Origin of the sequence: Kutzneria sp. NPDC051319, assembly GCF_040682195.1 — a bacterium.
In the GTDB taxonomy this organism is placed as follows: Bacteria; Actinomycetota; Actinomycetes; order Mycobacteriales; family Pseudonocardiaceae; genus Kutzneria.
The window spans coordinates 1-56,460 of the sequence record NZ_JBFBAM010000007.1 but is presented as its reverse complement, the minus strand read 5'-3'; the positions used below and the strand labels follow the sequence as shown (position 1 = coordinate 56,460).

The 56,460-nt window shown below is 70.5% G+C and carries 53 protein-coding genes, 1 tRNA gene and 1 pseudogene (1 of these 55 only partly in view); 25 read left to right on the top strand and 30 right to left on the bottom strand.

Going from position 1 to position 56,460, the window contains the following annotated elements; all coding sequences use genetic code 11:
• Both AB0M73_RS08770 and AB0M73_RS08765 read left to right on the top strand, forming a co-directional pair.
• A protein-coding gene (locus AB0M73_RS08770; protein ID WP_043730447.1) for a response regulator transcription factor crosses the window boundary here: on the top strand, positions 1-656 show its 3' portion. 49 nt of this gene lie to the left of the window's left edge; 656 of the gene's 705 nt are visible here — the last part of the coding sequence; its start codon lies off the left edge, out of view; the stop codon is at positions 654-656.
• Positions 656-2,125 (top strand): HAMP domain-containing sensor histidine kinase, encoded by a 1,470-nt coding sequence (locus AB0M73_RS08765; RefSeq protein WP_363888686.1) that lies wholly within the window; start codon positions 656-658, stop codon positions 2,123-2,125. Before AB0M73_RS08770 ends, AB0M73_RS08765 begins: the two co-directional genes overlap by 1 nt.
• Here the strand turns inward: AB0M73_RS08765 and mgrA are convergent.
• Positions 2,108-3,136 (bottom strand): L-glyceraldehyde 3-phosphate reductase, encoded by a 1,029-nt coding sequence (gene mgrA / locus AB0M73_RS08760; protein ID WP_363888684.1) that lies wholly within the window; start codon positions 3,134-3,136, stop codon positions 2,108-2,110. The genes AB0M73_RS08765 and mgrA overlap by 18 nt on opposite strands.
• A 244-nt stretch (positions 3,137-3,380) precedes the next feature.
• Between mgrA and AB0M73_RS08755 the strand changes: the two genes are divergently transcribed.
• Both AB0M73_RS08755 and AB0M73_RS08750 read left to right on the top strand, forming a co-directional pair.
• Positions 3,381-3,662 (top strand): hypothetical protein, encoded by a 282-nt coding sequence (locus AB0M73_RS08755; RefSeq protein WP_363888682.1) that lies wholly within the window; start codon positions 3,381-3,383, stop codon positions 3,660-3,662.
• Between the two features lie 80 nt (positions 3,663-3,742).
• Complete coding sequence (locus AB0M73_RS08750; RefSeq protein WP_363888681.1) at positions 3,743-4,258, top strand: DUF6069 family protein; 516 nt, start codon at positions 3,743-3,745, stop codon at positions 4,256-4,258.
• 51 nt (positions 4,259-4,309) lie between these two features.
• Here AB0M73_RS08750 and AB0M73_RS08745 read toward each other — a convergent pair whose 3' ends face one another.
• Together AB0M73_RS08745 and AB0M73_RS08740 are read right to left on the bottom strand one after the other, a co-directional pair.
• A complete protein-coding gene (locus AB0M73_RS08745) occupies positions 4,310-5,203 on the bottom strand; it encodes a septum formation family protein (protein ID WP_363888678.1) in 894 nt (297 codons plus the stop codon).
• A gap of 54 nt (positions 5,204-5,257) precedes the next feature.
• Positions 5,258-6,394 carry a DUF4190 domain-containing protein gene (locus tag AB0M73_RS08740; protein ID WP_363888675.1) on the bottom strand — a complete coding sequence of 379 codons (1,137 nt, stop codon included), beginning with the start codon at positions 6,392-6,394 and terminating at the stop codon, positions 5,258-5,260.
• A 141-nt stretch (positions 6,395-6,535) separates the two neighbouring features.
• On the opposite strand from AB0M73_RS08740, the gene tdh reads away from it, so the two are divergent.
• From tdh to AB0M73_RS08725, 3 genes are read left to right on the top strand one after another with little or no spacing between them, the layout of a single operon-like run.
• A complete protein-coding gene (gene tdh, locus AB0M73_RS08735) occupies positions 6,536-7,567 on the top strand; it encodes an L-threonine 3-dehydrogenase (RefSeq protein ID WP_363888673.1) in 1,032 nt (343 codons plus the stop codon).
• On the top strand, positions 7,567-8,748 hold the full coding sequence (locus AB0M73_RS08730) for a glycine C-acetyltransferase (RefSeq protein WP_363888671.1): 1,182 nt from the start codon (positions 7,567-7,569) through the stop codon (positions 8,746-8,748). Before tdh ends, AB0M73_RS08730 begins: the two co-directional genes overlap by 1 nt.
• On the top strand, positions 8,745-9,641 hold the full coding sequence (locus AB0M73_RS08725; RefSeq protein WP_363888670.1) for a LysR family transcriptional regulator: 897 nt from the start codon (positions 8,745-8,747) through the stop codon (positions 9,639-9,641). Before AB0M73_RS08730 ends, AB0M73_RS08725 begins: the two co-directional genes overlap by 4 nt.
• On the opposite strand, the gene AB0M73_RS08720 is transcribed toward AB0M73_RS08725, so the two are convergent.
• From AB0M73_RS08720 to AB0M73_RS08695, 6 genes are all read right to left on the bottom strand, one after another.
• Positions 9,617-11,881 carry a hypothetical protein gene (locus AB0M73_RS08720; protein WP_363888668.1) on the bottom strand — a complete coding sequence of 755 codons (2,265 nt, stop codon included), beginning with the start codon at positions 11,879-11,881 and terminating at the stop codon, positions 9,617-9,619. The genes AB0M73_RS08725 and AB0M73_RS08720 overlap by 25 nt on opposite strands.
• A gap of 70 nt (positions 11,882-11,951) precedes the next feature.
• Positions 11,952-14,219: a hypothetical protein gene (locus AB0M73_RS08715; protein ID WP_363888666.1), complete on the bottom strand. Its 2,268-nt coding sequence runs from the start codon at positions 14,217-14,219 to the stop codon at positions 11,952-11,954.
• A 123-nt stretch (positions 14,220-14,342) separates the two neighbouring features.
• Positions 14,343-16,541 carry a hypothetical protein gene (locus AB0M73_RS08710; protein ID WP_363888664.1) on the bottom strand — a complete coding sequence of 733 codons (2,199 nt, stop codon included), beginning with the start codon at positions 16,539-16,541 and terminating at the stop codon, positions 14,343-14,345.
• A gap of 145 nt (positions 16,542-16,686) precedes the next feature.
• Entirely contained in the window at positions 16,687-17,583 is an 897-nt protein-coding gene (locus AB0M73_RS08705) for a hypothetical protein (RefSeq protein ID WP_363888662.1), read from the bottom strand.
• A gap of 28 nt (positions 17,584-17,611) precedes the next feature.
• A complete protein-coding gene (locus AB0M73_RS08700; protein ID WP_363888660.1) occupies positions 17,612-18,205 on the bottom strand; it encodes a hypothetical protein in 594 nt (197 codons plus the stop codon).
• Between the two features lie 514 nt (positions 18,206-18,719).
• Positions 18,720-18,792 (bottom strand) — tRNA-Thr (locus AB0M73_RS08695).
• 305 nt (positions 18,793-19,097) lie between these two features.
• On the opposite strand from AB0M73_RS08695, the gene AB0M73_RS08690 reads away from it, so the two are divergent.
• From AB0M73_RS08690 to otsB, 3 genes are all read left to right on the top strand, one after another.
• Positions 19,098-20,456, top strand: a complete 1,359-nt coding sequence (locus AB0M73_RS08690) for a threonine/serine exporter family protein (RefSeq protein WP_363888658.1) — start codon at positions 19,098-19,100, stop codon at positions 20,454-20,456.
• A 242-nt stretch (positions 20,457-20,698) separates the two neighbouring features.
• Positions 20,699-22,126 carry a trehalose-6-phosphate synthase gene (locus AB0M73_RS08685; protein WP_043719834.1) on the top strand — a complete coding sequence of 476 codons (1,428 nt, stop codon included), beginning with the start codon at positions 20,699-20,701 and terminating at the stop codon, positions 22,124-22,126.
• A gap of 71 nt (positions 22,127-22,197) precedes the next feature.
• Positions 22,198-24,732 (top strand): trehalose-phosphatase, encoded by a 2,535-nt coding sequence (otsB, locus tag AB0M73_RS08680; RefSeq protein WP_363888657.1) that lies wholly within the window; start codon positions 22,198-22,200, stop codon positions 24,730-24,732.
• Between the two features lie 200 nt (positions 24,733-24,932).
• Here otsB and AB0M73_RS08675 read toward each other — a convergent pair whose 3' ends face one another.
• Entirely contained in the window at positions 24,933-25,832 is a 900-nt protein-coding gene (locus AB0M73_RS08675) for an MBL fold metallo-hydrolase (RefSeq protein ID WP_363888655.1), read from the bottom strand.
• 62 nt (positions 25,833-25,894) lie between these two features.
• Between AB0M73_RS08675 and AB0M73_RS08670 the strand changes: the two genes are divergently transcribed.
• Together AB0M73_RS08670 and AB0M73_RS08665 are read left to right on the top strand one after the other, a co-directional pair.
• Positions 25,895-26,200 (top strand): sigma factor, encoded by a 306-nt coding sequence (locus tag AB0M73_RS08670; RefSeq protein ID WP_363888653.1) that lies wholly within the window; start codon positions 25,895-25,897, stop codon positions 26,198-26,200.
• Positions 26,187-27,224, top strand: coding sequence for a CU044_5270 family protein (locus tag AB0M73_RS08665; RefSeq protein ID WP_363888652.1), 1,038 nt, complete (start codon positions 26,187-26,189; stop codon positions 27,222-27,224). The genes AB0M73_RS08670 and AB0M73_RS08665 overlap by 14 nt, the downstream gene beginning before the upstream one ends.
• Here the strand turns inward: AB0M73_RS08665 and radA are convergent, their stop codons facing one another.
• Positions 27,225-28,607, bottom strand: coding sequence for a DNA repair protein RadA (gene radA / locus AB0M73_RS08660; RefSeq protein WP_363888650.1), 1,383 nt, complete (start codon positions 28,605-28,607; stop codon positions 27,225-27,227).
• Positions 28,608-28,867: 260 nt separating this feature from the next.
• Positions 28,868-29,599: a hypothetical protein gene (locus tag AB0M73_RS08655; protein ID WP_363888648.1), complete on the bottom strand. Its 732-nt coding sequence runs from the start codon at positions 29,597-29,599 to the stop codon at positions 28,868-28,870.
• Between the two features lie 254 nt (positions 29,600-29,853).
• On the opposite strand from AB0M73_RS08655, the gene AB0M73_RS08650 reads away from it, so the two are divergent.
• The 7 genes from AB0M73_RS08650 to AB0M73_RS08620 all read left to right on the top strand — a co-directional run bounded on the left by AB0M73_RS08650 (position 29,854) and on the right by AB0M73_RS08620 (position 36,377).
• Entirely contained in the window at positions 29,854-30,342 is a 489-nt protein-coding gene (locus tag AB0M73_RS08650) for a CarD family transcriptional regulator (RefSeq protein ID WP_043719844.1), read from the top strand.
• Positions 30,343-30,359: 17 nt separating this feature from the next.
• Complete coding sequence (gene ispD, locus AB0M73_RS08645) at positions 30,360-31,058, top strand: 2-C-methyl-D-erythritol 4-phosphate cytidylyltransferase (protein ID WP_363889148.1); 699 nt, start codon at positions 30,360-30,362, stop codon at positions 31,056-31,058.
• Entirely contained in the window at positions 31,055-31,537 is a 483-nt protein-coding gene (ispF, locus tag AB0M73_RS08640; protein ID WP_363888647.1) for a 2-C-methyl-D-erythritol 2,4-cyclodiphosphate synthase, read from the top strand. The genes ispD and ispF overlap by 4 nt, the downstream gene beginning before the upstream one ends.
• Positions 31,538-31,624: 87 nt before the next feature.
• Positions 31,625-32,311 (top strand): HAD family hydrolase, encoded by a 687-nt coding sequence (locus AB0M73_RS08635; RefSeq protein WP_363888644.1) that lies wholly within the window; start codon positions 31,625-31,627, stop codon positions 32,309-32,311.
• Positions 32,312-32,511: 200 nt separating this feature from the next.
• The gene (cysS, locus tag AB0M73_RS08630) at positions 32,512-33,894 is read left to right on the top strand and encodes a cysteine--tRNA ligase (RefSeq protein WP_363888642.1); all 1,383 of its coding nucleotides are present in this window, start codon (positions 32,512-32,514) and stop codon (positions 33,892-33,894) included.
• Positions 33,895-33,905: 11 nt separating this feature from the next.
• Positions 33,906-34,874, top strand: a complete 969-nt coding sequence (gene rlmB / locus AB0M73_RS08625) for a 23S rRNA (guanosine(2251)-2'-O)-methyltransferase RlmB (protein WP_363888639.1) — start codon at positions 33,906-33,908, stop codon at positions 34,872-34,874.
• Between the two features lie 69 nt (positions 34,875-34,943).
• Positions 34,944-36,377, top strand: a complete 1,434-nt coding sequence (locus tag AB0M73_RS08620) for an MBOAT family protein (RefSeq protein WP_363888637.1) — start codon at positions 34,944-34,946, stop codon at positions 36,375-36,377.
• A gap of 4 nt (positions 36,378-36,381) precedes the next feature.
• On the opposite strand, the gene AB0M73_RS08615 is transcribed toward AB0M73_RS08620, so the two are convergent.
• The 5 genes from AB0M73_RS08615 to AB0M73_RS08595 are packed head-to-tail and all read right to left on the bottom strand — an operon-like array spanning position 36,382 to position 38,524.
• Entirely contained in the window at positions 36,382-36,537 is a 156-nt protein-coding gene (locus AB0M73_RS08615) for a hypothetical protein (RefSeq protein WP_363888636.1), read from the bottom strand.
• Positions 36,534-36,833 carry a nuclear transport factor 2 family protein gene (locus AB0M73_RS08610; RefSeq protein ID WP_363888635.1) on the bottom strand — a complete coding sequence of 100 codons (300 nt, stop codon included), beginning with the start codon at positions 36,831-36,833 and terminating at the stop codon, positions 36,534-36,536. The genes AB0M73_RS08615 and AB0M73_RS08610 overlap by 4 nt, the downstream gene beginning before the upstream one ends.
• Positions 36,834-36,880: 47 nt before the next feature.
• On the bottom strand, positions 36,881-37,705 hold the full coding sequence (locus AB0M73_RS08605) for an alpha/beta hydrolase (protein WP_363888632.1): 825 nt from the start codon (positions 37,703-37,705) through the stop codon (positions 36,881-36,883).
• Positions 37,705-38,097 carry a hypothetical protein gene (locus AB0M73_RS08600; protein ID WP_363888629.1) on the bottom strand — a complete coding sequence of 131 codons (393 nt, stop codon included), beginning with the start codon at positions 38,095-38,097 and terminating at the stop codon, positions 37,705-37,707. The genes AB0M73_RS08605 and AB0M73_RS08600 overlap by 1 nt, the downstream gene beginning before the upstream one ends.
• A 13-nt stretch (positions 38,098-38,110) precedes the next feature.
• On the bottom strand, positions 38,111-38,524 hold the full coding sequence (locus AB0M73_RS08595) for a carboxymuconolactone decarboxylase family protein (protein WP_363888626.1): 414 nt from the start codon (positions 38,522-38,524) through the stop codon (positions 38,111-38,113).
• Positions 38,525-38,561: 37 nt separating this feature from the next.
• Here AB0M73_RS08595 and AB0M73_RS08590 point away from each other — a divergent pair, with 37 nt between their 5' ends.
• Positions 38,562-39,074, top strand: coding sequence for a hypothetical protein (locus tag AB0M73_RS08590; protein ID WP_363888624.1), 513 nt, complete (start codon positions 38,562-38,564; stop codon positions 39,072-39,074).
• Here the strand turns inward: AB0M73_RS08590 and AB0M73_RS08585 are convergent.
• The 10 genes from AB0M73_RS08585 to AB0M73_RS08540 form a co-directional block, all read right to left on the bottom strand.
• Positions 39,071-39,859 carry a class I SAM-dependent methyltransferase gene (locus AB0M73_RS08585; RefSeq protein WP_363888621.1) on the bottom strand — a complete coding sequence of 263 codons (789 nt, stop codon included), beginning with the start codon at positions 39,857-39,859 and terminating at the stop codon, positions 39,071-39,073. The two genes, AB0M73_RS08590 and AB0M73_RS08585, sit on opposite strands and share 4 nt — an antisense overlap.
• A gap of 34 nt (positions 39,860-39,893) precedes the next feature.
• Complete coding sequence (locus AB0M73_RS08580) at positions 39,894-40,484, bottom strand: DUF1707 domain-containing protein (RefSeq protein WP_363888620.1); 591 nt, start codon at positions 40,482-40,484, stop codon at positions 39,894-39,896.
• 57 nt (positions 40,485-40,541) lie between these two features.
• Positions 40,542-41,414, bottom strand: a complete 873-nt coding sequence (locus AB0M73_RS08575; protein WP_043719878.1) for a metal ABC transporter permease — start codon at positions 41,412-41,414, stop codon at positions 40,542-40,544.
• A 40-nt stretch (positions 41,415-41,454) separates the two neighbouring features.
• Complete coding sequence (locus AB0M73_RS08570) at positions 41,455-42,252, bottom strand: metal ABC transporter ATP-binding protein (RefSeq protein ID WP_363889146.1); 798 nt, start codon at positions 42,250-42,252, stop codon at positions 41,455-41,457.
• Between the two features lie 56 nt (positions 42,253-42,308).
• Positions 42,309-43,205: a zinc ABC transporter substrate-binding protein gene (locus AB0M73_RS08565; protein ID WP_363888618.1), complete on the bottom strand. Its 897-nt coding sequence runs from the start codon at positions 43,203-43,205 to the stop codon at positions 42,309-42,311.
• A gap of 202 nt (positions 43,206-43,407) precedes the next feature.
• Positions 43,408-44,121, bottom strand: coding sequence for a VanZ family protein (locus tag AB0M73_RS08560; protein ID WP_363888615.1), 714 nt, complete (start codon positions 44,119-44,121; stop codon positions 43,408-43,410).
• A gap of 96 nt (positions 44,122-44,217) precedes the next feature.
• Entirely contained in the window at positions 44,218-45,318 is a 1,101-nt protein-coding gene (gene ugpC / locus AB0M73_RS08555; protein WP_043719883.1) for a sn-glycerol-3-phosphate ABC transporter ATP-binding protein UgpC, read from the bottom strand.
• A 102-nt stretch (positions 45,319-45,420) separates the two neighbouring features.
• Positions 45,421-46,245, bottom strand: coding sequence for a carbohydrate ABC transporter permease (locus tag AB0M73_RS08550; RefSeq protein WP_084581291.1), 825 nt, complete (start codon positions 46,243-46,245; stop codon positions 45,421-45,423).
• Positions 46,246-46,307: 62 nt separating this feature from the next.
• Positions 46,308-47,192 carry a sugar ABC transporter permease gene (locus AB0M73_RS08545; RefSeq protein WP_363889144.1) on the bottom strand — a complete coding sequence of 295 codons (885 nt, stop codon included), beginning with the start codon at positions 47,190-47,192 and terminating at the stop codon, positions 46,308-46,310.
• 40 nt (positions 47,193-47,232) lie between these two features.
• Complete coding sequence (locus AB0M73_RS08540) at positions 47,233-48,474, bottom strand: extracellular solute-binding protein (protein WP_363888611.1); 1,242 nt, start codon at positions 48,472-48,474, stop codon at positions 47,233-47,235.
• A 188-nt stretch (positions 48,475-48,662) separates the two neighbouring features.
• Between AB0M73_RS08540 and AB0M73_RS08535 the strand changes: the two genes are divergently transcribed.
• Together AB0M73_RS08535 and AB0M73_RS08530 are read left to right on the top strand one after the other, a co-directional pair.
• On the top strand, positions 48,663-49,697 hold the full coding sequence (locus tag AB0M73_RS08535; RefSeq protein ID WP_363888608.1) for a LacI family DNA-binding transcriptional regulator: 1,035 nt from the start codon (positions 48,663-48,665) through the stop codon (positions 49,695-49,697).
• A gap of 119 nt (positions 49,698-49,816) precedes the next feature.
• The gene (locus tag AB0M73_RS08530) at positions 49,817-50,917 is read left to right on the top strand and encodes a LacI family DNA-binding transcriptional regulator (protein WP_363888606.1); all 1,101 of its coding nucleotides are present in this window, start codon (positions 49,817-49,819) and stop codon (positions 50,915-50,917) included.
• Positions 50,918-50,983: 66 nt separating this feature from the next.
• Here the strand turns inward: AB0M73_RS08530 and AB0M73_RS08525 are convergent, their stop codons facing one another.
• The 3 genes from AB0M73_RS08525 to AB0M73_RS08515 all read right to left on the bottom strand — a co-directional run bounded on the left by AB0M73_RS08525 (position 50,984) and on the right by AB0M73_RS08515 (position 54,468).
• The gene (locus tag AB0M73_RS08525; protein ID WP_363888603.1) at positions 50,984-52,774 is read right to left on the bottom strand and encodes a hypothetical protein; all 1,791 of its coding nucleotides are present in this window, start codon (positions 52,772-52,774) and stop codon (positions 50,984-50,986) included.
• Positions 52,775-52,933: 159 nt separating this feature from the next.
• Positions 52,934-53,647 (bottom strand): hypothetical protein, encoded by a 714-nt coding sequence (locus tag AB0M73_RS08520; RefSeq protein WP_363888602.1) that lies wholly within the window; start codon positions 53,645-53,647, stop codon positions 52,934-52,936.
• 116 nt (positions 53,648-53,763) lie between these two features.
• Positions 53,764-54,468, bottom strand: a complete 705-nt coding sequence (locus tag AB0M73_RS08515; RefSeq protein WP_363888600.1) for a hypothetical protein — start codon at positions 54,466-54,468, stop codon at positions 53,764-53,766.
• A 136-nt stretch (positions 54,469-54,604) separates the two neighbouring features.
• Between AB0M73_RS08515 and AB0M73_RS08510 the strand changes: the two genes are divergently transcribed.
• The 3 genes and pseudogenes from AB0M73_RS08510 to AB0M73_RS08500 form a co-directional block, all read left to right on the top strand.
• Positions 54,605-55,111, top strand: coding sequence for a carbonic anhydrase (locus tag AB0M73_RS08510; RefSeq protein ID WP_363888598.1), 507 nt, complete (start codon positions 54,605-54,607; stop codon positions 55,109-55,111).
• 9 nt (positions 55,112-55,120) lie between these two features.
• On the top strand, positions 55,121-55,993 hold the full coding sequence (locus AB0M73_RS08505) for an A/G-specific adenine glycosylase (RefSeq protein WP_363888596.1): 873 nt from the start codon (positions 55,121-55,123) through the stop codon (positions 55,991-55,993).
• A 152-nt stretch (positions 55,994-56,145) separates the two neighbouring features.
• Positions 56,146-56,460, top strand: a pseudogene (locus AB0M73_RS08500) (hypothetical protein); the annotation flags it as partial.

The window sequence follows — 56,460 nt, the reverse complement described above, 5'->3', positions numbered from 1 at the left end:
ACGAGCCCCACATCGCCGACCTGGTGGCCACGGTGGCGAAGTACGAGGGCTGGCACGCCCGGGTGGCCAACAACGGCTCGTCCGCGCTGACCGAGGCGGCGGCGTTCAACCCGGACATCGTCGTGCTCGACCTCATGCTGCCCGACCTGGACGGCTTCACCGTGCTGGACCGGCTGCGGGCCACCGGCGCGATGGTGCCGGTGGTGTTCCTGACCGCCAAGGACGCCACCGCCGACCGGGTCGCCGGCCTGACCCGGGGCGGCGACGACTACCTGGTCAAACCGTTCGCGGTGGAGGAGCTGATGGCCCGGCTGCGGGCCGTGCTGCGCCGCACCACCGGCCCGGGCTGGAAGCGTTCCGTGCTCGCGGTCGAGGATCTGGAGCTGGACGAGGACACCCGCGAGGTGCGCCGCGGCGAGGAGAACGTGTCGCTCACGCCCACCGAGTTCGAGCTGCTGCGGTACCTGATGCGGCGCTCCCCGGCCGTGCTGACCAAGGCGCAGATCCTGGACCACGTGTGGGACTACGACTTCGGTGGCCGGTCCAACGTGGTGGAACTGGTCATCTCGCACCTGCGCCGCAAGCTCGACACCGGCAACGAGCCGCTGATCCACACGATCCGCGGCGTCGGCTACGTGGTCCGCCGGGCCACCTGATGGGCAGGCTGACCGCCGCCTGGCGGCGGCTGCGGCTGGGCACCCAGCTCGCGCTGGCGCTGGGCGCGCTGGCGCTGGTGGTGTTCGGGCTGGTCGGCGTGGTGACGACGTCGCTGTTGCACCAGTACCTGGACACCAAGCTGAGCGACCAGCTGTCCACGACGTTGGGCCAGTTCAAGGCGACCGGCAACGTCAACCCGTCACCCGGCAAGTTCGGGCACGGCAGTGTGGCCGACCACGATCCGCCGGTCGGCGTGACGGTCGAGTTCAGCCCCGGCAACAACGTGAAGCTGACCGACAGCACCAGCCATCCGCCGGTGGACGGCAAGCAGCTGATCGCGCTGGCCGCGCGGGCGCTGGTGAGCAGCCCCCTGCAGCACCCCGAGCAGGAGGTGGAGGCCGGCGGGGTCCGGTACCGGTTCATGGCGGTGACCTCCGTGAACACCCCGCTGCTCAAGAGGGTCGCCGTGGTCGGGCTGTCCGAGGGCGACACCGAGGCCACCATCCGTCGGATGATCATGGTCAATCTGGTCACGTTCGGCATCGCGCTGGTCGTGCTGGTCCTGGTCGGGCAGCAGGTGCTGCGGCGCGGGCTGCGGCCGCTGGCCGACATGTCCTCCACCGCGCACACTGTCGCCTCCACCGACCTGACGGCCAAGTCCGTCGACCTCTCGGTGCGGGCCAAGGGCGAGGGCGGCGGCATCGAGGTCGAGGAGCTGCGGTCGGCGTTCAACGTGATGATCGATCACATCGACCACTCGCTGGTCGCGCGGTCGGCCGCCGAGCAGCGGCTGCGGCAGTTCGTCGCCGACGCCTCCCATGAGCTGCGGACCCCGCTCACCTCGATCCGTGGCTACGCCGACCTCTTCGCGTACGCCGCGGCCAACGAGCCCGCCGAGCGGGAACGGCACCTCGCACGGATGCGGGAGGAGGCCGGGCGGATGAGCCTGCTGCTCGACGACCTGTTGCTGCTGGCCCGGCTCGACGCCGCCGAGGCCCCGCTACGGCCCGAGCCGGTTGACCTCATCGAGATCGCCGTGGCCGCCGCCGACGGTTTCCAGGCCGCTCGCCCCGACCATCCGTTCGCGCTGGAGGTCGAGCCCTCCACGCTGCCCATGATCGGGGACCCCATGCGGCTGCGGCAGGTTCTCGACAACCTGCTCACCAACGCCGCCGTGCACACCGACCCCGGCACGCCCGTGACGCTGCGGCTGCGGACCGAGCTCGGCTGGGCCGTCGCCGAGGTGGCCGACGGCGGGCCCGGCATCAGCCCCGAGAACCAGGCCCGGGTGTTCGACCGCTTCTACCGGGTCGACGACTCCCGCACCCGGCGCAGCGGCGGCACCGGCCTCGGCCTGTCCGTCGTGCACTCCCTCGTCACCGCGCACGGCGGCGCCGTCACCTTGCAGAGCCGGCCCGGCGCCACCGTGTTCACGGTGCGGTTTCCCCTGTCAGCCCGCCAGGTGTGAGCTCGCCCAGAGGTCGATGCCCGACTCCACCGCGTGCTTGTCGATGGCCGCCAGCTCGTCGTCCGTCAGCGGCGGGGCGTTGAGCGCCGCCACGTTGTCCTCCAGCTGCTTGACCGAGCTCGCCCCGATCAGCGCCGAGGTCACCCTCGGATCCCGCAGCGTCCACGTCAGCGCCAGCTGGGCCAGCGACTGCCCCCGCTGCTGCGCGATGTCGTTCAGCGCCCTGATCCGGGCCAGGTTCTCGTCCGACAGCAGATCCGTCGACAGCGACTTGTCCTGCGTCGCCCGCGAACCCTCCGGCAGCCCGTTCAGGTACTTGTCCGTCAGCATGCCCTGGCCCAGCGGCGAGAACGCGATGCAGCCCGCCCCCACCTCGTCCAGCGCGTCCAGCAGCTCCGCCTCGATCCAGCGGTTCAGCATCGAGTACGACGGCTGGTGGATCAGCAGCGGCACCCCCGCCGTGCGCAGGATCTCCGCCGCCTCCCGCGTCTTCGTCGCCGAGTAGCTGCTCACGCCCACGTACAGCGCCTTGCCCTGCTGGTAGGCGCTGACCAGCGCGCCCATCGTCTCTTCCAGCGGCGTGTCCGGGTCGTACCGGTGCGAGTAGAAGATGTCCACGTAGTCCAGGCCCATGCGCCCCAGCGACTGGTCCAGCGACGCCATCAGGTACTTCCGGCTGCCCCACTCCCCGTACGGGCCCGGCCACATGTCGTAGCCCGCCTTCGTCGAGATCACCAGCTCGTCCCGGTACGGCTTGAGGTCGTCGGCCAGCATCCTGCCGAAGTTCGCCTCCGCGCTCCCGTACGGCGGGCCGTAGTTGTTGGCCAGGTCGAAGTGCGTGATCCCCAGGTCGAACGCCCGGCGCACGATCTCCCGGCCCGCCTCGTACGGCCGGTCGTCCCCGAAGTTGTGCCACAACCCCAGCGAGATCCCCGGCAGCCGCAGCCCGCTGCGCCCGCACCGCCGGTAGTCCATCTCCTCGTAACGCCCACCCGCCGCCTCGTACGGCACGGTCCCGCCTCCCCGCTCGCCCGGTCACTCGAACGGACGCGAGTCTAGGTCCGTTCGCGGTCAGGGGCTCAGTGTCGAAAGTGACAGCTTCGGGAGCCGACCAGACCGAGCCGCCGCGCCCCGATGAGGCAACCGCCGGCGTTTCATCCGATGGTGCCGTCAAGTCCGCGCGACAGTGACGCGGCCAGTTTTCGACGGGTCGCCGGGTTTAGCGTCGAAGATCATCACCTCGGGAGGACTTCCGATGACCGGCCCGGATCTGCCCGCACCGGACGAGCTGTTCGAGATCGAGATGTGGCGGTGCCGATGGCCGAGCGGGACGTTCAAGGCGGAGCTGTTCGCCGGGGTGCTGGTGTACTCGGGCGAGTTCGACGAGCGGGATGTGGAGACGGCCCGGCGGACCTACCCGGGGCGGCAGATCGTGCTCAACGACGGCGGCGGGATCGAGGTCCATCCGGAAGGCGACGCTGAGCCGCGGTCGGTCTTCGAGACCTTCCTGGAGCAGCTCAAGAGGGAGCGCGGCTAGACACGTCCGATTGCTGGCAGGCGCGCACCGGCTTGGAGCGGGACAATCATGGGGAGGGCCGGCGTGCGGAAGGACGCGTGATGACCGACAACGACATCCAGATCCGGGTCGACGCGGGCAGGTTGTGGGCGGGGGCGGCGGCAACCGCGCTGGTGGCGGGGCTGATCGCGGTGGTGGGCATCCTGATCGCCCGGGGGCTGGTGCACGTGGACGTGCTGGCCCCGAAGGGCGAGGGGGTGTGGGGCAACGCGAACACGGTGACCTACGCGCTGGTGTCGGCGGCGGTGGCGCTGGCAGCAACGGGGCTGCTGCACTTGCTGCTGGTGACGACGCCGAGGGCGACGGTGTTCTTCACGTGGATCATGGTGCTGCTGACCCTGATCGCGGTGGTGCTGCCGCTGAGCCTGCCGGTGGACCTGGCCAGCCGGGTGACGACGGGGCTGATCAACCTGGCGATCGGGCTGGCGGTGACGGGGATCCTGACGAGCTTCGCGCCGGGGACGGTGAAGATCGAGCCGACCCACCAGCAGCAGCCGCCGCAGCGGCACATCGGGCCGTACGACGAGACGGTGGAGTGGCGCGGCGAACAGCGGTGATCGAAGGTGATGGACCGCGGCCGGCGCGGGAAGCACCGGCCGCGGTGACCATCAGGCCGGGGCCAGGCTCAGCGCGGCCTTGACGGTTCGGTCGTTCTCGGAGCCGCTGTGGGCCGTGGCGTCGTCCAGGGCGTGCTTGAAGCTGCCCTCGTCGGTGGCGGCCGCGGCGCGCCGGCGGTCGGCCAGCTCGACCTGCTTGGCGGCGGTCAACTCCTTGATCGTGCCCCCGAACTCGTGCGGCCAGGGACCGGCCTGGAGCGCGGCGATCTCCTGCTGCACAACGGGAATCGACCGCGCGACGACGTCACGCTCGGCGGTCCAGCCGACCGTGGGGTCCTGCTCGCCGACGATCGTGTCGTACGGCTTGACGGTGTCGCGGTAGTGCTTCTGCTCGGGCGTGTAGGGCAGGCCGCTGTCCTTGACGTGCCCGGTCATCGGCAGTTTGTCGGTCCGGAGGAAGAAGCACTTGATGGACCGGTCGCCCTGCGCCCACGCCTTGTCCTGCGGATAGAGGAAAGAAGTCTTCACGCCGGCGTAGTTCGTGTCGGGCGCGAGCGCCTTGGCCACCTCGGCCGGGCACACGCGGTCGCCGAGGTCCAGGACGACGGTCTGCCCGGGGTAGGCATCCCCGGACAGCGGCTGAACGGCGTACACCTCGGCGGAGTGCGACTTGGCGCAGTCCAGGGGCGTGGTCGGCACCTCGGCCGTGGTGTCCTCCCGGTCGAAGCACTGCCCGGCCTGGAAGTCGTAGCTGGCCGGCGCGACGGGCGGCGGCGGGGCATGGATCTCCCGCTCCAGGCGGTAGACGAACAGCCCCGCCGCCACGACGACAAAGACGACGCCGGCCACCAGGGGCTTGACGTAGTGGCGTTTGGCCGGAACCGCCATCGGCTCCGGCGCGGCCGGCGGCAGGGTCGGGTCGCTCTGCTCAGGTTCAATGGACATGCTGCTGTACCACCGTTTCCTCCCCTTCAACGGACGGCACAGCGTAGCCAAGGGTCACCGGGCAGGCAGGTGCAGGGCCGTCCTGATGGTGAGGTCCACCTCGGAGCCGTCGTGGTCGAGGGCGTCGTCGAGGGCGTCGTCCATGCTGTCGGAGTCGGTGGCGGCGGCGGCCCGCTGGCGGTCGGCCAGCTCCAGCTGCTTGGCCGCGACGAGCTCGCCGATGGCGGACTCGGCGTTGGTGGGCCACGGCCCGGCCTTGAGGACCTCGATCTCCTTCTGTAGCACGGCAACGGAACGACCGACGACCTCCCGCTCCTCCGACCAGGTGGCGGTGTCGTACTCCTCGTCGACGATCTTGTCGTACGGGGCGACGGCGTCCAGGTAGCGCTTCTGGTCGGCGGTGTAGGGCAGCCCGGTGTCCTTGACGTGCCCGGTGAAGGGGAAACCGTCGGCGCGGCGGAAGAAGCAGATCACCGAGCGGTCCCCGCGCGACCACGAGCTCTCCTGCGGATACAGGTAGTGCACGGCGAAGTCGGGGTAGTTGAGGCCGGGCGTGAGGAAGCGGTCGGAGTCGTCGGGGCACTTGCGGCTGCCGAGGGACTCGACGACGGTCAGCCCGGGGTACGCCGACCCGGGGACGGGCTCGACGGCGAAGGCCTCGGCGTCATGGGGCGTGGCGCAGTCCCGCACGGTGACGGTCGCGCCCTTGCTGGTGGTGGGCCGGTCGAAGCACTGCCCCGGCTTGATGTCGTAGCTGGAGGACGACGCCCGGTCGGGATCGGTGGCCGCGGCGAACAGGCCCACCACGAGGAAGGCCCCGACCAGCAGGATCCACACGCCGGACACGGAGATGCCGGCGATGGCCAGGCCCTTGCCGCGCTGCCCGGTGCGGCGGATGTCGACCAGCGCGATGATGCCGAACACGAGACCGAGCACGAGGCCGCCGACGGGGCCGAGAATGCCCAGCACCAGGGACGCGACGGCGAAGCCGTTGACCCCCGGACGGTAGCCGGGCGGCGGGTAGTAGCCCGGCTGCGAGCCGTAGGGCACGGGCTGCGAGCCATGAGGCGGCTGCGTGCCGTAGGGCAGACCGTGGGCGCCGGGCGGCGTGGCCTGGCCCCAGGGCGAGGCCTGGGCCGGCGGCATCGCCGGATAGTTCTGGTACGCGGGCTGTTCGGGCTCGGTGGACATGTCCGGAATACCGCCGTTCTCCCCTTAACGGACGACCAAAGGCTACCGCCCCGCCGCCGACCGCTGCTGTGAAATACCACTAACAAGCGAATTCAGAAAGTCGCGATGGACTGCACAGCGGCGTGGGGTCAGACTTCGGCCATGAAGGCACTGGTCAAGGTCGACGCGGCGCCGGGTCTCGAGCTCACCGACGTGCCGGACCCGCAGGTCGGGCCCGCGGACGTGGCGGTGCGGGTGCTGCGCACCGGCATCTGCGGCACGGACCTGCACATCGATTCCTGGGACGACTGGGCGGCGCGCAACGTGAAGCCCCCGCTGGTCGCAGGCCACGAGTTCGTCGGCGAGGTGGTGGAGACCGGCCGCAACGTCACGGGCGTCAAGGTCGGCGACCTGATCAGCGGCGAGGGCCACCTGGTCTGCGGCACGTGCCGCAACTGCAAGGCGGGCCGCCGCCACCTGTGCGCCAACACGCGGGGCCTGGGCGTGCACAGCAACGGGGCGTTCGCCCAGTACGCGGTGCTGCCGGAGCAGAACGCCTGGGTGCACCGCGCCGAGGTGGACCTGGACGTCGCCGCGATCTTCGACCCGCTGGGCAACGCGGTGCACACGGCGCTGTCCTTCCCGGTCATCGGCGAGGACGTGCTGATCACCGGCGCGGGCCCGATCGGCATCATGGCCGCGGCCATCGCGCGGCACGCCGGCGCCCGCCACGTCGTCATCACCGACGTCAGCGAGCACCGACTGGAGCTGGCCCGCAAGGTCGGCGTGAGCCTGGCCCTGAACGTGGCCGATTCGACGCTGGCCGACGCCTATGACCGGCTGAACATGTCCGAGGGCTTCGACGTGGGCATGGAGATGTCGGGCCAGCCCAGCGCCCTGCAGGACATGATCGCCAACATGTCGCACGGCGGCCGCATCGCCATGCTGGGCCTGCCGGCCAAGGAGTTCCCGGTGGACTGGGGCTCGGTGGTGCTCAAGATGCTGCACCTCAAGGGCATCTACGGCCGGGAGATGTTCGAGACCTGGTACTCGATGTCGGTGCTGCTGCAGGCCGGCCTGGACGTGGCCCCGGTGATCACGCACAAGTTCCACTACACCGAGCACCGCACGGCCTTCGACACGACACGGGCCGGCCGCTGCGGCAAGGTGCTACTCGACTGGACGGAGAAGTGATGTACGGCGCGATGCGGGAGGACCTGCGGGCCGGACTGGCCGAGATCCGTGAGGCCGGGCTGTACAAGGCCGAGCGGGTGCTGGGCAGCCCGCAGGCGGCGCGGGTCAACGTCACCGGCGAGAGCGTGCTCAACTTCTGTGCCAACAACTACCTGGGCCTGGCCGACCACCCGGTGCTGGTGAAGGCGGCGCACGAGGCGCTGGACCGCTGGGGCTTCGGCATGGCGTCGGTCCGCTTCATCTGCGGCACGCAGGAGCTCCACAAGCAGCTGGAGAGCCGCCTTTCGGAGTTCCTCGGCACCGAGGACACGATCCTGTACAGCTCCTGCTTCGACGCCAACGGCGGCCTGTTCGAGACGCTGCTGGGCGATCAGGACGTGGTGATCTCCGACGAGCTCAACCACGCCTCCATCATCGACGGCGTGCGGCTGTGCAAGGCCAAGCGGCAGCGCTACCGCAACCGGGACATGGCCGACCTGGAGCGCATCCTCCAGGAGTCGAAGGACGCCCGCTACCGGCTGATCGCCACCGACGGCGTGTTCTCCATGGACGGCTATCTGGCGCCGCTGGACCAGATCTGCGAGCTGGCCGAGCGCTACGACGCCCTGGTCATGGTGGACGACTCGCACGCGGTGGGCTTCACCGGCCCGACCGGGCGCGGCACGCCGGAGCTGTTCGGCGTCACCGACAAGGTGGACGTCGTGACCGGCACGCTGGGCAAGGCACTGGGCGGCGCGAGCGGCGGCTACGTCTCCGGGCGGGCCGAGATCGTGGAGATGCTGCGCCAGCGGTCGCGGCCGTACCTGTTCTCCAACTCGCTGGCCCCGTCCATCACCGGCGCCGCGCTGGCCGCCCTCGACCTGCTCAGCTCGTCCGGCGAGCTGCTGGAGCGGCTGCGGGCCAACACGGAACTGTTCCGCCGCCGCATGACCGAGGAGGGTTTCGACCTGCTGCCGGGCGAGCACCCGATCATCCCCGTGATGATCGGCGACGCCGCGAAGGCCGGTCGGATGGCGGATCTGCTGCTGGAGCAGGGCATCTACGTGATCGGCTTCTCGTATCCGGTGGTGCCGCACGGCAAGGCGCGCATCCGCACGCAGATGTCGGCGGCCCACTCGCTGGACGATGTCAACCGCGCGGTCGACGCCTTCGTCGCGGCGCGGTCCAAGATGGACGGATGATCGATCCCCGACGGTTGCGGGTGCTGCGGGCGCTGGCCGATCACGGCACGGTGACCGCGGCGGGGCGGGCGCTGCATCTGACGGCGTCCGCCGTCTCGCAGCAGTTGGCGGCGTTGGAGACGGAGACCGGGCAGCAGCTGCTGCGGCGCAAGGGCCGGCGGGTGTGGCTGACTCCCGCCGGCGAGCTGCTGGTCGTGCACGCCAACGCCGTCGCGGCCGAGCTGGAACGGGCCGAGGCCACGCTGGCGGCGTTCACCGCCGGCGTGCGCGGCCCCGTCCGGCTGGCCAGCTTCGCCTCGGCCATCACCCAGGTGGTCGCGCCGGCCGTCGCCGCGCTGCGGGCCGGCGCCCCGGACGTGACGCTGCTCGTGCAGGACGCCGAGGGGCACGCCAGTGTGCCGTTGTTGCTGGACGGCGAGATCGACGTCGCCATCACCGAGGAATACCGCCCCGAGCCACGCACCGACGACCGCCGGCTCAAGCGTTTTCCCTTGTACGTCGAGCCTTTCGACGTCGTGCTGCCGGCCGATCACCGATTGGCCGGGAAGTCCGAAGTGGACGTGAGCACGCTCGGCGACGAGGCCTGGATCGCCCCGCTGCCCGGAAACCCTTGCCGTGACGTGCTTTTACTCGCCTGCTCCGACGCCCACATCCGGCACACCTCGGACGACTTCAGCGCCATCGTGGCCCTGGTCGCCGCCGGCGCGGGCGTGGCCCTGGTGCCGCGCAACGCCTTCACGCGAACACCCGGCGCGGTCGCCGTTCCCGTCAAGGGAAACCAGTCGTTGCGCCGGGTGTTCGCCGCCGTGCGCAAGGGAAGCGAGGACCACCCGCTGATCCGGCTGGTCCTCGCGGCCCTGGTGCGCGGTCAGGGCGTGCCGACCACCCCGTAGCCGCCGTTGCCGATGGCGGTGACCCCGGTGACGGTCGGGCTGTTCGCCGGGTGACCGACCTGGTACATCGTGCCGCCGGTGTCGAGCACCCAGTCGGGATGCCCGTCGGCGATCGCCGCGACGGAGGCCAGCGCGGGGTCCAGCGCGCCGGTCATGTCGCCGTCGTAATTCTGACCGTCGTTCCACTGCCAGACCCGGCCGTCGGACAGGATGCCCCTCGCGCCGGCGGTGTCGGCGATGTCCCGCTGCACGTGGGCTACCGTGCCGGTCGGTGCCGGCAGCGAGACCGGGCTGTCGTTCTCGCGATCGGTGCCCAGCCCACCCCAGCGCCACACACTGCCGTTGCTCTTGCAGAGCACGAGGCGGGAACCCAACTCGTCACACCCGGACAGCCCGACCACCTGGACCGGCGCCGCGGAAGCGCACGAAGGGTCAGCCCCCGGAGGGCCGATGCACTTGTTCGGGTCGGCGTGGGCGCCGATACCCAGTGCGCCCCAGGAGTTGTCGCCCCAGCTCCACACCTTGCCGTCACCGGTCATCGCGTACCGCGTGATGCCGGAGGTGCGGCGGTACGACTCGGCCACGGCGATCTGCTTGACACCGCTCAGGTTCGGCACCTGTACCGGGGACGCGGCGATCTGGCTGCTGTCGGTGGCGCCGGTGCCGAGCTGCCAGGTGGTGTTGACGCCCCAGGTGTAGACGTGGCCGTCGCTGTCCAACGCCATCTCGTCGGCGATGGCGACAATGTTGTGCAGCCCCGGAATCTGCGCCGGCAGCGGCGAGTAGAACGGCGGCGGGGGGACGGAGTACGGGTGGCCGGTCGGCCCCTCGGCGTAGCCGTACTTGCCGTTGCCCAACTGCCCCTTGCTGTTCTCACCCCACGCCCACACCGTGCCGTCGTTCTTGAGCGCGTAGACGGCCGAGTCGTCCACGCTGCCGACGATCGACTTCACGTCGCTGATCCCGTACGCGAACTTCGGCCCGGAGTGGTAGTCGTTGGCGCTCCCGTTGCCGAAGTTGTCCAGGATGCCGAACGCGCAGTTCGTGGCGCAGGCGGCAATCGCCGGCGCGAAGTAGCCGGCGACATCGACGATGGCGTCCACCTGGCCGGCCAGGTTGTTCAGGTCGATGGCCCGCTCCGCGCTGACCGGCACGATGGCCAGGTTGGCGGCGGTCTGGTCCGGCACCAGGTTCAGGTTGCTGACGCCGGGCTTGGCCGCGCCGTCGGCCCACGCCGTGATCACCGTGGGCCGGCTGACGTTGGTGCCGGTCAGGTTGGCCACCGCCGCCGTCGCGCCGGCCGGCAGCCAGCCACTCAGGTCGAGATGGCGGGGCTGCCCGGCCAGCAACGGATGGGCGGGACTGCCGTTGATGTCCCGGGTTTCCAGCGCCCGGGTCGGATACAGCGAGTAGAAGGCCTGCGTGGACTGCGGCGAGTAGTAGCCGGCCAGGTCGGCGATCAGGTCGACCGACGAATAGGCGTTGAACAGCTTGACCTTGCGGTCCGGGCTCAGCGCCACGGTGACCAGGTTGGGCGTGTTCCTGCCGGCCACCAGGTTCAGGTTGGACGCGTCGGGCCGTGGCCGGTCGGCCGGGTAGGCGGTGACGAAGGTCGGGCCGGTCACGTCGGTGGCGGTCAGGTTGAACACCGCCGAGGTGGCCCCGGCCGGCACCTTCGACGACAGGTCGAGCGTGATGGCGCCGCCGGCGCCCAACGGCGCGGAGTCGCGGGTGTCCAGCATGCGTTGCGGGGTCAGGGGCGTGTACTTCGAGCCGGTCCCCGGCGCGTAGTAGCCCGCCACGTCGATGATCGCGTCGGCCGCGAATGGGCCGGCGCCGACCCAGATGCCCTCGTGGTCCCAGCCGTGTCCCTCCATCACGGTGACCAGGTTGGCCCGGGTCTCGCCGACGCCGAGATTGAGGTTGGAGGGCCCCTCGCCCTGGCGGCCCGGCCCGGTGCTCAGGTAGGTCGCGCCGTCCGGGTTGGTGCCGGTCAGGTTGAACACCACGGCGGTGGCGTTGCCCGGCACCAGATCGGCCGGGAACTCGAAGGACCGACTGGTGTGTGCCGCGATCTTGCCGCTGGTCCGGGTGTCGAAGACCCGGGTCGGCGGCAGCGCCGTGAACACCGCCCCGGCGTCCTGAGTGGACAGTGACGGCGCCGCCTGCGCCGGCACGGCCACGGACAGCGCCACGGATGCGGCGGCCGTCAAGAGAATGGCGAGTCTGCGTAATGTCACACGTACCTCATTCACCGTGCGAGCGCGGCGGGATCGTGGACGGCCCCGCCACGCCGCTAGCCGTCACTGGTCAGCCGCGCACCGCGGCGCCGGAGTCGCCGATGGACACGATGCCCGCCAGCGACTCGATCTTCCGAGGCGTCGGCACGGTCTCGACTCCCCTGCCGTCACCGAACTCACCGGTGAAGGTGTGACCCCACGCCCAGACCGTGCCGTCCGTGCGCAGCGCGAAGCCGGACATCGTGCCGCCGGCCAACTGCGTCACCGAGTCCAGGCCCGGAATCTGCTGGGGATCCACCCGCTCGCAGCCGGTCTGGCCGCAGTCCGAGCCGTCGCCGAGCATGCTGCTCGCCATGTCGCCCCACGCCCACACCTTGCCGTCGGACGTCAGGGCGTAGTTGGCGTACACCGGGTAAGCGGTCGTGCGTGCCACCGCCGTCACCCCGGTCAGGCCCGGCACCGCCACCGGGGAGAGGTCCCGGTCCGTGGAGTCCTGCCAGTGGCCCCACTGCCATACCGCGCCGTCAGTGGTGAGCGCGAGCGGGCCGGCGATCGCCTTGACCGTCGGCAGACCCGGGACCTTGATCGGAAACGACGATCCCCGGTCGCTCGTGCCGGTGCCCAACTGGCCGTTGAAGTTGTCGCCCCACGCCCACACGCTGCCGTCGGCCTCCAGCGCGTAGCCGTTGCGGTCGCTGCCCACGATCGCGGTCACATGGCTCAGACCGTCGATGCGCTCCGGCGTCTTGGCGATGTAGTCCTCCAGCCTGGCATTGCCCAGCCGACCACTGGTGTTGCGGCCCCAGGAGTACACGTTGCCGAGGTCGTCGAGGGCCAGCCCGTGGGAGATGGCCACGATCTTCACGCCGGACAGGATCTGCACCCGCCCCGGCGCGGGGTCGTAGTAGCCCTGTGACGTGGCCTCGGGGCCGACGCTGTCCGGCGTGTCGGCGCGACCGGCCAGGCCGTTGCCGAGCTGGCCGAGCGTGTTGTCGCCCCACGCGTAGACCCGGCCGTTCGCGGTCAGCGCGGTGGTCACCCACTCGTACGAGGTCACCTGGGTGACGTCGTTGAGGCCGGGTACCGTGGTCGGGCCGTGCGGGACCCACCGGTCGGTCGTGCCGTCGCCGAGCGAGCCGAGGTCGTTGTAGCCGGTGGTCACCACGCATTTCGCCGTGCAGGACGGGAAACTCGGCGCGAAGTAGCCGGCGACGTCGACAATCGCGTCCACCTGGCCGGCCAGGTTGCCGATCTCCAGCCCATGGCTCGGGCTGAGCGCCACCACGGCCGCGTTGGCCGAGCTCTGCCCCGGCTCCAGGTTGAGCACGCTGGTGTCCGGCTGCTGGGTGAGCGACGGCCACACCTTGAGGAAGGTGGAGGCCCTCACGTTCGTGCCGGTCACGTTGAGCACGACGCCGGTCGACTGGTCGGGCAGCCAACCCCGCACGTTCATCTCGTGCACGCCGCCGGCGGGGATCGGCTCACGGGGATTGCCGTCGGCGTCCCGGGTGTCCAGCGCGCGGAACGGGACCAGCGGGTAGAACCGCGAAGCGGAATCCGACGAGTAGTAGCCGGCCAGGTCGGCGATCAGGTCCACGCTGCCGAAAGCGTTGGCGAGACTGACCTTCCGGTCGGCGCTGAGCTTCACCGCGACCAGATTCGGCGTGTTCTTGCCGGCGGCCAGGTTCAGCGTCGAGGCGTCCGGTTTCTGTTGTCCCGCTGGGTAAGCGGTGACGAAGGTGTCCCGGTTGACGTCGGTGCCGGTCAGGTTGAACACCGCGGCCGTCGCGCCGGCGGGAACCTGGGCGGACAGGTCGACCGTGACAGTCCCTTGTGGACCGACAGGGCCGGTGGTCCTGGTGTCCAGCACGCGTTGGCCGGCCACCGCCGTGTATCCCGCACCGGACGGCGAGTAGTAGCCCTCGACGTCCACGACCAGGTTCAGCGAGCCTGGGCCGACGCGCAGGTCCAGCAGGCCCTTGTCCAGCGCCGCGGTGACCAGGTTGGCCCTGGTCTCGCCGGCGGCCAGGTTGAGGTTGGAGGTGTTGACGGTCTGGCCGGCGGCCACCCAGGTCGCGCCGTCGGTGTCGGTTCCGGTCAGGTTGAACACCAGCGCGGTCGCGCCGGCCGGCACCAGCTCCTCCGGCACATGCACCTGGATGTCGCTGTGCGCGTTGACCTTGTGCGGATTGTTGCGGGTGTCGAGGATCCGGGTCGGGTCGACCGAGGTGAACCCCAGGCCGGACGGCGCCGGGGTGTCGGCGGCCTGCGCCGCCGGAGTGGTCAGCGACAGCGTCACAACGGCCGCCGTCGTCAGCGTCACGAGCAAGCGTGACATGCGGTTTCCCCCTTGTACTACACGAGTGGTAGTCGGTAGGCCATGGAGAAGACGCCGCCGCGCCCCGCCAGGGTTGCCTCCCCAAGGGGCAACTTCTGTGCGGGGCGCGGCGGGAGGGTTCGGTCAGTTGGCCGACACGTAGGAGCTGCCGTCGCCGATCGCGGCGACACCGGTGCGGACCGGGGCCGACAGGTCGGCGAACGCCCATTCCGTGCCGTCAGTGGCCAGCGCGTGCCCGGTGGCCAGCGCCTTGACCGAGCTCAGGCCGGCGACCGGCGCACCCACGTAGGCGCCGGTGAACGCGTCGTTGTCGGGCCACTGCCACACCGTGCCGTCGGACAGGATCGCCCGGGTCCGGGCGTTGGGGCCGTTGTCCCGCTGCACCGAGACGATCGAGCCGGTGATGCCGTCGAGCGGCAGCTGCGTCGGGCTGTCCTGCTGGCCCGACCCTATTGCGCCCCAACGCCACAGCGTCTGCACGCCGCCCTCGGTGGCCGGAGGGCAGAGCACCACTCGCGCGCCGAGCCCGGTGCAGCCGAACAGACCGAACACCTGGACCGGCGAGGCGCTGTTGCCGACGACATCGTGATTGCCCAGCGCGCTACGGGTGTTGTCGCCCCAGCTCCACACGGTGCCGTTGCTCTTCAGCGCGTACCGGGTGACGCCGCCCGAGCCGTTGCGGTACTCCGAGATGGCGGTGACGTCGGTCAGCATGGTGCCCACGCCGGTCTGGAAGTAGTTGACGTCCGGATTTCCGTTGCCCAACTGGAGGGACTCGTTGCCGCCCCAGGTGAGCACCTGGCCGTCGGCGGTCAGGGCCATGCCGGGGAAGATCTGCTTGATGGTGCTGTTGCTGAGGATCTGCGTCGGCACCGTGGCGAAATAGCGCTGCCCGAGCGGGCCTTCGCCGTTGCCGGCGTAGCTGATGCCGAGCTGGCCGCGGTCGTTCGCGCCCCACGTCCACGCCGTGCCGTCACCCAGCAGCGCGTAGCCGTTCTGGTCGGTGTTCGCGATCGCCGTGACACCGGACAGGCCGTACACCTTGGCGTCCGTGCGGTTGCCGGCGTCGGTCGTGCCGTCACCGGCCTGGCCGACGTCGTTGGCGCCGGTGGCCAGGACGCAGTTGCTGGTGCAGCCCGGCCGCGCCGGGGCGAAGTAACCGGCGAGGTCGACGACGGCGTCCAGGGAACCCCGCAGGTTGTTGATGTTGATGCCGCGGTCCTGGTCGAACGGCGGCAGCGGCGCGATGGCCGCGTTCGCGGAGGTCTGGCCGGGCAACAGGTTCAGGTTGCTGACGCCGGGCTGCGCGCCGCCGTGCGCCCACACGGTGACCACGGTGTCGCCGGTGACGTCGGTGCCGGTCATGTTGATCACGGCCGCCGTCGCGCCGTAGGGCACCCACGGGTACAGGTTGAGCGTCCGCGTCTCGCCCGACCCGAGCGGGTCGCGCGGCGAGCCGTCGGCGTTGCGGGTGTCGAGCACCCGGCCCGGCAGCAGCGGATAGAACGCCTGCGTGGAGTCCGGCGAGTAGTAGCCCGCGAGGTCCACCACGACGTCGGTCGAGAACCACGCGTTGGTCAGCGCCACCTTGCGATCGGCGCTCACCCGCACGGTCACCAGGTTCGGGGTGTTCTTGCCGGGCACCAGGTTCACATTGGACGCGTCCGGCCGGGCCGCCCCGTCCGGGTAGGCCGTGACGAAGGTCGGGCCGGTGACGTCGGTGCCGGTCAGGTTGAACACCACCGAGGTGGCGCCGGCCGGCACCTTCGACGACAGGTCCAGCGTCACGGTGCCGCCCTGCCCCAGCGGCGCGGAGTTGCGGGTGTCGAGAACCCGTTGCGGCGTCAGGGATGTGTACTTCGCGCCGCCGCTGGGCGAGTAGTAGCCGGCCACGTCGACGATCGCGTCCGCCGCGTTGGGGCCGGCGGCCACCCAGATGCCCGGGCTGTCGCCGTGGCCCAGCGCGACCGTCACCAGGTTCGCCCTGGTCTCGCCGGCCGCCAGGTTCAGGCTGGAGGTGGTCGGCGTGCCCTGCTTGCCCGGGCCGGTGGCGAGCCAGGTCGGCCCGTCGGGGTCGGTGCCGGTCAGGTTGAACACCACCGCGGTCGCGTCCGCCGGCACCAGGCCGGTCGGAATGGCCACCGACCGGCTGCCGTGGGCCGGGATCTTCGCCGTGGTGCGGCTGTCGAAGACCCGGGTCGGCGCCACCCCGGTGAACACCGTGCCGGAGTCCGGCGGCGGCGTCGCCGCCTGTGCCGGCACGACCACGAAGAGTGCTGTCACCGCAACGGCGGCCGCCGCGGTGAGTCTGGCTACTGACACAGGTACCTCCACCCCTGATGACGGGCATCGAAAGACCGTCCACAGGCGACATCTCCGTATCACCCGATCGTGTTACCTGCGGCAACGCGAAAAAGACACCCGGCGCGGCCGTCGCCACGCCGGATGTCCCGGGGAATTCTCTGAGCTATGAGGGATTCGCCAGCGCGACGCCGCCGTCGCCGAGGCCCGTCACGCCACTGAGCCCGGGGACCTGCACCGGCACGCTGACGTTGCGGCCGAGCTGGACGCCGTCACCGAGCGCGCCGTTGAAACCCGAGCCCCAGACCCACACCGTGCCGTCGGCACGCAGGGCGTACCCGGCCTGGATGCCCGCGGCGATCGCCGTGACCCCGGTCAAGCCGCTGACCGTCACCGGCTCCGCCGACGAGGGGCAGTCACCGAATTGGCAGTCGCCGCCGTTGCCGAGCTGTCCGGGGCCACCCGCGCCCCAGGCCCGCACGGTCCCGTCCGGCATCAGCGCGTACGCGGTCTCGTAGCCGGCCTCGTAGGCCTGTCCGGCCACGGCCACCGCGCCGGTCACCGTGGTCATCTGATGGGGCGCTTCCGGAGTGAAGTCGGCGTTGACGCCGCCGAACTGCCACACCGTGCCGTCATGCTTGACCGCCAGGCGGGTGCCGATCCTGGCCACGTCACCGAGCCCGACCACCTGCACCGGCGTGGCGGACGCGCAGTTCGGGACCTCCGGCCGGGCCGGGCCGCGGTCCGAGTAGCAGTCGTCGAGATTGGACGCCAGGAGGCCGTCGCCCAGCTGGCCCCACAGGTTGCTGCCCCACGACCACACCGTGCCGTCGCTGCGCAGCGCGTGGCCCGGCACGATCGCCGTGATGTCATGCAGGCCCAACACCTGGGTCGGCATCGTCGAGTAGAAGCCATTGCCGAGGTACGTGACGTCGACGCCGCCGCCCGGATGCCCGTTGGTCAGCTCGCCGGTCCCGTTGCCGCCCCACTCCCACACCGTGCCGTCGGACTTCAACGCGTAGACGTGGTACTGGTCCTGCGCCGTGGCCACCACGTCGGACACGCCGTAGGCGACACTCGGCCGGTGCGCCTCACCAGGTTCGCCGCGGTCTGGCGGCCACCAGGTCCAGGTTGCTGGCCGCCGAGCGGGCCGCGCCATCCGGCCACGCGGAGACGTAGGTCGGGGCGCAGACGTTGGTGGCGGTCAGGTTGAACACCGCCGCCGTCGCGCCGGGCGGCAGCCAGCCGTCGAGGCGGACCCGCCGGGTCTGGTCGTTGCCCAGCGGCGAGCGCGACGCGCCCGTGTCGAAGTAGCGGGTGTCGAGCACCCGGATCGGCGACACCGGGTAAAAGGCCTGCGTCGACTGCGGCGAGTAGTAGCCCGCGAGGTCCGCGATCAGGTCCACTGTGGAGTACGCGTTGGCCAGCGTCACCTTGCGGTCCGGACTCAGTGCCACCGTCACCAGGTTCGGCGCCGTCTGGCCGGCGACCAGGTTGAGGTTCGACGCGTCCGGCTTCTGTTGTCCCGCCGGATAAGCCGTGACGAAAGTGTCCCCGGTGACGTCCGTTCCGGTCAGGTTGAACACCACCGCCACCGCATCCGCCGGCACCACCCCGGTCGGCACGTCGACGCTCAGACCGTGGTTCGCCTCGATCCGACGCCCTGCCACCCGTGTGTCCAGCACCCGCGTAGGCGACACCGCGTGAGCGACAGCCCCGCCGGCCCTTGCCCCGTAGCCCCCTGCGCCGCCGGCACCCCCAGCGCCGCAACCACAACCACTGCGGCGCCCAGCGCCCCGATTCTGGCGAACGACACGAAACCCCCTGAGATGGACCCTCCCCGACCCGGCCCGAAGCATCGCACGCCCCACCCCCCACCACCACCGTTTCCCCACACCCCAAGGAAAAGGGACAAATCCCCTGGCGCGAGCACAACCCCCAGCGGTCGACACCGCCAACCCGAGCCGAGGGCCCAATGGCGAAGCCGAGGCACAAGCGCAATGGCGAAGCCGAGCCGTAGAACGCGACGGCAAAGCCGAGCCGACAGGCAAACCGGCCCCCGGACAGGCGCGACGGCGAAGCCGAGCCCGGGGGCGTGGGGGCGGAGCCCCCGCTTCGGGGGTCTGGGGGTCGTCCCCCAGAAGGAACGGAGGACGACCAGGCCTGCGCTCTCCGCAGGCATGGCGAGCCCAGAGTCCGAGCCGGCGGCGGGACTTGAACCCGCAACCCCTCGCTTACAAGGCGAGTGCTCTGCCAATTGAGCTACGCCGGCATGACCGTGTGACAGCCGGGGGTAATGGTAAATGCCTCACGCTGGCATCACCTGCGTCTTCTGGTCTGCTCAGGGTAGAACCGGGTTCCTCCTTCTGGAGGTCGCCTCAGCCGCCCGGGTGGTGCGTACCCGCGCTGACCTGGGCAGAAGCGACGGGCACGGTGGGTGGTCGGGGTCCGCCGATCGGGGTAACCCGGCGGAGCGTGTCGGAGACCACGTCGCCGCCCTTGCAACGGTTGGGTGAATGGGACCGATCCTGCGTACGGACGATCGAGGAGGAACGGGCAGTGCGGCACACCCCGGGTATGCGGGCGAGCTTGTGGCGACGGCGTCGGCTGGCGGTGCCGGCGACGACGGCCGGGCCGGCGGAAGTGGGCCCTGAGCTGCCGTCGGACGCGACCGTGAACCTGGTGTTGGATCTGGCGCTGCGCATCGGCGAGGTGCAGCTGGCCAGTGGGGCGGCGGCCGCGGATGTGGCGTCGACGCTGGTACGGGTGACGTCGGCGTACGGGCTGCCGCGGTGCGAGGTGGATGTGACGTTCATCTCGATCTCCGTCTGCTGCCATCGCGGCACGGCGGCGTCGCCGGTGACGTCGATGCGGGTGGTGCGCTCGCGGGGCCTGGACTACACCCGGCTGGCTGCTCTGGAGGCGTTGCTACGGCGGGTGATCGCCGGCCGGGCGTCGGCCGAGGATGCCTCGGCCGAGCTGGACGCGATCAGCACGGCCAAGCACCCGTATCCGCGCTGGCTGGCGACGACGGCGTGGGCGGCGATGGCCGCCTCGGTGGCCCTGCTGCTGGGCGGCGGCCCGATGATGGCGCTGGTCGCGGCCGTGGTGACGGCGGTGGTGGACCGGGTCGGCCGCATTCTCAACCGGTACAACCTGCCGTTCTTCTTCCAGCAGGTGGCGGGTGGCGCGCTCGGGGCGGCCGGGGCGCTGGTCGCGACGGCCACGGGCCTGGTGCCGCCCAATCAGCTGTCGCTGGTGGTCGCGGCCGGCATCGTGGTGCTGCTGTCCGGGCTGTCGGTGGTCAGCTCCGTGCAGGACGCGATCAACGGCTACAACGTCACGGCCTCCGGCCGCACGATGGAGACGCTGCTGATGTCGGTCGGCCTCATCACGGGCGTCGCCTTCGCGCTGCGTATCGGCGTGCGCTTCGGGATCGGCTCCACCCTGGCGCCGGTGTCGCCGCTTAGCTTCGGCACGGTGCCCATCCAGATCGTCACCGGCGCCGCCGCGGCGGTGTTCTTCGCCCTCGCCAGCTATGGCCAGCCGCGGGCGCTGCTCGTCGCCGGCGTCTCCAGCGCCATGGGTGTCGGTGCTTACAGCACGTTGCAGGCCGCCGGCGCCGACGTCCTGACCGGTTCCGCGCTGGCGGCCGTGCTGATCGGCTTCTGCGGCCAGCTCCTGTCCCGCCGGCTGCGGGTTCCGCCGCTGGTCGTGGGCATTTCCGGCCTCACGCCGCTGCTGCCCGGCCTCACCACATATCGGGGCCTGTACCAACTGACCGTGCAGGGCGATGTGGCCGGCCTGTCCACTTTGGTGCTGGCCATGGGCATCGGCCTCGCGCTGGCCGCCGGCATGGTGCTCGGCGAATTCCTGGCCCACCCGGTCCGAACCCGCCTCAGCCGTCTGGAACGCCGCCTCCGCACCCCCAACTGACCGAACCAATCCCGATCGCCCCCACCCCTGCCACCGTGTGGAAGGGGGCATTCCACGCACCGAACGCCAGTAATGGTCCTTTCACTAGTTCGATCCCGCATACCATTGCCGGGTCGAAGATTGGGCCCGGGTGACGGTTGCCACTCGGGGGTAGCCCCGTCGGCAGGACGCGCCTTACGCCGAAGCTGGTTAGCCTCGGGAGGCGCAGCGCCGCGAGCACCTGTCGAGGAGGCGTCACCCCGTTGAGCACCAACGGCTCGGATTTCATCGTCGTGGCCAACCGGCTTCCGGTTGACCTGGAACGCATGGAGGACGGCACCCAGCGGTGGAAACACAGCCCCGGTGGCCTGGTCACCGCGCTCGAACCGTTCCTGCGTTCGCGCAGCGGCGCCTGGGTCGGCTGGCCCGGCGTCGCCGACGCGGAGGTGGAGGCGTTCGAGGAGGAGGGCCTGCGGCTGCACCCGGTCGGCCTGTCGGCGGCCGAGGTCCGCGACTACTACGAAGGCTTCTCCAACGGCACGTTGTGGCCGCTCTACCACGATGTGGTGGCGCCGCCGGTGTTCGACCGGTCCTGGTGGGAGAGCTACGTCAAGGTCAACCGCCGGTTCGCCGACGCCTGCGCCTCCATCGCCGCCAAGGGCGCGACCGTGTGGGTGCAGGACTACCAGCTGCAACTGGTCCCCCAGCTGCTCCGGGAGCAACGGCCCGACCTGCGGATCGGCTTCTTCCTGCACATCCCGTTCCCGCCGGTGGAGCTGTTCATGCAGCTGCCGTGGCGGACCGAGATCATCCGCGGCCTGCTCGGCGCCGACCTGGTGGGCTTCCACCGGCCCGGCGGCGCGCAGAACTTCCTGTGGTTGGCCCGCCGGCTGGTCGGGCTGGAGCCCAGCCGCGGCGCGGTCGGCGTGCGGACCCGTCCGGGTGTCGTCCAGGTGGGTGACCGCACGGTGCGGGTGGGAGCGTTCCCGATCTCCATCGACGCCGCCGGCCTGGACGCGATCGCCCGCAGCCGGGAGACCCAGGCCCGGGCCAAGCAGATCCGGGAGGAGCTGGGCAATCCCAAGCGGATCATGCTCGGCGTCGACCGGCTCGACTACACCAAGGGCATCGACGTGCGGCTGCACGCCCTGCACGAGCTGCTGGCCGAGGAGCGCATCACCGCCGAGGACACGGTGATGGTGCAGCTGGCCACGCCCAGCCGGGAACGCGTCGAGCACTACAAACAGATGCGCGGCGAGATCGAACAGGTGGTGGGGCGAATCAATGGCGAGTTCGCCCGGGTCGGTCACCCCGCCGTGCACTATCTTCACCAATCGGTGGACAGGCGGGAACTGTGCGCGTTCATGAGCGCCGCGGACGTGATGATCGTGACGCCTGTCCGAGATGGTATGAATTTGGTCTGCAAGGAGTACGTGGCCTGCCGATACGACCTCGGCGGGGCACTGGTCCTCAGCGAGTTCGCCGGCGCGGCCTCGGAGCTCACCAGCGCGTTCCTCGTCAACCCGCACGACCTGGACGGGGTGAAGAACTCGTTGTACGCCGCCCTCACCGTGGATCCGGCCGAGGGCCGCCGTAGGATGCGCGCACTGCGCCGTCAGGTCCTGACCCATGACGTCGACCGCTGGGCGCGGTCGTTCCTCGAGGCTCTCGGATCCGCGTCGCCGAACTGATTCAATTCAGTACCAGTGTGGCCCACAGCTGAATACCCCGAAAATCCCCCGAAAGCCTGAGGAGGAGGCGCGTGACCGCCGAGGCCCTCCCCGCGGAGCTCCGTCGCGCGCTCGTGCAGTTGGCACGAACGCCGCGATTGCTCGTCGCGTGCGACTACGACGGAACGCTCGCCCCGATCGTGTCCGACCCCGAGCAAGCCCGCCCGTCCACCGAGTCGGTCGGCGCGCTGCGTTCGCTGGCCGGACTCCACGAGACCACGGCGGCGGTGATCAGTGGTCGCGCCCTTCGCGACCTTGCGACACTGTCCCGCCTGCCCGGTGAAGTGCACCTGGTCGGCAGCCACGGCTCCGAGTTCGACGTGGGCTTCGTGCACGCGCTCGACGCGGACGCCAAGGCGCTGCACCGGCGCATCGAACAGACCCTGGACGACCTCGTCGCCGACGCCGAGGGCGTGCACCTCGAGACCAAGCCGGCCAGCATCGCGGTGCACGTCCGCCGCGCCGCCCCCGAAATCGGCGCGCGGGTGCTGGACGCCGTCCGCTCCGGCCCGGCCGCCTGGGACGGCGTGCAGGTCACCGAGGGCAAAGCGGTGATCGAGCTGGCCGTGGTGCAGACCGACAAGGGCCACGCCCTCGACGTGCTGCGCCACCAGGTCGGCGCGACCGCCGCCGTGTTCATCGGCGACGACGTCACCGACGAGAAGGCCTTCGCCCGGCTCACCGGGCCCGACCTGGGCATCCACGTCGGCGACGGCGAGACCCTGGCCGGCTACAAGATCACCGACACGGTCGCCGTGGCCACCGTGCTCGCGTTCCTCCTTGAGGAGCGCCGCACCTGGCTGTACGGCGAGCAGGCACCCCCGATCGAGCGCCTGTCGATGCTGGCCAACGAGCGCTCGGTGGCGCTGGTGACGCCGGACGCCAAGATCACCTGGCTGTGCCACCCGGAGCCGGACTCGGCCGCGGTGTTCGCCGACCTGCTCGGCGGCCCGGGCGCGGGCGTGTTCTCGATCAAGCCGGAGCGCAACGGCCTGCCGCTGGGCCAGCGCTACCTGCCGAACACGATGACCGTGGAGACGCGCTGGTCGCGGCTGCTGGTCACCGACTACCTGGACCACTACAGCGCGCCGCACCGGACCGACCTGACCCGGGTCATCTCCGGCGCGACCACGGCGAGGATCGAGTTCGCGCCGCGTCCCGAGTTCGGGCAGGTGCCGGTCGCGCTGATCGCCGAGGACGACGGCCTGCGGGTGGTCGGCACCAGCGATCCGATCGTGCTGCGCTCGCCCGGCGTGACCTGGGAGATCAGTTCGGACGGCCAGCACGAGACGGCGACCGCCATCGTCTCGCCCGGCCCCGACTCCCCGGTCGTGCTGGAACTGCGCTGCGGCACCGACGACCTGTCGGCCAACCCGGTCAGCGAGTCGGAGCGGCGCGGCCGCAGCGGCCGCTACTGGTCGGAGTGGGTGGAGACGCTCGCGGTGCCGCCGGTGGAGAAGGAGCTCGTCGTCCGCTCGGCGCTCACGCTGCGCGGGCTGGTGCACTCCGAGACCGGCTCGATCATGGCCGCGGCCACCACGTCGCTGCCCGAGGAGATCGGCGGTGTCCGCAACTGGGACTACCGCTACTGCTGGCTGCGTGACGCCGCGCTGACCGCGCAGGCCCTGGTGTCGCTGGGTTCCACCAGCGAGGCCGAGTCCTACCTGGGCTGGGTGCACCGCGTGCTGGCCACGCTGCCCGGCCCGGAGCGGCTGCACCCGCTGTACACGCTGCACGGCACCACGCTCGGTCCCGAGGCCGTCATCGACACGCTGCCCGGCTACGCCGGTTCGCGTCCGGTGCGGGTCGGCAACCTGGCCAACCAGCAGGTCCAGCTGGACGTGTTCGGCCCGGTGGTCGATCTCGTGGCCAAGCTGACCGAGGCCCGCGGCAAGATCACCGACGACGACTGGCGCATGGTGCAGGCCATGGCCGAGGCCGTCTCGCGCCGCTGGCACGAGCCCGACCACGGCATCTGGGAGGAGCGGCACGCGCCGCGGCACAACGTCTACTCGAAGGTCATGTGCTGGATGACCATCGACCGGGCGGTCAAGCTGGCCGAGGGCTACGGGCGCGAGCTCGACCCCTCCTGGCCGGCGCTGCGTGACGCCATCGCCACCGACGTGCTGAAGAACGGCTGGAACGAGGAGGTCGGCGCCTTCACCACGGCGTACGACGGCACCGACCTCGACGCCGCCTCCCTGCACGTCGGCCTGACCGGCCTGATCGACCCGACCGACGAGCGCTTCCAGTCGACGGTCACCGCGATCGAGGCCGAGCTGCGCTCCGGCTCCACCGTCTACCGCTACCACCGGGACGACGGCCTGCCGGGCGACGAGGGCGGTTTCCACCTCTGCGCGGCGTGGATGATCGAGGCGTACCTGCTCTCGGGGCGGCGCACCGAGGCCGAGGAGCTGTTCGCGCAGCTCGTCGACTGCGCCGGTCCGACGGGTCTGCTGCCCGAGGAGTACGACCCCATCGCGGAGCGCTCGCTGGGCAACCATCCCCAGGCTTATTCACACCTGGGCCTGATCCGCTGTGCACAGCTGCTGGCCTCACACCAGTAACGCTCAGTGAAGCCGTGAAGGGGGCTTTCCTCCACTCCGAGTGTGGGAAAGCCCCCTTCCCGGCGTTCAAGGGCGGGTCGGCGGCGACGGAAACTACGGTCGGTCACCGGCGCGAAAGCGGTACCGGAGGCCTCTGCGCACAGTTGTCCACAGGGTTGTGCACAGAGGTTGTGCACAACTGTGGATCACTGTGCACAACCTCAGATGTCGAGCTTGATCGGGCCGCCCGCCTGCTTGACCATGGCCGTCGCCAGCGCGACGACGTCGATCTGGGCCCCATGCTGGTCGGCGTGGGTCTTGAGCAGGTTGACGGCGTGCCGCTCGCCCTCCGACCACGTCCCCCAGCGCTCCCGCGCCTGGATGTCAAGTGCGGCGAAGTCCGGGGAGTCCACGGCCGTCACGTCGAGCAGCCAGCTCAGGTACTCCCGCAGCTCGGCGACGGCCGTCGAGTCGGCGCCCTGGATGGGGCCGTGGCCGGGCACGAGGTGCTGGTGCTCCAGCGTGCCCAGCCAGTCGAGGGCCTGGACCCAGCCGGCAGCGGTGCCGGCCATCACGAGCGGCACCACACCGACGAACACCAGGTCGCCGGTGAACAGCACGCCGTCGGACGGCACGTGCACGACGAGGTCGCCGCCGGTGTGCGCGACCCACGGCACCGGCAGGATGTCGGCGCTGACGTCACCGAGATTCACCGGCCCCGGCTCGGAGACGACGATGTTGATCTTGGGCGGCGCCACGTCGCCCCAGCCGTCGTAGTCGAAGACCTGCTCGAACAGGTGCGGCCCGGCCTCGATCATCTGCGCCGTGTGCGCGGTGGTGACGATCCGACCGCCGGCGGCGACGACCTGGTTGGCCCCGTGGGCGTGGTCGCCGTGCCAGTGGGTGATCGCCGCCAGGATCTTGTGGCCCGGGCGTCCGGTGTCCGCGTGGACGGCCTCCAGCAGCGCGGCCGTGCGGGCCTCCGTGGCCAGGGTGTCGACCAGGAGCGTGCGCTCGTCGCCGACGACCCAGCCGGCGTTGTTCAGAAACCAGCCACCGGTCGGCTGCTCATAGGCGCGGGTGGCCGGGCCGAGGACGTGCACCAATGGGGAATGCGACATTCCCTCAGTCTCCCAGCCGTGAACGCGGCCGTCCGCTCCGGGCAACTGGAGATGTGACCACGATGTCGAAAGACGACACGGGCGAACACGAACAGCCGGATCCCGCGCCGGCTGACGTGATCGCCCAGCTCTACGACGAGCACGCGCCGGCGTTGCTGCGCTACCTCGCGCGCCGCATGGGCCCGGAGACCGCGGACGACCCGGTCGCCGAGACGTTCCTGGTGGCCATGACCAGCCTGTCCCGCTACGACCCGAGCCGGGCTCCGGTCCGGCCGTGGCTGTACGGCATCGCCACCAACCTGCTGCGCCTGCACCGGGTGCGGAAGTCACTGCGAACCAGCCAAGGAGGATCCGATGCTGTGGACTGACGAGGAACTCGACCAGGCCCTGTCCGAGCTGCACGCCGACGTGCACCCCACCCCGAACGGCCTGGCCGTCGCCCGTGAACGCGTGCTGAACCCCACTCCTCAGCGCCGATTTCGCCGCCCGTGGCTGCCGATCGTCGCCGCCGCGGCGGCCGCCGCGCTCGTGAGCACCGTGCTGGTGCTGCGACCCCACACCGCGCAGCCGGCCGCCCCGCCGACGACGTCGACCACGACGCCGGCGGCGCATCCGTCGCCGATGCCGCTGCCCCAGCTGCTGTCCCAGATCCACTACAGCGACCCGACCGTGGCCCCCGGGCAGTTCCGCTATGTGCGGGACCAGCTGTGGGCCGGCGGCGCGGACGGCAACCCGGACAAGCCGTTGACCGACCAGGCCACGGCCACCTGGCAGCCGGCCAGGTGGACCGACCAGTGGCTGCGCCAGGAAGGGCCGCTCGGCACCCAGACCGCCAAGTACGCGGACGGCGTAATCTCCGCGGTCGGCCCGGAGGACAAGTTCTCCATGCACCCCAACGAGGTCCGGGCCGGCTGCGCCGATTTCGACTCGGTGAACCCTCAGGTCACCGGGCACCTACCGTGCGCGGAGCAGAAGGGCGGCTGGCTCTCGCCGAACCCGGACTGGCTGGCCGGCCTGCCCAAGACCCCGGAGGGCATGGCGGCCAAGCTGATGGCCGACACCTCGGCCGCCGGCCACGGGATCGCGCCGCTCTACTACGCCGTCTATGCCCTGAAGACCGGCATCTTCCCGGTCGACGTGCGCAAGGTGCTGTGGCAGGCCATCGCCCAGCTGCCCGGCGCGTACGGGCTGCGCGACGTGGCCAACCTGGACGGCAAGGCCGGCTTCGCCATCAGCGTCGTCACCAACGGCGTCACCGACGAGGTCCTGATCGACCCGGTCGATGGCACCTATCTGGGCGAGCGGCAGTTCAACGCGGCCAACGGTTCCGTGTTCCTGTTCTCCGCCATGCGTTATGGAGTTGTCGACGCGCTGGGCGTCACGCCGCGGTGATCACTTCTTGGCGACGTCGTAGAGCACCTGCAACGCCGCGCCCAGATCCGGCACGACCAGGGCCCTGATCTCCGGGGGGAGGGGGCCGGAGTCCGGCGGGACCAGCGCCCGGGTGAAGCCCAGCCGAGCCGCCTCGGCCAGGCGACGCCCGACGCCGGTTACCCGCCGGATCTCTCCGGCCAGGCCGACCTCGCCCACCGCGACCACGTCCGCCGGCAACGCCGCGTCCACCGTGGCCGAGGCGACCGCGAGCGCGATGGCGAGGTCGGCCGCCGGCTCGGTGATGCGCATGCCGCCGACCGCCGCCGAGAACACGTCCTGATCCGTCAGCCGCACCCGGCCGCGCCGCTCCAGCACCGCCAGGATCATGGCCAGCCGGGCCGAATCCAGGTCGCTCACCGCCCGCCGCGGGGCCGGCAGGCCGGTCTTCGACACCAGCGCCTGCACCTCGGCCAGCAGCGGCCGCTTCCCCTCCATCACTACCGTCACGGCCGTGCCGGCCACGCCGACGTCCTTGCGGTTCATGAACAAACCCGACGGATCCGGCACCCCCGCGATGCCGTCGTCGCGCAGCTCGAAGCAGCCCACCTCGTCCGCCGGGCCGTACCGGTTCTTCACGCCCCGGATCAGGCGCAGCGTGCTGTGCCGGTCCCCTTCGAACTGCAGCACCACGTCCACCAGGTGCTCCAGCACTCGCGGGCCCGCGATCGAGCCGTCCTTGGTGACGTGGCCCACCAGCACCACCGGCAGCCCGTTCTCCTTGGCCAGCGCGATCAGCGCGGAGGCCACCGCCCGCACCTGCGTCACGCCGCCGACCACGCCCGTGTCCTCGGTCGACTGGATGGTCTGCACCGAGTCGACGATCATCAGGCCCGGCTTGACCTCGTCGACGTGGCTCAGCACCGCCGAGAGGTCGCTCTCCGCCGCCAGGAAGATCTCCGGGTGCAGGTTGCCCGTGCGCTCCGCCCGCAGCCGCACCTGGCCCGCCGACTCCTCGCCCGTCACGTAGAGGACGGGGCCCGAGTCGCCCTTCTCCGCCCAGCGGTGGGCCACCTCCAGCAGCAGCGTCGACTTGCCCACGCCCGGCTCCCCGGCCAGCAGCGCCACCGCCCCCGGCACGATGCCCCCGCCCAGCACGCGGTCCAGCTCGTCCACCCCGGTCGGCCGCGCCTTGCTCTCCTCGACGTCCACCTCGGAGATCCGCCGGGCCGGCGAGCTCGGCGCCCCCGCCGCGATCCGCGCCAGCCCCGCGCGCACCGGCGCCCGCTCCTCCACCGTGCCCCACGCCTGGCACTCCGGGCAGCGCCCCACCCACTTCGCGACCTCGAAGCCGCACTCCGCGCACCGATAATTGGGCTTCGCCGGCTTCGCCTTGTTGACCACGAGCCAACGCTAGCGACCAGGTCTGACAGTTTCGCGAGCGAGCCACCCCAACGGCCAGCCCTGACCGGCCCCACTGCTCAACCTCGGCCGACCACGCCCGGCAAACAGCCCCCACCGCTCCCTGGGGAGGCCGCCCCGGAAGCAATCCTACCCAAGGCCGGACCTAGTGGATCTTGGAATGGGGACGCCTGTGGACAACTTGGGGCCTGTGGACAAAAGCCCCCGACAGCGAGGCTGTCGGGGGCTCCGTCGTCACAGAGTCACTTGTCGTCGCGAGGGTGGGGCGTGGCAGCGATCGGGACGTTCAGCGTGAGGTCGCCGGCGTTGGCGAAGGTGAAGGTGACCTGCACGGTCTGACCCGGCAGCAGCTTGTCCGCGGTGAGGCCGACCAGCTGGATCTGGATGCTGCCGACCGGCAGCTCGGGGGCGCTGGTGGTGGTCGTCACGGTGGTCGACGTCGAGGTCCCCGTGGTGGAGGTGCCGGTGGTCGACGTGCCGGTCGTGGACGTGCCGGTCGTAGAGGCGCCCGTCGTGGACGTGCCCGTGGTCGACGTGCCCGTGGTGGAGGTGGCCGTGGTGGAGGTGGCCGTGGTCGACGTGGTGCTGACCGGGGCTACGGCGGTGGCGGTGGCCGAGATGGCGTGGAAGCCGGGGATGCTGGCGTCGCCGACGATCTGGGCGCCGGAGCCGAACTGCGGGCTGCTGACGGCGACGAGCTTGTCGGTGGCGTCGCCGGAGTTGGCGATGGTCAGCAGCAGCGAGGCGCTCTCGCCCTTGCTGAAGTAGGTCTTGCCGGCCGGAAAGGCCAGCTGGACGTCACGCACCGCGATCTGCTTGACCGTGCCCATCGACCCGTTGACGGCCGGCACCTGGGTGTCGGTCTGGGTGATCTGGCCCGCACTGCACCCGGACGCCAGGACCGCGGCGCCGATCCCCAGCACTACGGGAAGCAGGCGCAGTCGCGTGATCAGGTTCTGCTCAGCGCTGCTCACTGTGGCGGGATCCTTCCTTGGCGCACCTCAAACTCCGACACGTGGCCCGAAGCCTAACCACTGCCCCGCAAGGCCCGCGCACTCGGTGCCCGTTCGCGCTGTCCACTGTGGATCCACAGGGGGTGGGCAGCACGTCGAATCGGGGTTTGTCAACCCCCCGTGCGGCCGCTGACCTGCGGTAACGGATCTTCGACCCGAGGCGCGCGAGTTGCCGGACGTGTTAAGCTAGGGTCAGCGAAAGGGGCAGAGGACACATGGTTTTCAAGGTCGGAGAGACCGTCGTCTACCCGCACCACGGTGCCGCTCTCATCGAAGCGATCGAGACCCGTCTCATCAAGGGCGAGGAGAAGAAGTACCTCGTCCTCAAGGTCGCCCAGGGCGACCTGACGGTTCGCGTCCCCGCAGACAACGCCGAGATCGTGGGTGTGCGGGATGTCGTGGGCCAGGACGGGCTCAACCGGGTCTTCGAGGTCCTGCGTGCTCCCCACACCGAGGAGCCGACCAACTGGTCCCGGCGGTACAAGGCCAACCTGGAGAAGCTCGCGTCCGGCGACGTGAACAAGGTGGCCGAAGTGGTGCGTGATCTGTGGCGACGCGAGAAGGACCGCGGGCTGTCCGCCGGCGAGAAGCGCATGTTGGCCAAGGCACGGCAGATACTGGTCAGTGAGCTCGCACTGGCTGAAGGAACTGACGAAGACAAGGCCGAGGTCCTGCTGGACGAGGTCCTCGCTACCGCATCCTGAATTCGTTGAACACTCCGGTGGCCGCGGACGCGCGCGTTGTTGCGCTCGTGCCCGCGGCCGGCCGGGGAGTACGTCTCGGCGCCCCGATTCCGAAGGCGCTGGTCCCCGTGTGCGGGGCTCCTCTTCTGGTTCACGCCGTGCGAGGCCTGCTGGCCTCCGGCGTTGTCGACCAGGTTGTCGTCGCGGCCCCACCGGACATGGTGGACGTGGTCGTGGACGCGCTCAGTGAGTTCGGCGCAGCCGTCCGTGTCGTGCCCGGCGGTGAGGAACGTTCCGACTCCGTCCGGCTCGCTCTCGACGAGGCCGTGGCGCTGCATCCCGACACCCGTGTTGTCCTCGTGCACGACGCTGCCCGGTGTTTTACGCCACCCGAGGTCATCCGCGCCGTCGCCGACGCGGTGCGGGCCGGTGCGCCGGCGGTGATTCCCGTGCTGCCGGTCACAGACACGGTCAAACAGGTCGATGTCGACGGCATTGTGGTCGGCACGCCGGATCGGTCACGGCTGCGAGTTGTGCAGACCCCGCAGGGCTTCGACGTCGATTTGCTCCGGCGTGCACATGATCAGCAGGATGCCCCGGTGACCGACGACGCCGGTCTGGTCGAGCGGCTGGGCGAGCCCGTCGCCACCGTCGCCGGCCACCCGCACGCCCTGAAGATCACCACGCCGTTCGACCTGGTGGTGGCCGAGGCGCTGTTCTCTGGAGCCCAGCTGTGATTTTCCTCCCCCGTGTCGGCATCGGCACGGACGTGCACCCCATCGAGGCCGGCCGCGACTGCTGGCTGGCCGGGCTGTACTGGCCGGACGTCGACGGCTGCGAGGGCCACTCCGACGGCGACGTCGCCGCCCACGCGCTGTGCGACGCCCTGCTGTCGGCGGCTGGGCTGGGTGACCTCGGCGCGGTGTTCGGCACCAGCGACCGGCAGTGGGCCGGGGCCAGCGGCGTGACTCTGCTCACCGAGGTCCGCCGGCGTCTCGACGCGGCCGGCTTCACCGTGGGTAACGCGGCCGTGCAGGTGATCGGCAACCGCCCCAAGATCGGCAAGCGCCGGGACGAGGCGCAGCGGGTGCTGTCCGAGGTGATCGGCGGTCCCGTCTCGGTCTCCGGCACGACCACCGACGGGCTGGGACTGACCGGGCGCGGCGAGGGCATCGCCGCCGTGGCCACCGCGTTGGTCGTGCCGACCACGGACTGAGACCGCACCGTCACTGTCCACTATGGACGATGATGGCCGCGCCACTTTCCCTTGGGTCAAGATGGTCTGAACAACTACGTTGGTGTTGTGGCTGACATCCAAGGTGTCCTGTTCGACTTCTCCGGCACGCTGTGCCGCCTCGAGTTCGGCTCGGGCGTGCTGGACGGCCTGATGGACGATGCCGGCGCGCCGCTGGAGATCTCCGACCAGGTGGAGCTGATGCGCCGACTCACCGCCCCGGTCGGCATCTCCGAGGGCCTCCCGCCGGAGCTGCACGAGGCGTGGCACCGCCGCGACCTCGACACCGAGGTGCACCACACCGTCTACTTCGCCGCCCTGCGCGCGGCCGGGCTGCCCGACGGTGCCGCGGAGACCGTCTACCGGCGGATGCTCGACGCCGAGAACTGGTCGCCCTACCCGGACGTGCTGCCGGCCCTGCGGGCCGTGCGCGACGCCGGACTCCGCAGCGCTGTGGTGAGCAACATCGGCTGGGACATCACGCCGGTGCTGACCAAGCACGGCATCGCCGATCTGGTCGATGTGATCGTCATGTCCTATGTGGAGGGTCACGTCAAGCCGGAGCCGGAGATCTTCGCCGCCGCGTGCGACCGGCTGGGCCTCGAGCCGGCCCGCGCGCTGATGGTCGGTGACAGCGAGGAGGCCGACGGCGGCGCCGCGACGCTGGGCTGCTCGGTGGCAATCGTCGACCCGCTGCCCACCGCCGAACGCCCGGACGCGCTGCTCTCGGCGCTGTCCGCTTACGGCATCTCCTAACTCACTCCGCGCCGGCATGGTCGCCCTGGCCGGGTTGCTGCTGGTCGCGGGCGACGTCCTGGTGTGGCTGACGCGCAGGAGGATCAGCGGCTGATCCGATGATCGCCGGAAGGGGCGCCGTCCCTCGCGACGGTGCCCCTTCCTACGTAGTGTGACCTGGGCGAATGTATTGTCCGGATGAGGGTGCGTACCATTTGCGTGTGAGCCTTCACCTCTACGACACCGCGACCCGCAGTCTGCGGGCGTTCCAGCCTGCGCGCAGTGGAACCGTGTCGATCTACGAGTGTGGGGCCACCGTGCAGGGCGCGCCGCACCTGGGCCACATTCGGGGCGCGGTCAACTTCGACGTCCTGCGCCGCTGGCTTGAGCACGACGGCACCGATGTGCTGCACGTGCGCAACGTCACCGACATCGACGACAAGGTGTTGGCCAAGGCCGCCGCCGCTGATCGCCCCTGGTGGGAGTGGGCGTCGACGCACGAGCGGGAGTTCCTGGACGCCTACGAGACGCTGGGCTGCCTGCCGGCCTCCATCTCGCCGCGGGCCACCGGGCACATCACGCAGATGATCGAGCTGATGCAGCGGCTGATCGACCGTGGGCACGCCTACGCCGCCAACGGCGACGTCTACTTCGCCGTGGCCTCGTTCCCGGAGTACGGCGCCTTGTCCGGCCAGAAGTTGGACGAGGTCGTCCAGGGCGAGTCCGCGGCCACCGGCAAGCGGGACCCGCGCGACTTCACGCTGTGGAAGGGCGCCAAGCCGGGCGAGCCGTCCTGGCCGACGCCGTGGGGCCCGGGCCGGCCCGGCTGGCACCTGGAGTGCTCGGCCATGTCCACGTACTACCTGGGCCCGGAGTTCGACATCCACGGCGGCGGCCTGGACCTGGTGTTCCCGCACCACGAGAACGAGCAGGCCCAGTCCCGTGCGGCCGGCGACGCGTTCTCCCGGTACTGGATGCACTGGTCCTGGGTCACCATGAGCGGCGAGAAGATGTCCAAGTCGCTCGGCAACGTCATGTCGATCCCGGCCATGCTGACCAAGGCCCGGGCCGTGGAGCTGCGGTACTACCTGGTCGGCCCGCACTACCGGTCGACCATCGAGTACTCGGACACGGCGCTGGACGAGGCCGTGACGGCGTACGGGCGGATCGAGAACTTCGTGCAGCGGGTGGTGCAGCAGACCGGCTCCGTGGAGCCGGGCGTGCTGTGCGCCGACTTCACCGCCGCGATGGACGACGACCTGTCCACCCCGTCGGCGTTGGCCGCCGTGCACTCGACCGTGCGCGAGGGCAACGTGGCGCTGGACAACGGGGACCAGGACGGTGCCCGTGGCGCGGCCGGCTCCGTGCGGGCGATGATGGGCGTGCTGGGGCTGGACCCGTTGTCCGACCGGTGGTCCCGATCGTCCACAGCGGACAATTCAATGCAGCAGGCGCTCGACGTTCTCGTCGGTCACCTGCTGGAGGAACGGCAGCGGGCCCGTGCGGAACGCGACTTCGCGACCGCCGACCTGTTGCGAGACCGGCTGTCCAAGGCCGGCGTCACCGTCGAGGACACCCCCGGCGGTCCTAAGTGGAGCTTGTGAGGATTTGACTGATGGCGGGTAACTCCCAGCGGCGCGGCGCCATGCGCAAGACTGGCACGAAGAAGGGCGCCGTCGTCGGCTCGGGTGGCCAGCGGTCCAAGGGACTTGAGGGCAAGGGCCCGACGCCGAAGGCGTCCGAGCGGACCGGGCATCCGGCGCAGCGCAAGGCCAACGCCGCCGCCGCGCGCAAGGACGACCAGCAGAAGCGGGCCAAGCGCTCCGGCAACTCGGCCGAGACGGTCGCCGGCCGCAACCCGGTCGTGGAGTGTCTGCGGGCCGGCGTGCCGGCCACGGCGCTGTACGTGGCGGTCGGCATCGACAGTGACGAGCGCGTCGCCGAGTCGATCAAGCTGGCCGGCGACCGGGGCATCTCCGTGCTGGAGGTGGCCCGTGGCGAGCTGGACCGGATCACCACCGGCGCCATGCACCAGGGCCTCGGGCTTCAGGTGCCGCCGTTCGCGTACAGCCACCCGGACGAGCTGCTTCGGCAGGCGATCGACAGCGGCGAGCCGCCGCTGCTGGTCGCCCTCGACGGTGTCACCGACCCCCGCAACCTCGGCGCCGTCGTGCGCTCCGCCGCCGCTTTCGGCGCCCAGGGCGTGGTGCTCCCGCAGCGGCGCAGCGCCAGCATGACCGCCGTGGCCTGGCGGACCAGCGCCGGCACCGCCGCCAAGATGCCGATCGCGATCGCCACCAACCTCACCCGGACGCTGCGGGACTGGGCGTCCGAGGGGCTCATGGTCATCGGCCTCGACGCCGACGCGACGATCACCTCCGACGAGCTCGAACTGGCCACCAGCCCGCTGGTCGTCGTGGTCGGCTCCGAGGGCCGCGGGCTGTCCCGACTGGTGAAGGAGACGTGCGACCAGACCGTCTCCATCCCGATGGCCGCCGGTGTCGAGTCGCTCAACGCGTCCGTCGCCGCCGGTGTCGTGCTGGCCGAGGTGGCAAGGCGCCGAAGGGCGGCCGGTCGGATCTGACGTTCGGCCAATCGGCCTCTCGGTCTTGGGTTAGGGTCGACCGCCAGCTTCCCTCTCCCAAGGCCGAGGATGAACTTCGTCAGCCCGCTGTTCCTGTGGTACTTCGTGCCGGTCGTGCTGCTGGCCGTGCTCGTCACGCCACGCGGTTGGCGCAACGGCGTTGTCGCCGTGGCGAGCCTCTTCTTCTACGCGGCGGGCGCCGGGCCGACCACTCTGCTGCTGTTGTGCAGCATGGCCGTGAACTACGGGGCCGGTCTCGTCCTCGAACCGGCGCGCAGCAAGCTCGCCGAGAACGACCGCAAGGTCGTGCTGGCCGGCGTCATCGCCGTCAACCTCGCCGCCCTGATCGTGTGGAAGTACGCCGGTTTCCTCACCGAGCAGGCCGACAACCTGGCCAAGGTGTTCGGCGGCGGTGTGCAGGTGGCCCAGGTCGCGCTGCCCATCGGCATCTCGTTCTACACCTTCCACCACATCTCGTACCTGGTCGACATCCACCGCGGCGAGCGCACCGCTTCGCGTAACCCGGTCGCCTTCATCGCCTACATCGCGATGTTCCCCCAGCTCGTCGCCGGGCCCATCGTGCGGTACCGCGAGATCGCCGATCAGCTGCCGCAGCAACGCTTTCACCGCCTCGACGACTTCGCCGCCGGCTTCCCCCGCTTCGCCCTGGGCCTGAGCAAGAAGGTCATCGTCGCCGACCAGCTCGGCCCCGTCGTCGCCACCTGCTTCGACACCTCACCGCACGAGATGACCTTCGGCATCGCCTGGCTCGGCGCGATCGCCTACACCCTCCAGCTGTACTTCGACTTCTCCGGCTATTCGGACATGGCCATCGGTCTCGGACGAATGCTCGGTTTCCGCCTCCCCGAGAACTTCGCCCGCCCCTACTCCTCGGTCACCGTCACCGAGTTCTGGCGCCGTTGGCACATGTCCCTGTCGCGCTGGTTCCGCGACTACGTCTACATCCCCCTCGGCGGCAACCGCCACGGCGTCGCCAAGACGTACCGCAACCTCGGCATCGTCTTCGTCCTCACCGGCTTCTGGCACGGCGCCAACTGGACGTTCCTCGTCTGGGGCCTCTACCACGGCGCCCTCCTCGTCATCGAGCGCGGCCTCGAGACCGGCAAGGCCCCCGCCGTCCCCCTCCACCGCCTCCTGCGCCGTGCTTCCACCCTCCTGCTCGTCGTCTTCGGCTGGGTCCTCTTCCGCGCCCCTGACCTCGGCCAGGCCCTCGTGATGATGGGCCACATGCTCCTGCCCGACTTCTCCGGCCTCGGCGACGTCGTCGGCCCCACCCTCAACAACCAGCGCACCCTCGTCCTGCTCCTGGCCCTGGTCATCATCTTCATGCCCGCCCGCCCCGCCACCGGCCGCTTCCTCGAATCCGCCCGCAGCCGCCCCGCCGTGGCCCTGCGCGCCGCCGTCATGATCCTCGGCCTCCCCTACGCCGCCCTCCTCCTCGCCTCCGGCACCTTCAGCCCCTTCCTCTACTACCAGTTCTGATCCGCTACGGGCGCACCTCGGACAGCGGTCCGAGATCGAAGGCCGCAGTCACCCGTCGACGGCCGATCCACCAGCCGCTGTCGGACCGCTCGTACCGGTCCTCGTAGGTGCCGCCGCCGGTGATCCAGCCGCCGTCGGGCAGCTGGACGTGGATGATCACGTCGGAGCGCCCGGTCGCGTAGCGGACCCGATGTCGACGACGTGGTTCACGGTGCCGTGCTGAATCACAGGAAACGTCTCCCACTGGCGCTGCACGGCGGCGCAGATGGCGTCGATGCCGGTGAAGATGTGGTCGGGATCGTCGCCGGCCTCCCACACCGCATCTGACGCCCAGATGCTGCGCCACAGCTCCAGATCCTGGTGATCGGCGGCGACACAGTAGTTGTGGGCCAAGCGGTGCAGCGCCAGCTCGGTCTCGACCCGCTCCAAGCGGACCATCAGATCACTCATCGACATGAGCCCAGTGTGGGGATTCCGTCGGGCGGCCGGGGCCCGCGATCCGATCAGGCCAGGAAGTCGGCGAGGGCGGCGAGCCAGGCGGTGGGCTGGTCGATGTGGGCCATGTGGGCGGCGGAATCGAGGATCACGGCGCGAGCGGCCGGGTTGGCGGCGGCGGTCTGGGTGGCGAGGGAGGCGGGGAACGTCGTGTCGTAAAGGCCGTGGAGGAGAAGGAGGGGGAGACCGAGGGCGGTGAGGCGCGAAGAGGCGGAGGGGACGCGGACCGGGGGGAGGGTGCCAGCGGTCCAGGGATGCCACCAGTCTCCGGAGAAGCGGATGGCGGCGACGCGAGCCAGGTAGTCGGCACGGGCCTCGGGGCGCCAGACGTCGACGGAGGCGGCGGCGAGGGCGGCGGCGCGGTTGGCCTCGGCACCGGAGAGGTCGGGAGGGACGGCCGCACGGTTTGCATCGGAAAGGACGCCGGCCCGAGGCGGCCCCGGAGGGACGGGGAGGACGCTGCTCGACGCCACCACCAGGCGGCGAAAGCGTTGCGGGGCAGCAAGAACGAGGCGCTGGGCGATCAGGCCGCCGGTGGAGAAGCCGAGGACGTCGGCCTCGGGGATGCCGAGGGCGTCGAGGAGGGCGAGCAGGTCGGAGACGACGGCGTCCCAGGTGTAGGAGGAAGAAGGCAGGCCACGGGTGGATCGACCGCAGCCGCGAAGGTCGGGGAGGACGACGCCGCGCAGGCGGTGCAAGGGATCGCGGAGGTAGGTGTGGTCCCAGTCGGGGCCGCCGTGAACGACGAGCAGGGGCGTGCCGGTCGATGCCGAGGTGCGCGCTACGAAGAGGGTGACGTCGGGGGCCACCGGCACGAGGCTCTCGCCGAACATCAACGGCGGCTGGCGCGAGGGTCGCCGGCACGGAGGAGGACGTCGCCGAGGGAGAAGTTGGCGACGAGGGCGGGGCGGATCTTCTCCAAGGCGGAGCGGATACGTTCGAGCTGCTCACGAGGGCGGCGGACGGTGCGTAGCCGGTCGCGGAGGATACGAGACAGCGAGGTCCGGACGTCGTCGGACCACTGGCTGCCCTGAGCGACGAGGGTGAGGTAGTTCTCCAGACTGCGCACGATGTGCTCGCCCTGCACGAGGGCCTCGTTGCACTGGACGTAGAGCAGGAACAGCTCGGCGCCGAGCTTGGCGGCCTCGTCGCGTTCACGGCGCTTGGACAGGGCCGGCACCGTCTTGGCGATCAGGTCGACCAGCGGTTGCAGGAATTCCAGCACCGACCAACGGTAGTCACTGGCCGGGGTCGACGGGAAGGAGTCCGCGCTCGGCGAAAACGGCCTTGGCGACGGCGGTGGCGTTGAGGGCACGGGGAAAGCCGCAGTAGCCGGCGGCCTGGAGCATGGCCTCGACGATCTCGGCGGGGGTGAGGCCGACGTTGAGCGAGGTGTTGACGTGCACCCGCAGCTGGGCCTCGCAGCCGCCGAGGGCGGTGAGCATGCCGATGGTGACGAGCTGACGGTCCCGCGGCACGAGCTGGGGACGGCTGTAGATCTCGCCGAAGCCCCACGCGACGGTCTGGTACGCGAGCTCGGGCGAGACGTCGGCGAGCGAGTCGAGGACGGCCTGTCCCTGTCCCCCGCTGACCTCGTTGAACAGCGCCATCCCCCGGTCGAACCGGGCTTGTCGATCTTCTTGCTCGGTCATAGGCCCACCATACGACGTCACCCAATAGGATCATGCGGTGATGGCGTTCGACGGTCACGTCTGGATCCACGACGGCCAGTGCTACCTCAGCGGAAACCCCCACGGCAGCCCCGACTGGGACCGCTGCTTCACGGCGAACCCGGTCGGCATCGTCGGCGTCTACGGCGGCGAGGCGATCCTGCTCACGGGCCTGCACACGGGGCACGTCGGCGTCCGGGTGGACGTCGCCGAGGCGGATCCGGGCGCCCAGCTGGAGCGCTACGAGGACGTGGTGGAGATCGACTTCGGCCCGATGGAGGACGAGCTGCACCTGGTGGAGTGGGCGGGCGAGGACAGCCATCCGCTGGGCGCGCTGCCGAAGGGACCGGGCAATCACCGTTTGCGTTACCACGCAAGGGGAATGGACGCCGGCCATGATCTGGACACGGCGGACGAGCACGATGACGAGCCGGTGGACGAGTACCTGGTCCAGGTGTGGCCGGCCCGCCCGTCGATGCCGGCCACCCTCAAGCTGACGAGCGCCTACGCGCGGGCCTGCCAGAGCAGCTAACCCTTGCGCCCCACGGTGAGCAGGTGCGAGGAGACGCCCAGCACGGACGGCTCGGTCTCCATCAGGCGCAGCGCCCACAGCAGGTGTTCACGTCGCACGGGGTCGGCCAGACGGGCGTCCACTTCGTCGTCGGGCAGCGCTCGCCCGCTGCCCTCGACGGAGAACACCTGTGGCGCAAGGAATCCCGCAGTAACGGCCTCCTGCACCGACTCCTCGGGGCGATGGAAGTACGTGTGGGTGAACCAGTTGAACGGGCGGTCCTCGGGCGGACGGTGATGCCCATCGACCACAGTGGACTCGACCATGTCCCGGAACTCCTGATGCCGAAACAGATCCCGGTAGAGGCCGTCGTGGAGGGACGAGAACCGGGAGATGGTCGCGGCGGCGACATGCCCGCCGGGCTTCAGTACCCGGTGGGCTTCGCGCCACGCGGCGAGCCGGTCTTCGACGGTCAGCAGGTGGTACAGCGGCCCGCACATGAGGACGAAGTCGTACGAGGCGTCGGCGGCGTCGAGCTTGCGCGCGTCACCGAGAACCGCGGTCACACCGGGGATTTCCGACGCCCTGGCCACATGCAGCGGCACGGCGTCGACAAGATCGACCCGGTGGCCCAGTTCGGCCAGCCAGCGCGCGTGCACGCCCGTCCCGCCACCGATGTCCACAATGGACGCAGGAGCGGGCGGCAGGTAGCGCCGTACGAGTTCCTTGGTGCGCAGCAGTTCCAGCAGCCCGGCACCTCCGCCGAGCCGCCCATCCTCTTCGTCCCGCCCGTAGTACGTCTGCATCCCCAGACCGTAGCGAGCGGGACCCAACGATTTTTCAGTCGGCGTAACGGATCTTGATGTCGCCGGCGCTGACGCTGCCCTCCACGTGCAGCACGGGCAGGTTGGGCGAGCCGGGCGAGTTGACCTTGTTGGTGAGCCGGCCGCTGCCCACCGACACCGACTCGACGACCACGGTCCAGCCGTGCGGCACCAGGACCTTGATGTTGCCCCAGCCGCACTCGGCGTGCAGCCATACGTCGCGGTGCCGGCAGATGGCCTCGCTGAAGTCGATCTTCACGTTGCCCATGGAGCAGCGCGCGTTGATCCGGCTCGGCACGGTCCACTCGCCGACCTGGTTCACGTTGCCCATGCCGGCGTTGAGCTCGAGCGGGCGCTCGGACTCGGCCGCGGCGGGCGAGGTCAGGGCCACCGCGCCGTTGGCCACGGCGGCCGGCAGGTCGGCCAGGACCGCGGTGAGCTCGCCGCGGACCTTGGCCGACGCGGCGATCGCGCTGCGCTCGCCGAACTCGTCGAGGGTGATCATCCCCTGGTCCAGGGCGTCCCGCAGCAGCGCCCCCGCCCGCTCGCGCTCGGCGTTGGACACTCTGAGGTTGCCCGGGTCGATCGTGCTGATGTCCTCAGTCATGCTTCAACGCTAGTACGGATCGACTGGCGTTCTCATAGGGAAATCCCCGATCCCGACTCAGGGTCGGGCCGCGGCCAGGTGGGCCGAGGCCATGCCCCGTCCGCTGCCGATGCGCCGCGCCCGCAGCACGCCGACCAGCCGGCACACCAGGTAGATCAGGAACGAGATGGCCGTGACGAAGGCACTCACCGGCTTGCCCGGAACCAGCGACAGCACGATGCCGCCGAGCACGGCCAGCTCCGCGAACACGATCGACAGCACGGTCGCCACCACCGGCGACGCCGTCACCCGCGACGCCGCGGCGGCCGGTGTGATCATCAGCGACAGCACCAGCAGCGACCCGACGGTCTGCACGCCCAGCGCCGTGGCCACGCCCACCAGCACCGCGAACACCGGCGACAGGATCCGCAGCGGCACGCCGCGCGCGGCCGCGACCTCGGCGTCCACGCTGGCGAACAGCAGCGGCCGGTAGATGAAGGCCAGCACGATGAGCACGCCGACGGCCGCGCTGATCAGCAGCACCAGGCTGCCGGAGTCGACGCTGGCGATCTGCCCGATGAGCAGGCCGAACTTGTTGGCCGAGTTGCCCTCGTAGAACGACAGCAGCAGCACGCCGACGCCCAGCCCGAAGGCCAGCACCGCGCCGATGACGGAGTCGTGCTCGGACACCTTGCGAGTGAGCAGCCCCAGGATCACCGCCGCCACCACGGCGCCGATCAGCGAGCCGTAGCCGACGTTGATGCCGGCCAGCAACGCCGCCGCGCCGCCGGTCAGGGCCAGCTCGCTGGTGCCGTGCACGGAGAAGGCCATGTTGCGGGTGACGATCAGCGGCCCCAGCACCCCGGCCAGCACGCCGAGGACGGCGGCGGCGACCAGCGCCGTGCCGACGAACGGGAGGAGCAGCAGGGTGGTGGAGATGTAGTCGGACATCAGGACCGCGCCTCCCGACGCAGGGCGAGCTGATCGGACATCAGGGCCGTACCTCCGGCGACGGCGTGGTGTCGGCGCAGTGGTGCGACTCCTGGTGCGCCCCGACGACCACGATCTGGCCGCGCACGCGCAGCACGTCGACGGGCGTGCGGTACAGCTCGGACAGGTTCTCCGAGGTCATGACCTCGTCCGGGGTGCCGATCCGGAACCGGCCGTTGACCAGGTAGAGCACGCGGTCGACCAGCGGCAGCACGGGGTTGATCTCGTGCGTCACGAACAGCACGGCGGTCCCGGCGGCGCGGCGGCGGGCGTCGATGAGGTCGCTGACCACACGCTGGTGGGCAAGGTCGAGAGACAGCAGCGGCTCGTCGCACAGCAGCAGCTGGGGGTCGCCGACCAGGGCCTGGGCCACCCGGAGCCGCTGCTGCTCACCGCCGGAGAGCAGCCCGACCGGGTGATCCGCGTAGTCGCTGGCGCCGACCTCGGCCAGGGCGGCCTCCACCCGGCGGCGGCGCTCGGCCCGGCCGCGCAGGCCGAGGCCCCAGCGATGCCCGTCGAGGCCGAGGCCGACGAGGTCGCGGCCGCGCAGGGTGAGGTTGGGGTCGATGGACCGCTGCTGCGGGATGTAGCCGATCTTGTGATTGGCCTTGCCGGGCGCGCTGCCGGCGATGGCCACCTCGCCGGCCGACAGCGGCTGCTGGCCCAGCAGGACCCGCAGCATGCTGGTCTTGCCGGAGCCGTTGGGGCCGAGCACGGCCAGGAACTCGCCCGGCCTGATGTCCAGGTCCAGGCCGTCCCACAGGACGCGGCTGCCGTAGTTGAGCCGGGCCCCGCGCATGCGCAGCGCCGCCGCCGGCGCTGGGACCGGGGCGGCGTGGACGAGCGCGTCAGTCGTCACTGCTTCGCGAGCGCTTTCGATAGGGCGTCTACCTCCTTGCCGATCCAACCAACGTAGTCGGTCGTCCCGGCGGGCAGCGTCTCGGTCACGTCCACGAGGGGGATGCCGGCCGTCGCGGCCTTGGCCTTGAGCTGGTTGGTCAGGTCGGTCTCGGTCTGGGCGTTGTTGACCAGGGCGTCGACCTGGCGGTTCTGGATCAGGGCGTTGGTGGCGGCGACGGCGGCGACCGGGATGTCGGTGCCGGCCTCGACCGCCTCCTCGAACTGCTTGGGCGTCGCGTCGGCGACGTTGCCGGCGGTCAGCAGGTAGTTGGCGACGGGCTCGGTCACCACGACCTTCCTGCCGGCCGGGATCTTCGCGATCTGGGCGAGCACGTCGTCGAGCTTGGCGTCGAACGCCTTGGCGTTGGCGTCGAACGCGGCCTTCCTGGACGCGTCGATGCCGCCGAGGTCCTCGGCGACCTTGTCGGCCACCTTCTTCACGGTCGGCAGGTCGTAGAAGACGTGTTCGTTGGTGTCAGCGGCTTTCTGCTTGCCGGAGACGTCGAAGGCCACCACGCTCGGCTTGCCCGCGCCCACGGTCGAGACGGTCTTGGCGAAGAAGTCGTCGTAGCCAATTCCGTTGGACACCAACAACTGCGCGCCGGCCACGGCGGCGGTGTCGGTCGGCTTGATCTCGTAGTCGTGCGGGTCCTTGGTGGGGTCGTCGATGATCGAGGTGACGTTCACGGCGTCGCCGCCGACGGCCTTGACCACGCTGCCCCACACGTCGGTGGAGGCGACGACCTTGATCTTGCCGTCGGCCGGGGCGGCCGCGCCGCTGCCGCACGCCGCGGCGGTCAGCGCCGCCATGGCCAGCACGGCCACACCTGCCCATCGGGAACGGACCGTCATCAGCACACCCCTCGACCGCGTGAAAGATCGTGTAATGGAAACCGTTGTCGAGTGGAGCCTAAGCGAGAAGAGTGATCAACTTCCTCGTTGGAGTGAAAATCGTTATCACCTGGACGGGTGGTTCTCGTGGTCTGAACCAAAGAACCGGCAGGTCGGAGACCTGCCGGTGCCGTGAGGTGTGTTCTTCGCCGCAGTCGGGCGGTTACCGCCTGCGCCAGGCCCCCGTGGCCACGGTCTCCCGACGCTGCCGCAGCGGCACGGTCTCATGGTCGGGCGCGACCTGGACCGGCACGGTGGGGCCATCGGCCCGCCAGCGATCCGAGTGCACGGGCCCGCTGGTGGAGCCGGCGAGCCACCCGGGCCCGACCGGCCGGTTCGGACCGCTCGGGGGCTGCTGCCGACGCACCTGGTGCTTGCCGCGGCCCAACACCAGCAGGAGCACCCACGCGGCCAGCGCGGCCAGCACCCCGCCGACGCTGTTGTTCATGAAGTCCTGGCCGTCGCAGACGCCCAGCTCGAACAGCGCCTGGGTGATCTCGATGCCGGCGCTCACGGACACGCAGCCCATGGCCACCAGCAGCGGCCGCTTGGTGGCCAGCACCCCGAAGAAGCCCAGCGGCATCAGCATCACGAAGTTCAGCAGCGCCCCACCGGCCGAGACGGAAAAGTGGCCAGGAACACAGGCCTGGAGCGGGTCGCCGAGCCGGACCTCACCCCAGTACGGGCGGACCAGGGTCACCGACAGCGCCAGGGCCAGGCTCACGCCGGCCAGCGCCGAGGCAGTCCTGCCCCAGCGGAACAGGTGAGCGGCGAGCAGCGCCAACGCCCCGAGGACGAGGCCGCCGAGCAGCAGGGCCGCGGTGACGTCGGGCCTCGACGTGAGGTAGTCGAAGCCGTCCCGGTAGAGGGTGCGCATATCAGGTCAGACGACGAGCCCCGCCCACCGGTTGTCCGGCACACGTGTGGGGCCCGCCCCGACAACCCGGGCGGGCCCCACACGGCAGTGAAACTTTCAGACTTCCAGGCGGGCGCCGCTCTCCGGGTGGAACAGGTGCACCTCGCTGGTGTCGCGCACGGCGACCTTGACGTTCTGGCCGAAGGCCGGCGGCGTGCGGCCGTCGACGCGGACGATGAAGCGCTCCGGCACACCGCCGATGCGCACCGAGCCGTAGACGTACGCGTCGGCGCCGAGCTCCTCGACGAGCTCGACCGTCAGCTCCATGCCCTCCTCGTCGGCGCCGGCCAGGCGCAACGTCTCGGGACGGACGCCGAAGGTGACCTCCTTGAGGCCCTCGGTCGACGCCTTGTCCAGCGCGGACCGGGTCAGCGGCACGGTCAGACCGTCGAGCAGGGCGCCCTCGGCCGTCAGCGGAACCGTCTTCAGGTTCATCGCCGGCGAGCCGATGAAGCCGGCCACGAACGCGTTGGCCGGACGGTCGTACAGCTCACGCGGGGAGGCGCACTGCTGGAGCAGGCCGTCCTTGAGCACGGCCACCCGGTCGCCCATGGTCATGGCCTCGACCTGGTCGTGCGTGACGTAGATCGTGGTCGTGCCGAGCCGCTGCTGCAGGGCGGCGATGTTGGCCCGGGTCTCGACGCGGAGCTTGGCGTCCAGGTTGGACAGCGGCTCGTCCATCAGGAAGACGCTGGGCTCGCGCACGATGGCGCGGCCCATGGCGACGCGCTGCCGCTGACCACCGGAAAGCGCCTTCGGCTTCCGGTCGAGGTACTTGGTCAGGTCCAGCATCTTGGCCGCCTCGGCGACCTTGTCCTTGATCTCCTGCTTGGACGTGCCGCGCAGCTTGAGCGCGAAGCCCATGTTCTCGGCGACCGTCATGTGCGGGTACAGCGCGTAGGACTGGAACACCATGGCGATGTCGCGGCCCTTCGGCGGCACGTTGGTGACGTCCTTGCCGCCGATCTTGATGGCGCCCTCGTCAACGTCCTCCAGACCGGCGAGCATGCGCAGGGCGGTGGACTTGCCCGAGCCGGACGGCCCGACCAGCACCAGGAACTCACCGTCAGCGACATCGAGTTCCAGCTGGTCGACCGCGCGCACCGGCGGGTTCCCGGCGAACACCCGGGAGGCACTGACGTAGGCGACCTCGGCCATGTGTGGTCCCTTTCACTGCGAAACGTGTGACGACAAAGTAACCCGAGAAAGCGCATCCGTCAGCCCCTCGGCGTACACCGACTACCCACCGTTTCTGAATCGTCACCCCTTGACCGCGCCCGCGGCCAGCCCCGTCACGAGGAAACGCTGTACCAGGTAGAACACCGCGACCGCCGGTATCGACACCAGTATCGACGCGGCGGCCAAATGGCCCCATTCGACGCGGTTCTGTTGCACGAACACCTGGAGCCCGACCGCCAGCGTCTTGGACTCGTCCGAAGCGCTCAGGAACGCCGACGCGAAGGCCACCTCGCCCCAGGCCGTGAGGAACGCGTAGAACGCCGTGACGGCCAGCCCCGGCCGGGCCAGCGGCAGCACCAGCCGCCAGAAGACGCCGAACGGGGACAGCCCGTCGACCCGGCCCGACTCGTCGATGTCGGTCGGAATGGTGTCGAAGTAGCCCTTGAGCATGTACGTGCAGAACGGCACCGAGGTCGTGCAGTAGACGAGCACCAGTCCGATGCCGGTGCCCTGCAGTCCCAGCGACAGCAACACGTTGAACAGCGGCACGATCAACACCGCGAACGGGAACATCTGCGCGATCAGGAAGGACAGCAACAGCTTTCGGCTGCCGGGAAAGCGAAAGCGGCTGACGGCGTAGCCGGTGGTGGCCGACAGGAACACCGCGATCAGGGTGGTCAGCAGCGCGATCTCCACGGAGTTCAGCACCCAGGCCAGGAAGTCGCCCTGCTGCCCGGAAAGCACGTCGCGATAGTTGGCCAACGACGACTCGTCGAACAGCCGGATCGTCGGCGCGACGGCCCGCGCGTCCGGCTTGAACGACGTCACCAGCACCCAGAACACCGGGAACACGGCGATCAGCGACGCCACGGTCAGCGTCGCGTGCAGCGCCACGCTTCGTCCCATGGATCGCTTGCTCCGCAGGGAAACCCGGGCCGTCTGAACCTGGATCGGGAGGGATTCGATGGTCACGCGAACGCCTCCTGACGACGCAGCGCCCGCCGGTAGAAGGCCGCGAACACCAACAGCACGGAGAGGATCAGCACGCCATAGGTGGACGCCACCGCGTAGTCCCGGGAGGCGCCGGAGAAGAAGCGCTCGAACGCGTAGGTGACCAGGATCCGGGTGTTCGGGTTGGCCGCCGGACCCGTCACCAGGTAGATCACCGGGAACATGTTGAAGGTCCAGATGATGCCGAGCAGCACCACGGTGCTGGACACCGAGCGCAGCCCGGGCAGCGTGATGTCCCGGAACCGCTGCCACGGCGTCGCGCCGTCCACCTCGGCCGCCTCGTACAGGTCGGCCGGAATGGACTGGAGGCCGCCGAGCAGCGCCAGCATCATGAACGGCACGCCGACCCAGACGTTGACGATGACCACCGCGACCAGCGCGAGATCGGTCTGCCCCAGCCACACCGGCTGCCCGAGCCCGAGCGCCCCGAGCACCTGGTTGATCACGCCGAACTGGCTGTTGAACATGAACTTCCAGGCGAACGCGCTGATGAACACCGGCACCGCCCACGGCAGGATCAGCAGCACCCGGTACAGCGCGCGGGCCCGCATCGGCCGGTTGAGCAGCAGCGCCAGGCCGAGGCCGACGCCGTAGGTGAGCACGACGCAGGATCCGGTCCAGATGATGGTGCGCAGCAACGTGGACCAGAACGAGCCGAAGCTGGGATCGCCGGACAGCACGTTCAGGTAGTTGCGCAGCCCGACGAAGGAGTAGGTCGCCGGACGGTCGAGCACCGGGTTGGCGATGGTGGACTCGTTGATGTCGGTGAGGGTGAACCAGACGCCTTGGGCCAGCGGGTACAGCACCAGCACCGCGAGGACCACCACGACCGGGGCGACCATCGCGTAGGCGTACCAGTGCCGTTCGATCGAGCGGCGCACGTCAGTTCACCGAGTAGTCGGTGACGACCTGGTCCTTGTAGGCCTTGGCCACCTCGTCCAGCGCCGTCCTGGCGTCCTTCTGCCCGGACAGCACGTAGGCGTAGTCGATCTTGAGCTGGTCGAACAGCTGCGCGCCCGCGGCCACCCACGGCCGGGCGTGCGCCTGCTTGATCGCCGGCTCGAAGGCCGTCACGTTCGGCTGCGACTTCACGTCCGGGCTGTCGTAGGCCGACTTGCGCGTGGGCAGCAGGCCGAGCTGCTTGGAGATGGACACCTGCGACTCGGTCGAGCTCATGCACTGGATGAACTTCGCCGAGGACGCCTTGGCCTTGGTTCCTTGGCGCACAACGTAATCGTGCCCGCCGATGGGTCCGCTGCCCTTGCCCGCGGTGACGCCCGGCAGCACCGCGACGCCGAGGTTGGCCGGGTCCTTGAACGCGTCGCCCTTGAGCAGGTCGACCACCGTCCACGGGCCGTCGATCTCCATCGCGACCTGGCCGGCGGAGAACGCCGCCTTCATGTTGCTGTACGAGTTGGCCTGGTCCAGGGCCGTGGTCGCGGCCTTGGCGTCCAGCAGGCCCTTGGCGGTCTGCAGCGCCTGGACGTTCTGCGGCGAGTTCACGACGATCTTCTTGTTCTGCACGTCGAGCAGGTCGCCGCCGGCGCCGTAGATGAAGGGCAGCGCGTAGTAGGCGTCGTTGTTGAGGAAGATCGCGTTGGCCCCGCCCAGTTTCGGCGCGTCGGCCTTGAGCTCGTCCCAGGTGGCCGGCGGCTGCACGCCCGCGTCGGCCAGCATCTTCTTGTTGTACAGCAAGGCAAGCGTGTCGGTGACCTGCGGAACGGCGTAGGTCTTCCCGTTGTACTTGGTCGATCCCAGCGGCCCGTCGAGGAAGTCGGAGGTGTCCTTGGCCGCGTCGCTGTCGGACAGGTCGGTGATCAGTCCGTTCTGGGCCAGCTGGGCCACCCAGCCCACGTCCGAACGCAGCACGTCCGGGCCCTGCCCGCCCTGCGCGGCCGTCTTGTAGTTGGCCAGCGCCTGGTCGAAGGACACCTGCTGCACGTCGACGGTGTAGCCGCCCTTGGTCGCGCAGCCCTTGGCCACCTGGTCGAACACGGGATGCTCATTGGGTCCGCTGGTGTCCCAGAAGACGACCTTGCCGGAGTCCGCGCCAGTGGCGCCGCCTCCGCCGCCACAGGCCGTGAGTAACAGCGCTCCGGCGATCACGAGAGCAGTGCGTCGCATGGTAACCGTCCGTTCCCCGTTGCTTACCCTGCAAAGTTTTGCCGCGGATTTCACCGGTGTGACCGAAGGCCGGGCAAGACAACGGCCGTAACCGCACCGTAATGGCCCAGTGACCGGGCGCGGTCGTTGCAAAAGCTTTCCGCCCCGGGCAGGCTTCCCCCGACATTCCGATACCGAGGAGGGCGCGGGTGCCCGGTCTGGCCGAGATCGCGAAGATCGCGGGCGTCAGCGTCTCCACCGTGAGCCGGGTCCTCAACCGTCGGGCCGGCGTGAACGAGGACACCCGGCAACGGGTGCTGGCCGCCCTCTCGGACCTGCCGTACTCGCCGCGCGGCCTGGGGGCGTTGCAGCGCACCGGCGTGATCGGCCTGCTGCTGCCGGAGCTGTCCAACCCGGTGTTCCCGGCGTTCGCCGAGGCGTTGGAGACCAGGGCCACCGCCGCCGGCTACTCCTCCCTGCTGTGCAACACGCGGTCGGCCGGCCTGCGCGAGGAGGAGTACGTGCGCATGGTGCTGGCCCGCGGCGTGGAGGGGATGATCTTCGTGTCGCCGGCCATCACCAACGCCCCACCGGGCGAGGCGCCGGAGGCCGGCTACTACACCCGCCTCGTCGCCGACGGCGTGCGCATGGTGTTCATCAACGGCGCCACTCCGGCCCTGGACGTCGCCGACATCGGCGTGGACGAGCAGCTGGCCGGCTACCTCGCGACCTCGCACCTGATCGCGCTGGGACACACCAGGATCGGCTTTGTCAGCGGACCCGCCCGAGCTCTGCCGTCACGACTCAAGCGCGCCGGCTGGGCCGCGGCGTTGGAGGAGAACGGCCATCCCGCGCCGGCCGAGCTCGTCGCCCACGGCCCGTTCGAACCCTCCGGCGGGGCCGCCGCGCTGGGGCACCTGCTCGACACGGTCGCGCCGACGGCGGTGATCTGCTCGTCGGACCAGATGGCGATTGGGGCGCTGCGGGAGGCCGCGCGGCGGGGCCTTCGCGTGCCGGCGCAACTCTCCGTGGTCGGCTTCGACGACATCCCGTTCGCCCGACACTGCACCCCCGCGCTGACAACTGTGGCGCAGCCCATCAGTGAGATGTCGGCCGCAGCCGTGGACGAGCTCGTCCAGCGATTGGAGCCCGATTCCCGACGGGAGACGGCGGCCTCGCACACCCGCCTGTTTCGGCCCAAACTGGTGGTCAGGGAGTCGACAGGACCGATTCCGAGGGTGTGAATTGGTCTACACCAAGCTGACTTAACGCGAAAGACCTGTTGACATGCCGGGATAGTGCTTCAGGGGGACACGGGTGCCGCCGGCTTCACGAATTGGTTCTTGACCGTTACGGTCACTCCATGGCGCGGTCAATGCATGTGCGACGGCCGGCGACGTTGGCATCTCTTGCCGCTGAGCTGGGCGTTTCGCGGACAACGGTGTCCAACGCATACAACCGGCCCGACCAGCTCTCGCCTGAGCTGCGCCGGCGGGTGTTGGAGACGGCACGAAGGCTGGGCTATCCCGGTCCGGACCCGGTCGCGAGGTCGCTGCGGACCCGCAAGGCGGGCGCGGTGGGGCTGCTGCTGACCGAGAACTTGTCCTACGCGTTCCGTGACCCGGCCGCGGTCGGTTTCCTGGAGGGTCTCGCGCTCGCGTGCGAGGACGCCAGCCAGGGCCTGCTGCTGGTGCCGGCCAATCCCGAACGTGAGGACGTGGCCGCGGTGCACCGGGCCGGCGTCGACGGCTTCGTGGTGTATTCGGTGCCCGACGACGACCCGCACCTGGCGGCCGTGTTGGAGCGGCCGGTGCCCACCGTGGTCTGCGACCAGCCCGAGCTGGACACCGTGGACCGGGTCGGCATCGACGACCGGGCCGCGATCACCCAGATCGCCAGCCACCTCATCGAGCTGGGCCACCGCCGGGTCGGCGTGATCTGCATGCGGTTGGCGCGGGACCGCAACGACGGCTTCGTCAACGTCGACCGCCAGCACACCGCCCACTTCCACGTGCAGCGGGCGCGGCTGGAGGCGCTTGCCACGGCCTTCACCTCGGCCAATGTGGACTGGACGTCCATTCCCGTTGTCGAGCGCTTCGACCACAGCATCGCCTCCGGCGCCTCCGCCGCGGCCCAGCTGCTGGACCGGGACCCCCAGGTCACGGCGTTGATCTGCACCTCGGACATCTTGGCCCTCGGCGCACTGGGCGAGGCTCGCCGGCGGGGTCTGCGCGTGCCGCAGGACCTCACCATCACCGGCTTCGACGGCATCACCGAGAGCGAGCGGGCCGGGCTCACCACCGTGCGCCAGCCCGTGATGGAGAAGGGCCGCGCCGCCGGCAAGCTGCTGGTCAACGCGGCCGACCACAACCGGCCGCGGACCGTGACCTTGTCCACCGAGCTGGTCATCGGCACCACCTCCGCGCCGCCTCGCATCACCGAGGAGCGCTGGTTCGGCCCGTGATGTGCGCGTAGAAACGGCCCCCACCTTCGCGCGGAAGGCGGGGGCCGTTTTCTGTGTGATTACGGCTCAGATGCCGCTGATCGGCAGGCGCGGCGCGTGACCGAGCACGCCACCCAGAACGTCCGCCGTGTTGGGAACGCCCGGCACGATGGTGCGGGCGGAGTCGTCGGCCGGCATGGTGGTGGTGAAGCCCGGGCCGAGGGCCGGGACGCCGTGGATGCCGCTCAGCGTGGCGCCGGGAACGGCCGGCAGGCCCAGGGGCAGCTTCGGCAGGGCGGAGCCGAGGACCGGCAGGTCGCGCTGCGTGCCGCCGACCAGCGGCAGGTGCACCGGCAGGGCCGGGATGCCCGGCAGCTCACGGCCGGCGACGGAGCCCAGCGGCGTGCTGGACAGCAGGCCGGCGAGCGGGGTGCTGGCGATCAGGCCCGTGATCATGCCCAGGGACTCCAGACCCGGCAGCGGCAGCGCGCGCTGCGTGCCACCCAGCAGCGGCAGGGCGGGGAGGGCCGGCAGGCCCGGCAGCTCACGCTCGGCGGCGACGCCACCCAGCAGGCCACCCACCGGCAGCGCGGACAGCAGGTTCAGACCCGGCAGCTCACGACCGACCGGCAGGCCGCCACCCAGCAGGCCACTGATCGGCAGCGCCGACAGCAGGCTCGGGCCCGGCAGGTCGCGCTCGGTACCAGCAACACCCAGCAGGCCGTTGACCGGCAGCGCGGACAGCAGATCCGTGCCCGGCAGCGAACGACCGACCGGCAGGCCACCGCCCAGCAGGCCACTGATCGGCAACGCCGACAGCAGGCTCAAACCCGGCAGGTCGCGCTGCGTGCCACCCAGCAGGCCACCCACGGGCAGCGTGCCGACCAGGTCCATACCCGGCAGCGAACGACCGACCGGAAGACCGCCACCCAGCAGACCGTTGACCGGCAGCACGGACAGCAGGCTCAGACCCGGCAGCTCACGACCGACCGGCAGGCCGCCACCCAGCAGGCCACTGATCGGCAGCGCCGACAGCAGGCTCAGACCGGGCAGGTCGCGCTGCTGGCCACCCAGCAGACCGTTCACCGGCAGCGCCGACAGCAGGCTCAGACCCGGCAGCGAACGACCGACCGGCACGCCCGGCAGGTTCAGCGGCAGCTTGGGCAGACCCGGCAGGTCACGCTCGGCGGCGACGCCGCCCAGCAGGCCGCCCACGGGCAGGGCGCCCAGCAGGTCGGTGCCCGGCAGCGAACGCTGGTCGTCGCCCATGGCGGGCAGGCTCGGCAGCGCGATCGGGCCCTCGGCCTGGGTCAGGCTGGCCAGGTTGGACACGTCCGGCACCTGGGCCAGGTTGTGCAGCCCACCGGTCGGCACCACGCCGCTGTAGGTGAAGTTGGGCAGCGAGCGCGAGGTGGTCAGGTTCGGCACCAGCGCGATCGGCAGGCCCGAGCCCACACCCGGCACCTTGGGCAGCATCTGGAGCTGCGGCAGGCCGGAGATCATGGCGTGGCTGGGGTCGATGGCCCGCTGCTGGTCGCCGAGGCCGGGCAGCGCCGACAGGCCGGGCAGGCCCGGGTGGGCCAGGTCCTGGCCGTTGAGCTGCACGTTGCTCAGGGACAGGCCGCCGTCGCCGAGGCCGCTCGGAAGGTCGCGCTGCGACTGGCCGATCGGGGCCGTCGGAAGCTCGATCTGCGAGGTGTCGGGCAGTGGGGGCAGGCCCTTGTGGCCGATCAGGTCGGCCAGCCGCAGCACGGTGTCCGCGGCGCCGGTCGGGTCGGGGGTCGAGACGGGCGCGGCGGCGGCATTGCCGGCGCTCATGGCCAGCACGCTGCCGGCGAGCAGAGCCACCGGAATTCCGCGCCTCATCCAGGTACGCATGGGGAATGTTCTCCTTGTTGATTTCCCGGGTCACGGGAGAAGGCGGGTGATCCCTCGAAAAACCGATTCGGGGCAGGGATCACCCAATAAAGGGGGAGTGAAGAAAAAATGGACTGCTGACCGGTCGCCGGGCGCGGCGAATCGGTCGGGAGAGGTGAATCAGTCGGGGGTGATGCCGGGCTGACGTCGCGCGGTCATCGGCACGCAGCGCGAAGACGCGCTCGTGAACAGGACGGGAGCGGCCGCGGGCACGACGGAGGATCCGTCGTGCAGGGCCATGCCGCTGCCGCTGCCGGTCGGGCCGTCGTGGCCGCAGGCGCCGCCGGGCAGAGCCCCGAACGGCAGAACCTCGGACTTGGGCGTGCCGTCCGGACGAAGGGGGCTGACCGGCGCGCTCAGGCCGGCCTGCGGGTGCGCCGCGACCATCTCGGTCGGGCGCTCGGCCCGGCTGACAACCGGGACCGATTCGGCCGCCTCGGCGGCCGACACGGCGTGAACCGGAACATAGGTCCTGGTCACGACCTCGCCGGCGACCGGCTCATCGGAACGCGAACCGGCGAACTCGCCGAGCCGCTGCTCGACCAGAATCACCGGGGCGACCAGGTGCGGCACCGGAACGTCGATGGCCGGCACCGAGGGCGCGGCCGCCGGCAGCGCCTGCGCGGCCAGCCGGGCGTCCTGCCCGATGAGGGCCGTGTGCTCGACGGAGGTGTCGACGACGTCGCCGGCCGTGGACAACAGGGTGGAGACCGGGGTCGGCTCGGCGGCCGAAGCCGTCGCCGAGGAGAGCAGCCAGGCCAGCGCGGTGCCGGCGAGCACGCCGCCGATCAGGACGAGCGCACGCAGCAGCAGCGACCGGAAACGGTCTGCCACCTCTGCCTGCTCGTCCAACACCGGAAACGGATCCTCTCGAACGACTTCCCGTGGATCCACACCGTACTGGATTGACGTTGGGAATTACCGCTCTGGCCGTTACACCTTCGGGTTAATCAGGTGAGCTTGAACGGCGTCGGCTTACTCGTGAGGTTTCCCAGCTTTCCGACCACCACGTAATCGCCGACCGGCAGCAGCGCCCCGCTCGGCGCGCAGTTCGGCGACGAGGTGCGGCCGGCCCAGGCGATGCTGAAGGTGGCCTGCTCGCCGGGCTGGAGCAGTCGGACGTCGGCGGGCTGCTGGTAGTAGCAGTCGGAGCTGGACCACAGCCGGGTGTTGCCGTCGGCCGTCAGCACGATCAGCTCTCGCAGCTGCCGGGTGACGTCCCGCTTGCACGCGACCGGCCCGGAGTTGGTGACCACCAGCGTGAGCAGCGGCGCTTGGCCGACGCGGTAGGCGGCCTGCGCGATTCGGCCCTCGACCGTGACGGACGTGTCCGGGCACGGGCCCGGCGGAGGCGGCGGTGGCGGCGGGCCCGTCGTGGTGGTCGGCGTCGGCACGGGCGAGGCCGATGACGACGAGGACGCCCCGGCCGCCGCGATCGTGCCACTGGTCGGTGGCGAGGACGTGAGCCGCTTGCTGGAGGTGGGGACCACGCCCTGCTTGTTGGCCACGCCCTGCGGGTCGGCCTGCGAGCCGCGGCCGAGCAGGCTTGAGATGACCACCGCGAGCAGCACGACCACCAGGACCGAGCAGACCAGCGCGATCACCCGGCGGCGCCAGTACACCGACGGTTCGAGCGGACCGGATGGCTCGATCATGCACCGACGGTAACGCCGCCGACACCGTCGGCCAGGGATTGTGGCGGTCACCCAATCCGGTTGTGTCCTTGCTCAAGACCCCTTGTCAGAGGTCACCCGACCAGGTGCCATAGACGTAGACACAGGGAGGTGCGACATGACCGCCATCGACGAGTTGCTCGACCGCAATGCCGCACTGGTCGACCGGACCCGCGGCGACCGGTCCTCGGCCAGTCCATCCATGCACATCGCCGTGCTCACGTGCATGGACGCCCGTATCCGGGTGTTCGAGATCTTCGGCCTGCAACAGGGCGAGGCGCACGTGCTGCGCAACGGCGGCGGTGTGGTGACCGACGACGTGATCCGGTCGCTGGCGCTGAGCCAGCGCAAGCTCGGCACGCGGGAGATCATGGTCGTCCAGCACACCTCGTGCGGGCTGTCGATGACCACCGACGAGGAGTTCAAGGACGAGCTGGAGGCCGACACCGGTCTGCGCCCGACCTGGGCCGTCGAGGCCTTCCGTGAGGTCAAGGACAGCGTGCGGACCTCCATGGCCCGGCTGCGGCACAGCGCCTTCCTGCCGTACACCGACAACATCCGCGGCTTCGTCTACGACGTGCACAACGGTGCCCTGCACGAGGTGTTGTCACCCGGCCAGGGATAATCGGGGGCGATGCTTGCCGCCGACACACTGCTGAGCTGGTTCGACCGGACCGCGCGGGATCTGCCGTGGCGGCGGCCCGAGTGCACCGCCTGGGGCGTGCTGGTCAGCGAGATCATGCTCCAGCAGACCCCCGTTGCCCGGGTCGAGCCCATCTGGCACGAGTGGATGGCGCGCTGGCCCGTGCCCTCGGCGCTGGCCGCCGCCAGCCAGGGCGATGTCGTGCGGGCGTGGGGCAAGCTCGGATATCCGCGCCGGGCCCTACGCCTGCACGAGGCCGCCTCCGCCATCGCCTTGCAGCACAACGATGTCGTGCCGTCCGACGTCGACACCCTCCTGGCCCTGCCCGGCATCGGCGCCTACACAGCCCGTGCCGTCGCCGCCTTCGCCTACGGGCAGCGTTGTCCCGTCGTCGACACCAACGTCCGCCGTGTCGTCGCCCGTGCCGTCCATGGCGCCGGCGATGCCGGTCCCCCCTCCACCACCCGCGACATGGCCGACGTCGCCGCCTTGCTGCCGTCCGTCGACTCCGTCGCCGCTCGCTACTCCGCCGCCCTCATGGAGCTCGGCGCCCTCGTCTGCACCGCCCGTGCCCCCCGCTGCGCCGACTGCCCCGTCTTCGACACCTGCGCCTGGCAGCTCGCCGGCCGGCCCGCCTACAACGGCCCGGCCAAGGCCGTCCAGAAGTTCGCCGGCACCGACCGCCAGGTCCGCGGCCGCCTTCTCGACGTCCTCCGCGGCTCCCCCGGCCCCGTCGCCCGCCCCCTCCTCGACGCCGCTTGGTCCGACTCCTCCCAGCGCGACCGCTGCCTCGACTCCCTCCTCGTCGACGGCCTCATCGAGCAGACCGACTCCGGCCTCTTCGCCCTCCCGGGTGAGCACTGACCCCACCTGTGGACAACCCCCGAGTTGTCCACAGCCACCCCCGTTTCAAGATCATCCGGCGTTTACGCAGGTAGAATGGGCTTGGGGTCGCCCCCCTGGGTTGGTGGTTTCTAGCGGTCGTTGCAACACCTGAGTGATCAGGAGACGCAACGATGACCAGACGACACCGTGACCGGATCCCCGAGGGCATGACCCGGGACCCGGCCCGGCGTGGCCTACGCCTGGAAGAAGAACGCGCGGCTTACTTTGCGCTGATGGACCAGGGTGTGGGCAGCCGGGAAGCCGCCCGGCGGGTCGGGATCAACTACCGCACCGCGAAGTACTGGCAGGCCGCGGCGAAAGCCGCCGCCACGACACCGCCACCGGCGCAGCCGGTGACGATCTCCACCCGCTACCTGAGTCTGGACGAGCGGATCGTGATCGCCGACCGGGTCCGCCAACCCGGGGTGTCACTGCGCGAGATCGCC

Bases quoted from the DNA above. Each gene is read 5' to 3' on its own strand.
- AB0M73_RS08765 (WP_363888686.1), top strand. From the start codon at position 656: ATGGGCAGGCTGACCGCCGCCTGGCGGCGGCTGCGGCTGGGCACCCAG.
- AB0M73_RS08755 (WP_363888682.1), top strand. From the start codon at position 3,381: ATGACCGGCCCGGATCTGCCCGCACCGGACGAGCTGTTCGAGATCGAG.
- AB0M73_RS08750 (WP_363888681.1), top strand. From the start codon at position 3,743: ATGACCGACAACGACATCCAGATCCGGGTCGACGCGGGCAGGTTGTGG.
- AB0M73_RS08745 (WP_363888678.1), bottom strand. From the start codon at position 5,203: ATGTCCATTGAACCTGAGCAGAGCGACCCGACCCTGCCGCCGGCCGCG.
- AB0M73_RS08740 (WP_363888675.1), bottom strand. From the start codon at position 6,394: ATGTCCACCGAGCCCGAACAGCCCGCGTACCAGAACTATCCGGCGATG.
- tdh (WP_363888673.1), top strand. From the start codon at position 6,536: ATGAAGGCACTGGTCAAGGTCGACGCGGCGCCGGGTCTCGAGCTCACC.
- AB0M73_RS08730 (WP_363888671.1), top strand. From the start codon at position 7,567: ATGTACGGCGCGATGCGGGAGGACCTGCGGGCCGGACTGGCCGAGATC.
- AB0M73_RS08725 (WP_363888670.1), top strand. From the start codon at position 8,745: ATGATCGATCCCCGACGGTTGCGGGTGCTGCGGGCGCTGGCCGATCAC.
- AB0M73_RS08715 (WP_363888666.1), bottom strand. From the start codon at position 14,219: ATGTCACGCTTGCTCGTGACGCTGACGACGGCGGCCGTTGTGACGCTG.
- AB0M73_RS08690 (WP_363888658.1), top strand. From the start codon at position 19,098: ATGCGGGCGAGCTTGTGGCGACGGCGTCGGCTGGCGGTGCCGGCGACG.
- AB0M73_RS08675 (WP_363888655.1), bottom strand. From the start codon at position 25,832: ATGTCGCATTCCCCATTGGTGCACGTCCTCGGCCCGGCCACCCGCGCC.
- AB0M73_RS08670 (WP_363888653.1), top strand. From the start codon at position 25,895: ATGTCGAAAGACGACACGGGCGAACACGAACAGCCGGATCCCGCGCCG.
- AB0M73_RS08665 (WP_363888652.1), top strand. From the start codon at position 26,187: ATGCTGTGGACTGACGAGGAACTCGACCAGGCCCTGTCCGAGCTGCAC.
- AB0M73_RS08650 (WP_043719844.1), top strand. From the start codon at position 29,854: ATGGTTTTCAAGGTCGGAGAGACCGTCGTCTACCCGCACCACGGTGCC.
- rlmB (WP_363888639.1), top strand. From the start codon at position 33,906: ATGGCGGGTAACTCCCAGCGGCGCGGCGCCATGCGCAAGACTGGCACG.
- AB0M73_RS08620 (WP_363888637.1), top strand. From the start codon at position 34,944: ATGAACTTCGTCAGCCCGCTGTTCCTGTGGTACTTCGTGCCGGTCGTG.
- AB0M73_RS08610 (WP_363888635.1), bottom strand. From the start codon at position 36,833: ATGTCGATGAGTGATCTGATGGTCCGCTTGGAGCGGGTCGAGACCGAG.
- AB0M73_RS08605 (WP_363888632.1), bottom strand. From the start codon at position 37,705: ATGTTCGGCGAGAGCCTCGTGCCGGTGGCCCCCGACGTCACCCTCTTC.
- AB0M73_RS08595 (WP_363888626.1), bottom strand. From the start codon at position 38,524: ATGACCGAGCAAGAAGATCGACAAGCCCGGTTCGACCGGGGGATGGCG.
- AB0M73_RS08585 (WP_363888621.1), bottom strand. From the start codon at position 39,859: ATGCAGACGTACTACGGGCGGGACGAAGAGGATGGGCGGCTCGGCGGA.
- AB0M73_RS08580 (WP_363888620.1), bottom strand. From the start codon at position 40,484: ATGACTGAGGACATCAGCACGATCGACCCGGGCAACCTCAGAGTGTCC.
- AB0M73_RS08575 (WP_043719878.1), bottom strand. From the start codon at position 41,414: ATGTCCGACTACATCTCCACCACCCTGCTGCTCCTCCCGTTCGTCGGC.
- AB0M73_RS08570 (WP_363889146.1), bottom strand. From the start codon at position 42,252: ATGCGCGGGGCCCGGCTCAACTACGGCAGCCGCGTCCTGTGGGACGGC.
- AB0M73_RS08565 (WP_363888618.1), bottom strand. From the start codon at position 43,205: ATGACGGTCCGTTCCCGATGGGCAGGTGTGGCCGTGCTGGCCATGGCG.
- AB0M73_RS08560 (WP_363888615.1), bottom strand. From the start codon at position 44,121: ATGCGCACCCTCTACCGGGACGGCTTCGACTACCTCACGTCGAGGCCC.
- ugpC (WP_043719883.1), bottom strand. From the start codon at position 45,318: ATGGCCGAGGTCGCCTACGTCAGTGCCTCCCGGGTGTTCGCCGGGAAC.
- AB0M73_RS08550 (WP_084581291.1), bottom strand. From the start codon at position 46,245: ATGGGACGAAGCGTGGCGCTGCACGCGACGCTGACCGTGGCGTCGCTG.
- AB0M73_RS08545 (WP_363889144.1), bottom strand. From the start codon at position 47,192: ATGGTCGCCCCGGTCGTGGTGGTCCTCGCGGTGCTGGTGCTGTACCCG.
- AB0M73_RS08540 (WP_363888611.1), bottom strand. From the start codon at position 48,474: ATGCGACGCACTGCTCTCGTGATCGCCGGAGCGCTGTTACTCACGGCC.
- AB0M73_RS08530 (WP_363888606.1), top strand. From the start codon at position 49,817: ATGGCGCGGTCAATGCATGTGCGACGGCCGGCGACGTTGGCATCTCTT.
- AB0M73_RS08525 (WP_363888603.1), bottom strand. From the start codon at position 52,774: ATGCGTACCTGGATGAGGCGCGGAATTCCGGTGGCTCTGCTCGCCGGC.
- AB0M73_RS08515 (WP_363888600.1), bottom strand. From the start codon at position 54,468: ATGATCGAGCCATCCGGTCCGCTCGAACCGTCGGTGTACTGGCGCCGC.
- AB0M73_RS08510 (WP_363888598.1), top strand. From the start codon at position 54,605: ATGACCGCCATCGACGAGTTGCTCGACCGCAATGCCGCACTGGTCGAC.
- AB0M73_RS08505 (WP_363888596.1), top strand. From the start codon at position 55,121: ATGCTTGCCGCCGACACACTGCTGAGCTGGTTCGACCGGACCGCGCGG.